This is a genomic window from Cyanobium sp. Candia 9D4 (assembly GCF_024346155.1).
Classification (GTDB): domain Bacteria; phylum Cyanobacteriota; class Cyanobacteriia; order PCC-6307; family Cyanobiaceae; genus Cyanobium; species Cyanobium minutissimum.
Map to the genome: position 1 here is coordinate 272,890 of NZ_JAGQCK010000001.1, position 54,634 is coordinate 327,523.

56 protein-coding genes (2 of these 56 running past the window's edge) are annotated in these 54,634 nt (G+C 71.2%); 30 read left to right on the forward strand and 26 right to left on the reverse strand.

Translation table 11 applies throughout. The features are described from left to right. Window positions 1–105 carry the end of a cob(I)yrinic acid a,c-diamide adenosyltransferase gene (gene cobO / locus KBZ08_RS01385; RefSeq protein WP_254970778.1) on the forward strand. Its footprint begins 600 nt before the window's first position, so 105 of the gene's 705 nt are visible here — the last part of the coding sequence; its start codon lies off the left edge, out of view; it ends in the stop codon at window positions 103–105. Between the two features lie 24 nt (window positions 106–129). Here the strand turns inward: cobO and KBZ08_RS01390 are convergent, their stop codons facing one another. Beyond that, entirely contained in the window at window positions 130–333 is a 204-nt protein-coding gene (locus tag KBZ08_RS01390; protein WP_254970779.1) for a hypothetical protein, read from the reverse strand. Window positions 334–433: 100 nt separating this feature from the next. Between KBZ08_RS01390 and pyrH the strand changes: the two genes are divergently transcribed. Genes pyrH through KBZ08_RS01405 form a run of 3 tightly spaced genes read left to right on the forward strand, consistent with a single transcriptional unit; the run spans window position 434 to window position 2,858 of the window. Beyond that, the gene (gene pyrH / locus KBZ08_RS01395; RefSeq protein ID WP_106221345.1) at window positions 434–1,153 is read left to right on the forward strand and encodes a UMP kinase; all 720 of its coding nucleotides are present in this window, start codon (window positions 434–436) and stop codon (window positions 1,151–1,153) included. Window positions 1,154–1,182: 29 nt separating this feature from the next. Further along, complete coding sequence (frr, locus tag KBZ08_RS01400; RefSeq protein WP_015107735.1) at window positions 1,183–1,722, forward strand: ribosome recycling factor; 540 nt, start codon at window positions 1,183–1,185, stop codon at window positions 1,720–1,722. Continuing rightward, window positions 1,719–2,858: an NAD(P)/FAD-dependent oxidoreductase gene (locus KBZ08_RS01405; protein WP_106221343.1), complete on the forward strand. Its 1,140-nt coding sequence runs from the start codon at window positions 1,719–1,721 to the stop codon at window positions 2,856–2,858. Before frr ends, KBZ08_RS01405 begins: the two co-directional genes overlap by 4 nt. A gap of 42 nt (window positions 2,859–2,900) precedes the next feature. On the opposite strand, the gene KBZ08_RS01410 is transcribed toward KBZ08_RS01405, so the two are convergent. The 5 genes from KBZ08_RS01410 to KBZ08_RS01430 all read right to left on the reverse strand — a co-directional run bounded on the left by KBZ08_RS01410 (window position 2,901) and on the right by KBZ08_RS01430 (window position 8,415). After that, window positions 2,901–3,290 carry a Crp/Fnr family transcriptional regulator gene (locus KBZ08_RS01410; RefSeq protein WP_015107737.1) on the reverse strand — a complete coding sequence of 130 codons (390 nt, stop codon included), beginning with the start codon at window positions 3,288–3,290 and terminating at the stop codon, window positions 2,901–2,903. An 82-nt stretch (window positions 3,291–3,372) separates the two neighbouring features. Next, the gene (locus KBZ08_RS01415; RefSeq protein WP_106221341.1) at window positions 3,373–4,542 is read right to left on the reverse strand and encodes a transaldolase; all 1,170 of its coding nucleotides are present in this window, start codon (window positions 4,540–4,542) and stop codon (window positions 3,373–3,375) included. A 97-nt stretch (window positions 4,543–4,639) separates the two neighbouring features. Further along, complete coding sequence (locus KBZ08_RS01420) at window positions 4,640–6,487, reverse strand: penicillin-binding protein 2 (RefSeq protein ID WP_254970783.1); 1,848 nt, start codon at window positions 6,485–6,487, stop codon at window positions 4,640–4,642. Then, window positions 6,487–6,939, reverse strand: coding sequence for a hypothetical protein (locus KBZ08_RS01425; RefSeq protein WP_106221337.1), 453 nt, complete (start codon window positions 6,937–6,939; stop codon window positions 6,487–6,489). The genes KBZ08_RS01420 and KBZ08_RS01425 overlap by 1 nt, the downstream gene beginning before the upstream one ends. Window positions 6,940–6,996: 57 nt before the next feature. Continuing rightward, window positions 6,997–8,415 carry a CPBP family intramembrane glutamic endopeptidase gene (locus tag KBZ08_RS01430; RefSeq protein ID WP_254970786.1) on the reverse strand — a complete coding sequence of 473 codons (1,419 nt, stop codon included), beginning with the start codon at window positions 8,413–8,415 and terminating at the stop codon, window positions 6,997–6,999. Window positions 8,416–8,487: 72 nt separating this feature from the next. Here KBZ08_RS01430 and KBZ08_RS01435 point away from each other — a divergent pair, with 72 nt between their 5' ends. Next, window positions 8,488–9,813 (forward strand): histidine phosphatase family protein, encoded by a 1,326-nt coding sequence (locus KBZ08_RS01435; RefSeq protein ID WP_254970788.1) that lies wholly within the window; start codon window positions 8,488–8,490, stop codon window positions 9,811–9,813. Between the two features lie 28 nt (window positions 9,814–9,841). After that, window positions 9,842–11,125, forward strand: coding sequence for a dihydroorotase (locus tag KBZ08_RS01440; protein ID WP_254970789.1), 1,284 nt, complete (start codon window positions 9,842–9,844; stop codon window positions 11,123–11,125). Here KBZ08_RS01440 and lepB read toward each other — a convergent pair. Further along, on the reverse strand, window positions 11,079–11,825 hold the full coding sequence (lepB, locus tag KBZ08_RS01445; RefSeq protein WP_106221330.1) for a signal peptidase I: 747 nt from the start codon (window positions 11,823–11,825) through the stop codon (window positions 11,079–11,081). The genes KBZ08_RS01440 and lepB overlap by 47 nt on opposite strands. Before the next feature lie 67 nt (window positions 11,826–11,892). Between lepB and KBZ08_RS01450 the strand changes: the two genes are divergently transcribed. After that, on the forward strand, window positions 11,893–13,410 hold the full coding sequence (locus KBZ08_RS01450; RefSeq protein WP_254970790.1) for a hypothetical protein: 1,518 nt from the start codon (window positions 11,893–11,895) through the stop codon (window positions 13,408–13,410). Here the strand turns inward: KBZ08_RS01450 and KBZ08_RS01455 are convergent. Next, entirely contained in the window at window positions 13,407–13,775 is a 369-nt protein-coding gene (locus tag KBZ08_RS01455) for a Spx/MgsR family RNA polymerase-binding regulatory protein (RefSeq protein ID WP_254970791.1), read from the reverse strand. The two genes, KBZ08_RS01450 and KBZ08_RS01455, sit on opposite strands and share 4 nt — an antisense overlap. 5 nt (window positions 13,776–13,780) lie before the next feature. Beyond that, the gene (locus KBZ08_RS01460; protein WP_015107747.1) at window positions 13,781–14,143 is read right to left on the reverse strand and encodes a 2Fe-2S iron-sulfur cluster-binding protein; all 363 of its coding nucleotides are present in this window, start codon (window positions 14,141–14,143) and stop codon (window positions 13,781–13,783) included. A 132-nt stretch (window positions 14,144–14,275) separates the two neighbouring features. On the opposite strand from KBZ08_RS01460, the gene KBZ08_RS01465 reads away from it, so the two are divergent. Beyond that, window positions 14,276–14,962, forward strand: coding sequence for a class I SAM-dependent methyltransferase (locus KBZ08_RS01465; protein ID WP_106221324.1), 687 nt, complete (start codon window positions 14,276–14,278; stop codon window positions 14,960–14,962). Window positions 14,963–15,512: 550 nt separating this feature from the next. On the opposite strand, the gene KBZ08_RS01470 is transcribed toward KBZ08_RS01465, so the two are convergent. Then, window positions 15,513–15,986, reverse strand: a complete 474-nt coding sequence (locus KBZ08_RS01470) for a resolvase (RefSeq protein ID WP_236550687.1) — start codon at window positions 15,984–15,986, stop codon at window positions 15,513–15,515. A gap of 169 nt (window positions 15,987–16,155) precedes the next feature. Between KBZ08_RS01470 and KBZ08_RS01475 the strand changes: the two genes are divergently transcribed. The 4 genes from KBZ08_RS01475 to KBZ08_RS01490 all read left to right on the forward strand — a co-directional run bounded on the left by KBZ08_RS01475 (window position 16,156) and on the right by KBZ08_RS01490 (window position 20,863). Further along, window positions 16,156–17,961 (forward strand): proline--tRNA ligase, encoded by a 1,806-nt coding sequence (locus KBZ08_RS01475; protein WP_254970794.1) that lies wholly within the window; start codon window positions 16,156–16,158, stop codon window positions 17,959–17,961. 25 nt (window positions 17,962–17,986) lie between these two features. Next, the gene (psb27, locus tag KBZ08_RS01480) at window positions 17,987–18,400 is read left to right on the forward strand and encodes a photosystem II protein Psb27 (protein ID WP_106221317.1); all 414 of its coding nucleotides are present in this window, start codon (window positions 17,987–17,989) and stop codon (window positions 18,398–18,400) included. A 74-nt stretch (window positions 18,401–18,474) separates the two neighbouring features. After that, window positions 18,475–19,788 carry an adenylosuccinate synthase gene (locus KBZ08_RS01485; RefSeq protein ID WP_094587394.1) on the forward strand — a complete coding sequence of 438 codons (1,314 nt, stop codon included), beginning with the start codon at window positions 18,475–18,477 and terminating at the stop codon, window positions 19,786–19,788. A gap of 76 nt (window positions 19,789–19,864) precedes the next feature. After that, the gene (locus KBZ08_RS01490) at window positions 19,865–20,863 is read left to right on the forward strand and encodes an adenosine kinase (RefSeq protein ID WP_254970797.1); all 999 of its coding nucleotides are present in this window, start codon (window positions 19,865–19,867) and stop codon (window positions 20,861–20,863) included. Here KBZ08_RS01490 and cutA read toward each other — a convergent pair. Next, window positions 20,799–21,188, reverse strand: a complete 390-nt coding sequence (cutA, locus tag KBZ08_RS01495; RefSeq protein WP_254970798.1) for a divalent-cation tolerance protein CutA — start codon at window positions 21,186–21,188, stop codon at window positions 20,799–20,801. The two genes, KBZ08_RS01490 and cutA, sit on opposite strands and share 65 nt — an antisense overlap. Before the next feature lie 18 nt (window positions 21,189–21,206). Beyond that, complete coding sequence (locus KBZ08_RS01500) at window positions 21,207–22,100, reverse strand: precorrin-6A/cobalt-precorrin-6A reductase (RefSeq protein ID WP_254970800.1); 894 nt, start codon at window positions 22,098–22,100, stop codon at window positions 21,207–21,209. 32 nt (window positions 22,101–22,132) lie between these two features. Here KBZ08_RS01500 and KBZ08_RS01505 point away from each other — a divergent pair, with 32 nt between their 5' ends. After that, entirely contained in the window at window positions 22,133–22,648 is a 516-nt protein-coding gene (locus KBZ08_RS01505; RefSeq protein ID WP_254970801.1) for a single-stranded DNA-binding protein, read from the forward strand. Between the two features lie 9 nt (window positions 22,649–22,657). On the opposite strand, the gene KBZ08_RS01510 is transcribed toward KBZ08_RS01505, so the two are convergent. Then, a complete protein-coding gene (locus tag KBZ08_RS01510; RefSeq protein ID WP_254970803.1) occupies window positions 22,658–22,921 on the reverse strand; it encodes a hypothetical protein in 264 nt (87 codons plus the stop codon). A 60-nt stretch (window positions 22,922–22,981) separates the two neighbouring features. Between KBZ08_RS01510 and KBZ08_RS01515 the strand changes: the two genes are divergently transcribed. Genes KBZ08_RS01515 through KBZ08_RS01525 form a run of 3 tightly spaced genes read left to right on the forward strand, consistent with a single transcriptional unit; the run spans window position 22,982 to window position 25,579 of the window. Next, complete coding sequence (locus tag KBZ08_RS01515; RefSeq protein ID WP_254970804.1) at window positions 22,982–23,557, forward strand: DUF2854 domain-containing protein; 576 nt, start codon at window positions 22,982–22,984, stop codon at window positions 23,555–23,557. After that, window positions 23,554–24,450 carry an acetylglutamate kinase gene (gene argB, locus KBZ08_RS01520; protein WP_159819465.1) on the forward strand — a complete coding sequence of 299 codons (897 nt, stop codon included), beginning with the start codon at window positions 23,554–23,556 and terminating at the stop codon, window positions 24,448–24,450. Before KBZ08_RS01515 ends, argB begins: the two co-directional genes overlap by 4 nt. Then, window positions 24,443–25,579 (forward strand): DUF3153 domain-containing protein, encoded by a 1,137-nt coding sequence (locus KBZ08_RS01525; protein WP_254970808.1) that lies wholly within the window; start codon window positions 24,443–24,445, stop codon window positions 25,577–25,579. The genes argB and KBZ08_RS01525 overlap by 8 nt, the downstream gene beginning before the upstream one ends. Before the next feature lie 28 nt (window positions 25,580–25,607). Here the strand turns inward: KBZ08_RS01525 and priA are convergent, their stop codons facing one another. Further along, the gene (gene priA / locus KBZ08_RS01530; RefSeq protein ID WP_254970810.1) at window positions 25,608–27,971 is read right to left on the reverse strand and encodes a primosomal protein N'; all 2,364 of its coding nucleotides are present in this window, start codon (window positions 27,969–27,971) and stop codon (window positions 25,608–25,610) included. A gap of 460 nt (window positions 27,972–28,431) precedes the next feature. On the opposite strand from priA, the gene rpoD reads away from it, so the two are divergent. The 7 genes from rpoD (at window position 28,432) to KBZ08_RS01565 (ending at window position 37,003) form a co-directional block, all read left to right on the forward strand. Next, window positions 28,432–29,730: an RNA polymerase sigma factor RpoD gene (gene rpoD, locus KBZ08_RS01535; protein WP_106221300.1), complete on the forward strand. Its 1,299-nt coding sequence runs from the start codon at window positions 28,432–28,434 to the stop codon at window positions 29,728–29,730. Window positions 29,731–29,808: 78 nt separating this feature from the next. Continuing rightward, window positions 29,809–30,918, forward strand: a complete 1,110-nt coding sequence (locus tag KBZ08_RS01540; protein WP_106221298.1) for a glycosyltransferase family 2 protein — start codon at window positions 29,809–29,811, stop codon at window positions 30,916–30,918. A 78-nt stretch (window positions 30,919–30,996) separates the two neighbouring features. Beyond that, window positions 30,997–32,847, forward strand: coding sequence for a glycosyltransferase family 39 protein (locus tag KBZ08_RS01545; protein WP_254970813.1), 1,851 nt, complete (start codon window positions 30,997–30,999; stop codon window positions 32,845–32,847). Then, window positions 32,847–33,509 carry a phosphatase PAP2 family protein gene (locus KBZ08_RS01550; RefSeq protein ID WP_254970815.1) on the forward strand — a complete coding sequence of 221 codons (663 nt, stop codon included), beginning with the start codon at window positions 32,847–32,849 and terminating at the stop codon, window positions 33,507–33,509. Before KBZ08_RS01545 ends, KBZ08_RS01550 begins: the two co-directional genes overlap by 1 nt. Further along, window positions 33,506–33,907: a DUF1824 family protein gene (locus tag KBZ08_RS01555; protein WP_254970817.1), complete on the forward strand. Its 402-nt coding sequence runs from the start codon at window positions 33,506–33,508 to the stop codon at window positions 33,905–33,907. The genes KBZ08_RS01550 and KBZ08_RS01555 overlap by 4 nt, the downstream gene beginning before the upstream one ends. A 107-nt stretch (window positions 33,908–34,014) precedes the next feature. Beyond that, a complete protein-coding gene (gene hemC, locus KBZ08_RS01560) occupies window positions 34,015–34,968 on the forward strand; it encodes a hydroxymethylbilane synthase (RefSeq protein ID WP_106221290.1) in 954 nt (317 codons plus the stop codon). After that, a complete protein-coding gene (locus KBZ08_RS01565; RefSeq protein WP_106221288.1) occupies window positions 34,943–37,003 on the forward strand; it encodes a chloride channel protein in 2,061 nt (686 codons plus the stop codon). Before hemC ends, KBZ08_RS01565 begins: the two co-directional genes overlap by 26 nt. Here the strand turns inward: KBZ08_RS01565 and KBZ08_RS01570 are convergent. From KBZ08_RS01570 to KBZ08_RS01585, 4 genes are all read right to left on the reverse strand, one after another. Then, window positions 36,949–37,119, reverse strand: a complete 171-nt coding sequence (locus KBZ08_RS01570; protein ID WP_015107769.1) for a hypothetical protein — start codon at window positions 37,117–37,119, stop codon at window positions 36,949–36,951. The genes KBZ08_RS01565 and KBZ08_RS01570 overlap by 55 nt on opposite strands. Before the next feature lie 147 nt (window positions 37,120–37,266). After that, complete coding sequence (locus tag KBZ08_RS01575) at window positions 37,267–37,962, reverse strand: L,D-transpeptidase (protein ID WP_254970820.1); 696 nt, start codon at window positions 37,960–37,962, stop codon at window positions 37,267–37,269. Between the two features lie 48 nt (window positions 37,963–38,010). Next, window positions 38,011–38,598: an inorganic diphosphatase gene (locus KBZ08_RS01580; protein WP_159819443.1), complete on the reverse strand. Its 588-nt coding sequence runs from the start codon at window positions 38,596–38,598 to the stop codon at window positions 38,011–38,013. 95 nt (window positions 38,599–38,693) lie between these two features. Beyond that, entirely contained in the window at window positions 38,694–40,220 is a 1,527-nt protein-coding gene (locus KBZ08_RS01585) for a carboxypeptidase M32 (RefSeq protein WP_254970821.1), read from the reverse strand. 47 nt (window positions 40,221–40,267) lie between these two features. Between KBZ08_RS01585 and KBZ08_RS01590 the strand changes: the two genes are divergently transcribed. Next, window positions 40,268–41,023 (forward strand): hypothetical protein, encoded by a 756-nt coding sequence (locus KBZ08_RS01590; RefSeq protein ID WP_106221281.1) that lies wholly within the window; start codon window positions 40,268–40,270, stop codon window positions 41,021–41,023. Here KBZ08_RS01590 and KBZ08_RS01595 read toward each other — a convergent pair. Then, window positions 40,959–41,381: an OsmC family protein gene (locus tag KBZ08_RS01595; RefSeq protein WP_254970824.1), complete on the reverse strand. Its 423-nt coding sequence runs from the start codon at window positions 41,379–41,381 to the stop codon at window positions 40,959–40,961. The two genes, KBZ08_RS01590 and KBZ08_RS01595, sit on opposite strands and share 65 nt — an antisense overlap. A 72-nt stretch (window positions 41,382–41,453) precedes the next feature. Here KBZ08_RS01595 and KBZ08_RS01600 point away from each other — a divergent pair, with 72 nt between their 5' ends. Then, window positions 41,454–41,903 carry a DUF2721 domain-containing protein gene (locus KBZ08_RS01600; RefSeq protein WP_254970826.1) on the forward strand — a complete coding sequence of 150 codons (450 nt, stop codon included), beginning with the start codon at window positions 41,454–41,456 and terminating at the stop codon, window positions 41,901–41,903. On the opposite strand, the gene KBZ08_RS01605 is transcribed toward KBZ08_RS01600, so the two are convergent. Beyond that, window positions 41,900–43,471, reverse strand: coding sequence for an NAD(P)/FAD-dependent oxidoreductase (locus KBZ08_RS01605; RefSeq protein ID WP_254970827.1), 1,572 nt, complete (start codon window positions 43,469–43,471; stop codon window positions 41,900–41,902). The two genes, KBZ08_RS01600 and KBZ08_RS01605, sit on opposite strands and share 4 nt — an antisense overlap. Window positions 43,472–43,706: 235 nt before the next feature. Between KBZ08_RS01605 and KBZ08_RS01610 the strand changes: the two genes are divergently transcribed. From KBZ08_RS01610 to KBZ08_RS01625, 4 genes are all read left to right on the forward strand, one after another. Then, window positions 43,707–44,798: a fatty acid desaturase gene (locus tag KBZ08_RS01610; RefSeq protein WP_254970829.1), complete on the forward strand. Its 1,092-nt coding sequence runs from the start codon at window positions 43,707–43,709 to the stop codon at window positions 44,796–44,798. 58 nt (window positions 44,799–44,856) lie between these two features. After that, a complete protein-coding gene (locus KBZ08_RS01615) occupies window positions 44,857–45,309 on the forward strand; it encodes a secondary thiamine-phosphate synthase enzyme YjbQ (RefSeq protein ID WP_106221272.1) in 453 nt (150 codons plus the stop codon). 19 nt (window positions 45,310–45,328) lie between these two features. Beyond that, window positions 45,329–45,616: a 4a-hydroxytetrahydrobiopterin dehydratase gene (locus tag KBZ08_RS01620; protein WP_254970831.1), complete on the forward strand. Its 288-nt coding sequence runs from the start codon at window positions 45,329–45,331 to the stop codon at window positions 45,614–45,616. Between the two features lie 66 nt (window positions 45,617–45,682). Then, on the forward strand, window positions 45,683–46,456 hold the full coding sequence (locus tag KBZ08_RS01625) for a Coq4 family protein (protein ID WP_254970833.1): 774 nt from the start codon (window positions 45,683–45,685) through the stop codon (window positions 46,454–46,456). Window positions 46,457–46,460: 4 nt separating this feature from the next. On the opposite strand, the gene clpB is transcribed toward KBZ08_RS01625, so the two are convergent. Beyond that, window positions 46,461–49,091: an ATP-dependent chaperone ClpB gene (gene clpB, locus KBZ08_RS01630; RefSeq protein WP_254970835.1), complete on the reverse strand. Its 2,631-nt coding sequence runs from the start codon at window positions 49,089–49,091 to the stop codon at window positions 46,461–46,463. A 163-nt stretch (window positions 49,092–49,254) separates the two neighbouring features. Then, window positions 49,255–49,632: a hypothetical protein gene (locus tag KBZ08_RS01635; RefSeq protein ID WP_254970837.1), complete on the reverse strand. Its 378-nt coding sequence runs from the start codon at window positions 49,630–49,632 to the stop codon at window positions 49,255–49,257. 52 nt (window positions 49,633–49,684) lie between these two features. On the opposite strand from KBZ08_RS01635, the gene KBZ08_RS01640 reads away from it, so the two are divergent. Further along, window positions 49,685–49,891 (forward strand): hypothetical protein, encoded by a 207-nt coding sequence (locus KBZ08_RS01640; RefSeq protein WP_106221263.1) that lies wholly within the window; start codon window positions 49,685–49,687, stop codon window positions 49,889–49,891. Between the two features lie 104 nt (window positions 49,892–49,995). On the opposite strand, the gene KBZ08_RS01645 is transcribed toward KBZ08_RS01640, so the two are convergent. The 4 genes from KBZ08_RS01645 to glgB form a co-directional block, all read right to left on the reverse strand. Beyond that, a complete protein-coding gene (locus KBZ08_RS01645; RefSeq protein WP_106221261.1) occupies window positions 49,996–50,337 on the reverse strand; it encodes a c-type cytochrome in 342 nt (113 codons plus the stop codon). A gap of 134 nt (window positions 50,338–50,471) precedes the next feature. Next, complete coding sequence (locus tag KBZ08_RS01650; protein WP_106221259.1) at window positions 50,472–51,503, reverse strand: NAD(P)-dependent oxidoreductase; 1,032 nt, start codon at window positions 51,501–51,503, stop codon at window positions 50,472–50,474. After that, entirely contained in the window at window positions 51,500–52,558 is a 1,059-nt protein-coding gene (gene hemE / locus KBZ08_RS01655; protein WP_106221257.1) for a uroporphyrinogen decarboxylase, read from the reverse strand. Before hemE ends, KBZ08_RS01650 begins: the two co-directional genes overlap by 4 nt. A gap of 98 nt (window positions 52,559–52,656) precedes the next feature. Next, on the reverse strand, window positions 52,657–54,634 hold the 3' portion of the coding sequence (gene glgB, locus KBZ08_RS01660; RefSeq protein WP_254970843.1) for a 1,4-alpha-glucan branching protein GlgB. The gene runs 317 nt beyond the window's last position; the window shows 1,978 of its 2,295 coding nt (coding positions 318–2,295); its start codon lies beyond the right edge, outside the window; its stop codon occupies window positions 52,657–52,659.

Here is a 54,634-nt window from a genome sequence, read left to right on the forward strand (position 1 = left end):
CCGCCGGCCCTGCTGGAGCGGGCCGATCTGGTCACGGAGATGAAGGTGGTGCGCCACCCCTTCCGGGAGCAGGGGGTGAAGGCCCAGGCGGGCATCGAGTACTGAGGGCGTTCTCCTGGAGAGCCGGGGTCAGTCCAGGTCGGCCCGCAGCCGGGCCAGGCTGCAGACCAGCACCGACAGCCCGCTGACCAGCAGGGCCCGGTGCACCTCCGGCTCGCCCCAGAACCCCGGGCTGCCGCTGGCCCGGTCCAGGGCCGAGATCGTCAGCCGGGCCATGACGTCACTGCCGCGGGGGCTGCGGGGGACGGGACATCCGGGCGGGTCGACGGCCATGGCGGTGCTCCTTTGCGGCAGTGAAGCGGCAGTCGCCGGCGCCGGCAACCTGGTGGCGGCGCGGGAGGGGTTGCTACTGTTCGGCCGATCGCACGAGTCGATGGCCTACAGGCGCGTTCTCCTCAAACTCAGCGGTGAAGCGCTGATGGGTGACCAGGGCTATGGGATCGATCCCGCCATCGTTCAATCGATCGCCAAGGATGTGGTCGAGGTGGTCTCCGGCGGCACCCAGCTGGCGATCGTCGTCGGCGGCGGCAACATCTTCCGGGGCCTGAAGGGCTCGGCGGCGGGCATGGACCGGGCCACCGCCGACTACGTCGGCATGCTCGCCACGGTGATGAATGCCATCACCCTGCAGGACGGGCTGGAGCGGGCCGGGGTGCCCACCCGCGTCCAGAGCGCCATCTCCATGCAGGAGGTGGCCGAGCCCTACATCCGCCGCCGGGCCATCCGGCATCTGGAAAAAGGCAGGGTGGTGATCTTCGGCGCCGGCTGCGGCAACCCCTTCTTCACCACCGACACCACCGCCGCCCTGCGGGCGGCGGAGATCAACGCCGACGTGATCTTCAAGGCCACCAAGGTGGACGGGGTCTATGACAAGGACCCCGCCAAGCACAGCGACGCGGTCCGCTACGAGACCCTCACCTTCCTCGACGTGCTGAGCGGCGAGTTGGAGGTGATGGACAGCACCGCCATCGCCCTGTGCAAGGACAACGCCATCCCGATCGTGGTCTTCGACCTGTTCGGCTCGGGCAATATCGGCCGGGCGGTGGCCGGTGAGCCCATCGGCACCAGCATCGTGCCGGCGCCCCCCCGCTGACGTCCCCTCCCCACCACCCTTCCCCTGCCATGGATCTCGAAGCCAGCATGCGCAAGTCGGTGGAAGCCACCCAGCGCACCTTCAATACCATCCGCACCGGTCGGGCCAACCCCTCCCTGCTCGACAAGCTGACCGTCGAGTACTACGGCTCCGAAACGCCCCTCAAGTCGCTGGCGACGATCTCCACCCCCGACGCCCAGACGATCCAGATCCAGCCCTTCGACAAGGGCTCGATGGCCCTGATCGAGAAGGCCATCGCCATGAGCGACCTGGGCCTCACCCCCAACAACGACGGCCGGGTGATCCGCATCAACATCCCGCCCCTCACCGAGGACCGCCGCAAGGAGCTCTGCAAGCTCGCCGCCAAGTACGCCGAGGAGGGCAAGGTGGGGCTGCGCAACCTGCGGCGGGAGGGAATCGAGCGGATCAAGAAGCAGGAGAAGGACGGCGAGTTCTCCGAGGACCAGAGCCATGACGAGCAGGAGAAGGTCCAGAAGCTGACCGATCGCTACATCGCCGAGCTGGAGAAGCACCTGGCGGAGAAGGAAGCCGACATCCTCAAGGTGTGAGCAGCCCTGCCGATGCCGACGTGATCGTCGTCGGGGCCGGCCCCGCCGGCGGCGCGGCGGCATTCCACCTGGCCAACCGGGGGCGCCGGGTGATCCTGCTGGAGGCCCAGCCCCCGGGACGGTCCAAGCCCTGCGGCGGCGGCATGGCCGCTTCGGTGCAGCGCTGGTTCCCCTTCGATCTGGCCCCCGCCGTCGACCAGGTGATCCGCCGGGTGCGGTTCACCTGGTGCCTGGAGGATCCGGTGACGGCCGAGCTGCCGGGGGAAGCCCCGTTCTGGATCGTGCGCCGCAGCGTCCTCGACGCCTTCCTGGCCGAGCGGGCCGTCGAGGCCGGCGGCGAGCTGCGCCACGGCTGCCGGGCCGAGCGGATCGAGCGCCGTGACGATGGCCTCTGGGAGGTCGCCGGACCGGGGGACCTGCGGCTGCTGGCCCGGGCCGTGGTGATCGCCGACGGCTCCGGCTCCCGCTTCGCGGCGCCCCTGGGCCTGGGGCCCTCCCGGCCCCGCTTCGCCGCCACCGTGTCGGTGGAGGTGGCGGCCGATCCCGATCCCGCCGACATGGCCCGTTTCGAGTTCGGCCTGGTGCACCACGGCTTCTGCTGGGTGTTTCCCCGCCGGGGCGGCTACAGCATCGGGGTGGGCACCTTCGTCGGCCAGCAGGAGGCCGACAGTGGGGCGGTGCTCTCTGCCCTGCTGCCCAGCCTGGGGCTGCCGGAATCGGCGGGGGAGCGCCGCCACGGCCAGCTGCGCCTGTGGAACGGCCACCACCCCCTCCATGGCCCGGGCCTGGTGGCGGTCGGTGATGCCGCTTCGCTCTGCGATCCCTTCCTGGCCGAGGGCCTGCGGCCCTCCCTGCTCAGCGGCTGCGAAGCGGCGGCGGCCCTCGACCGCTGGCTGGATGGCGATGGCGCCGCGCTGGAGCACTACAGCCTGCGGATGCGTGAGGCCTGGGGCGATTCGATGGCCTGGGGCAAACGCATCGCCCAGGTGTTCTACCGGGTGCCGCGAGTGGGCTACCAGCTCGGCATCAAGCGGCCCACCGCGCCCCAGCGCATCGCCCAGATCCTCTCGGGGGAGATGGGCTACGGCGAGATCGCCCAGCGGGTCATCCGCCGGCTGCTGTTCCAGCGGGGCTGAGGGGGCGACACGGGTCGCGGTGCCGGAGGCCCCGCCAGCCCCTCAGGAGCGGCTGGCGCCCTTGAGGTCCCGCAGCCGCTGGTCGATGGAGCCCAGCAGCTCGATGGCGAACATGGGCGCCTCCTGGACGGCGAACAGGAACTTCTCGCGGTTCATCACCAGCAGCCGGCAGGGGGTGAGGGCCGTGGCATGGCCGTAGCGGCGATGGTCCTGGGTGACCAGGGCCCCGGCCCCGAAGACGTCGCCGGCCTGGATGTCCTCGTGGCCGGCATCCGCGTTCCAGCTGAGCCGCACCGTCCCCTCCAGCAGGCCGAACATGCAGTCACCGGGCTCCCCGGCCCGGAAGATGACGGAACCCGCCTCGACGTCCCGCACCTCACCCTTGTCGGCGAGGGCGCGCATGGTGTCGAGGGCGTGGACGGTGTGGGCCATGCGCGAACAGGGGGGGAATCCATCCTTGCCCATCAAGGTGAACAACCGATCAAGGCAGGGGCGGCGGCGGGCGGCCCGGGCTTCAGCGGCTGATCGCCAGCGGCGCTCCCAGGCCGCCGCGCACATCCTCGGGGGCGAGGCGGCCGTCGTTGTCGGTGTCGAGGGCATCGAAGACGGCATCGCTGCCGAGCCATTCCTCCCGGGTGATGCAGCCGTCGCCGTCGAGATCGTTGAGCAGGAAGATCTCGTGCACCGCATGGGTGAAGGCGGCCCCGCCCTCGATCACGGCCAGGCGATGGGCCAGCTGGCCTTCGAGGGTCTCGATCGCCTTGGAGAAGCCCCGGATGCCCTCATCGAGCTTCTCGCTGGCCATGGCATCCGCCGCCATCATCGTGCGGAAGGTGGCCTCGTCGATATGGATCCGCTCTTCGCTGGCGCCCGGATGGGCGGCATCGAGGCGGCGTTCCAGCAGGGCGTCGCTCTGGCGCAGCTGGTCCATCAGGGCCGGGGAGATGGTCAGCAGGTCGCAGCCCGCCAGTTCGACGATCTCGTCGATGTTGCGGAAGCTGGCGCCCATCACCTCGGTGCCGTAGCCGTGGGTCTTGAAGTAGTTGAAGATCCGCGTCACCGAGAGCACACCCGGATCCTCCGCCCCGGGATAGCTGTCGCGACCGGTGGATTTCTTGTACCAGTCGAGGATGCGCCCCACGAACGGCGAGATCAGGGTGATGCCCGCCTCGGCGCAGGCCACGGCCTGGGCGAAGCCGAACAGCAGGGTGAGGTTGCAGTGGATGCCCTCACGCTCGAGCACCTCCGCCGCCTTGATGCCCTCCCAGGTGGAGGCGATCTTGATCAGCACCCGGTCGGTGCCGATGCCCGCCTGGGCGTAGAGGCCGATCAGCTTGCGGGCCTTGGTGATGGTGGCCTCGGTGTCGTAGCTGAGGCGCGCATCCACCTCGGTGGACACCCGCCCCGGGACGATCTTGAGGATCTCCTTGCCGAAGGTGACGCTGATCTCGTCAATGGCCTCGCGCACCACGTCCTCGGCGGGGGCCTCGGCACCGATCACCTGCCGGGATTCGCGCAGGGAGCGGTCGATCAGCTCCTGGTAGGTGGGGATCTGGGCGGCGGCCAGGATCAGGGACGGATTGGTGGTGGCATCCCGCGGCGTGAACTGGCGGATCGCGTCGATGTCGCCGGTGTCGGCCACGACCACGGTCATGGCGGCCAGTTGTTCGAGAAGGTTGGCCATCGTGGAACGGTGTCGGGCGCGTTGTCTGCTGGCCTTGACGCTAGCCATGGCCCCCCACGGCGATGCACGGGGGTTGTGGGAATGAGGACAGGCTGGCTCAGGAGCGGCCGGCCTTGGCGGTGAGGCGGGCGGTGGGCTGGCTGGGGGGCACCTTCTCGATCACCAGCAGGGCCTCGGCGATCTGCCGGGCCACCGGCAGGGCCACGGTGGAGCCGTAGGCATTGCCCCCCTGGGGTTCGTCCACCACCACCAGCACCACGTAGCTGGGATCCTCCGCCGGCAGGATCGCCACGAAGCTGCAGATCCGCGCTCCGGGGATGTACACCCCGTTGCGGGCCTTCTGGGCCGTGCCCGTCTTGCCGGCGATCCGGTAGCCGGGGATCTTCATCCCCTTGCCGTTCTCCACCACCGATTCCATCCACTTGACCACGGTGCGGGTGACGGCCGGATCCAGCAGCTGGACGCCCGTGGGGGCGGTGGCGCTGGCCAGGGCATCGCCGGAACGCAGGCCGCGGGTGATGTGGGGACTCACCAGCCGGCCGCCGTTGGCGAGCATCCCGTGCAGCTGCAGCAGCTTGAGGGGGGTCAGGGAGAAACCCTGGCCGAAGGCGGCGACCGCCGGCTCGATCGGCGCCGAGGTGAACTCGCTGCGGCTCTTGAGCTGGCCGGCCACGGCCCCGGGCAGGTCGGTGTCCGGCATCTCGTCGATGCCGAAGGCCCGCAGCCAGTGCCAGAAGCGATCGCGCTTCACCTGGGCCATGGCCTTCACCATCGCCACGTTGCTGGACACCTGCAGCACCGTGGGGAAGTCGATCACGCCGTTGGCGCGGCGGTCGTGGTTGAAGATCGGCCAGCCACCGATCGTCAGCTGGCCCACGTCGTTCACTTTGTCGCCGGGGCGGATCGCCTTCTCCTGCAGGGCCAGGGCCAGGTTGATGGGCTTGAAGGTGGAGCCGGGTTCGTAGAGATCCTGCACCGACCATTCCCGGAACAGGGCGGGGCTGTAGCTCCAGAACCGGTTGGGGTCGTAGGTGGGGGTGGAGGCCAGGGCCAGGATCTCGCCGTTGCGGGCATTCATCACCAGGGCCGCGCCCTGCTTGGCCCGCCACTGCTTGACCTGCTTGGTCAGGGCCTGCTGGGCCACCTGCTGGAGACGGGCATCGAGGGTGAGCTGCAGCCGCAGGTCGTCGCCGTAGAGCGCCCCGGCCTGGAGGCCGTCGGGCAGGGGGGTGCCGTCGGCGCCACGGCGCATGCTCAGGGTCACCTCCTGGCGGCGCAGGTCCCGGTCCCGGCTCTGCTCCAGGCCCGCCTGGGCCACCCTCTCCAGGTTGAGGAAGCCCACCACGTTGGCGAACAGGGAGCCCTGGGGATAGACGCGCTGGGGATAGGCCTCCAGGTCGAGGCCGCTGATGCCCAGCTCCTTGACCCGGTTCGCCGTTTCCGGATCCAGGCCGGTGGCGAGCTTGACGCCGCTGCGACGGCTGCCGATGGTCTCCAGCAGGTCGGCCGGCGGCTGGGCCAGCACCTTGGAGAGCTCCCTGACCACGTCGGCGGGGGGACGGACCTGCTGGGGCTCGTCGCCGGGAAGGTTGAAGTAACGCGGGTGGGCCCAGAGGGTGAAGCGCTCCTCATCGAGGGCCACCAGCCGGCCCATCCGGTCGACGATGGTGCGCCGCTTGCCGATGGGCGTGACCGCATGGGTCTGGATGGCCCTGGCCCGGGCCTGAAGCTCGGGGGATTTCACCACCTGGAGCCAGGCCAGCCGTCCCGCCAGCCCGACCAGGGCGGCGCACAGCAGCACGTAGACCGTGAGCATGCGGGTGGTGGGGATCGGCTGGATCTCCACCACCCGCCGCGTTGCCGCTCCCCTGGGGCGGCGTCCACCCCCGGCGGCCCCCACCGGGGGGCGGCCCTCGCCGGGCCCGGAACGGGAGGCGGGGGGCATCAGTAGCCGGCCGGGATGGCGCGCAGCTGGAAGCCGGCGAGCAGCGGCAGGGGGGCGCGGGGGCGGCTGCTGCGGGGTTCAGGCAGATGGATGAGCTTGGCGCTGCTGGTGGGCTCCAGCAGGCCGGGACGCCGCACCAGGCTGAGGTGATGCTGCTCGAGCAGGGCGGAGGACTCCTGCATGCGGTGCTCGAGGGTCTTGGAGGCCTCCAGCTTGGCGAAGCTGTGCGCCCACTGGTTCTGCCAGTGCAGGGTGAGGGCGCTCAGGCCGAGCATGGACAAGCCCAGTCCCACCAGGGCGCCGCTGCTGATCCGATGCAGGCCGGCCAGCCAGGGGGCCTGGCGTTCGATCCGGCGCGCCGAGAGGGACCCCTCGATCAGCTGCAGGGGCCGCTGCAGGGACCTCGGATTCGGCAGCGGGGACTGGCTGCGTGGGGCGGGGGAGGCGGCCAAGGGACCTGATAGGCACTGCGCAAGTGAACCACCCATCGGGGACCGCAGCAAGCGCCGTCAGTCGGCGAGAAAGAGGAGATTCATGAAGGTCATCCCGTTCCAGAGGGCGTGCATCAGCACGGCGCTGCCCAGCCGGCCGCTGCGCCAGCGCAGCCAGCCGAGGCCCAGGCCGAGCACGAACAGCGGGGCCAGTTCCGCCAGGCTCAGGTGGGCGATCGCGAACACGGAGGCACTCAGCACCACCGCGCCGGCTCCGCCGAGCCTCTGGCCCGCCACCGGCAGCAGCACGCCCCGGAACAGGACCTCCTCGAACAGGGGCGCCACCACCAGGGCGGTGACGGCGAAACAGGCCAGCGCCAGCGGGTCGGCGCTGGTCAGGACCAGGTCGAGGAGGGGGTTGCTGCCCCCAGGGTCGGCCCAGATCCGGTCGATCGCCCAGCTCGAGGCCGTCACCACCGGCAGCACCATCAGCAGGCTGGCCAGCGCACCACCGAGGGCCGAGCGGGCCGGCCGCCACCGCCACTGCAGCCAGCCCCCCGCCGGAGGGGTCCCCCGGCGCGGCAGCATCAGGGCCAGCAGCAGCAGCGGGGCGGCCATCAAGGCGGCATAGAGCACCAGCACTTCGATGCCTTGACTGAGGGCCCTGGGGGCCGCCAGGCGCTGCAGGGCGATCTGCAGCGGCGGCTGCACCACCATCGGCACGACGACTTCGCCGAGCACCACGAAGCCGCCGGCGATCAGCAGGGTCACATCGACGGGGCTCAGGGGCGGGCCCACCAGCGGCGGCGCGGCGGCCAGCCGGCCGCGCCAGGCCAGCCAGCCCTGACGCAGCAGCAGGGCGGCCCCCACCAGCAGGAACAGGGCCGGCAGGGTGGTCACCGCCAGCAGCATGAGCAGCAGCCGCAGGGACCGCTCCTCCGCCGGACAGGCCCCCGGGTCCCCCGGCAGCTGTTCGCAGACCAGCTGCTGCACCATCAGCGGCGCCGACCAGGGGGCGAGCAGCTGCCGGCGTTGCTCCGCCGTCACCGGCCGTCCGTCGAGCAGTGCCTGGATCAGGGGACGCCGCACGGCGTCCACCTGGGTCGCCAGCTGCCTCAGTTCGGTGTCCTCGTCCAGGGCTGCCGCGCTGCCGGCGTCGCGCTCCAGCAGGGCGCTCTCGAGGCGGCGCAGGGCCAGCGGTGGCTCCTCGGCGGCCTCCATCTGCCGCCGCAGCTCATGGCCCAGCTCCCGCCGCGGATCCTCCCCGGTGAGCAGCGGCCGCAGCTCCGCCGGGACGGCCTCGGCCGCCAGGGCGGTCAGCTCGAGCTGCCGCAGGCTGAGGGAATCGACCACCGACGGGCGCTCGAGGCTGTCGATCAGGCCGCCCACCCAGAGCAGGCCGCACAGCGCCAGGCTGAGCAGGGCCAGCAGACTCTTCCAGCCCGGTGGGGAGGCGGGCGGTCCGGATCGGGAAGGGGTTCCGTTCAACCGGACCACCTCGGCGGCGATGGGTGCTGATTCTCCCCTGCGCCCGTCCCATACGATGGCCTCGCCTGCGCCACAAGCACCTTGCCCCTTCGCATCGTGCTGGTCCGCCATGGGCTGAGCAGCTTCAACCTGGAGCACCGCATCCAGGGCCGTGACGACCTCTCCAACCTCACCGAGGAGGGGCAGCGCCAGGCCCGTCGCACGGGGGAGGCTCTGGCGGAGCTCGGTTTCACCGCCGTCTACAGCTCGCCGCTGCAGCGCGCCAGCGCCACCACGGCCGCCCTGCTGGCCCGCCACGGCTCGCCGCTGGCCCCCGTCTACGACGACGATCTGCTGGAGATCGATCTGGCGCCCTGGAGCGGCCTGCTGCGCAGCGAGCTGCGGGCCGTCGATCCGGAGCAGGAGCGCCGCTGGCGCGAGGCCCCGGAGACCATGGAGCTGCGGCGGCCCGACGGCTCCACCTACCGCCCGGTGCCCGAGCTGCTGGAGCAGGCGGGCCGTTTCGCCCATGGCCTGCTGGCCCGCCACGGTGATGACGACGCCGTGCTGGTGGTGGCCCACAACGCCATCCTGCGCTGCCTGGTGCTGCACCTGCTCGGCCTGCCGGCGAGCGGCTTCCTGCGCCTCAGGCTCGACAACGCCTCCATCTCGGTGCTCAACCTGGTCCGCGGCGAGGGCGGGCGGCCTTCGGTGCAGCTGGAATCCCTCAACGGCACCGCCCACCTGGGCACGGCCCTGCCCCCGGCCGGACCTGGGTGCCGGTTGCTGCTGGTGCGCCATGGCGAGACCGACTGGAACCGGGAGGGCCGTTTCCAGGGCCAGATCGACATTCCCCTCAACGCCCACGGCCTGGCCCAGGCGGAGGCGGCGCGGGCCTTTCTGGCCCCGATCCCGCTGCAGCGCGCCTACAGCAGCGACATGGCCCGCCCCCTGCGCACCGCCGAGGTGATCCTGGGCTCCCATCCCGGCGTGCCGCTCACCACCGCCCGGGGGCTGCGGGAGATCGGCCACGGCCTCTGGGAGGGCCGGCTGGAAAGCGAGATCGCCGCCGGCTGGCCCGACCTGCTCGCCGCCTGGAAGCGCACCCCCGAGACCGTGCAGATGCCGGAAGGGGAGACCATCGGCGGGGTGTGGGACCGGTCGCTGGCGGCCTGGAACCGGATCGTCGCCGGGCTGGATCCCCGGGAGACGGCCCTGGTGGTCGCCCATGATGCGGTCAACAAGACCATCCTCTGCGCCCTGCTCGGCCTCACCCCCGCCGACATCTGGGCCATCAAGCAGGGCAACGGCGGCGTGACCGTGATCGACTATCCCCGGGGGGCGACGGCGCCGCCGGTGGTCAGTGCCCTCAATCTCACCGCCCATCTGGGGGGCGTGATCGATCGCACGGCCGCCGGCGCCCTCTAGCCGGCCCATCCCACCGAGGCCCCCTGCCATGGTCCGTCAGCTGCTGATCCGCGGGGTGACTCTGCTGGAGGCCCCGGGGCGGCCGCCGCGACGGGCCGATGTGCTGCTGGAGGACGGGGTGCTGCGGGCGATCGACCCGGAGCCGGACGTGGTCCTGGGGGCGGCCGGCGTCGCCCCGTTCGACGCCGAGGGCTGCTGGCTGGCACCGGCCCTGGTGGATCCCCACAGCGTGCTGGAGGACCCCCTGCAGGGGCGGGCCGAAACCCTGGCCAGCCTCCGGGAGGCCGCCGCCTCGGGCGGCTACGGCATCGTGGCCCTGCTCCCGTGGGCCTCCAGCTGGCGCGATCGGCCCGAGCGGCTGGCCTGGAGCTGGCCGGACCCGATGCGGCTGCTCACCTGGGGCAGCTTCAGCGTCGACGGCCTCGACCGGGACCTGGCCCCCCACGGCGACCAGCTGGCCGCCGGCGCCTGCGGCCTGGCGGCCGGGGCGGCCCTGCCGCCGCTCGATCTGCTGGAGCGCGGCCTGCGGCTCGGGGAGATGGGGGACCGGCCGGTGCTGCTGCCGCCCCGGGACGGGGCCCTGGCACGGCGCGGCTTCGTGCGGGAGCGGGTGGAGGCCCTGCGGGCGGGCTGGCCCCTCGATCCCCCCGGCAGCGAGACCCTCCCCCTCGAGACCCTGCTCTCCCTGGCCGACGACCTGCCCGCGGCGAACCTGCGGCTGATGAACGTCTCCACCGCCGAAGCGGTGGCACGGCTGCGGCGCCATGGCCAGGCGCCCATGGCCTCGGTGGGCTGGTGGCACCTGGTCGCCGACAGCGGTGGCCTCGATCCCGCCGACGAGGGCTGGCTGGTGGAGCCGTCCCTGGGGGGGCCGGCTGATCGGCGCGCCCTGATCGACGGCCTGGCCGACGGGGTCATCAGCGCCGTCGCGGTGCACCACATCGCCCTGGATGCGGAGGAGGAGCTGCTGCCCCTCGACCAGCGCCGCCCCGGCGTGGCGGGCCACGGTCTGGTGCTGCCGCTGCTGTGGGAGGAACTGGTGGGATGCCGGAGCTGGCGGCCGGAGCAGCTCTGGCAGGCCCTCTGCTGGGGACCGGCCCGCTTCCTGGGCCTGCCGGAGCCGGTCCTGGAGGCCGGCACGGCGCAGTGGCTGCTGTTCGATCCCTGCCGCTCTTGGCGCTGGGAAGAGGCCCCCGATGGCTCCCTGGCGGCCAACCGGCCCTGCCGGGGGCGACCGCTGCAGGGGCGGGTGCTGGCCTGCGGGCTCAGCGATCCGGCGCGTTGGGCTCTGGCAGCGGACCGGCCGAGCTGAACGGGAAGAAGCGCCAGAAGGCCCGGCCGATGAGTTCGCTCTCGGGCAGCAGCGGCCCCCCGGGCCAGAAGCGGGCATCCCAGCTGTTGGCCCGGTTGTCGCCCATCACCACCAGGTGGCCGGGGGGCACCACCACGTCGATGGTGCGGCAGGGTCCGACCCCCTGACGATCGACCGGGCAGTAGTTCCTGACGTAGGGCTCGTCGAGGGGACGGCCGTTGATGCTGACCCGGCCGCGGGGGTCGGCCACCACCCGCTCGCCGGGCAGGCCGATCACCCGCTTGATGTAGGCATCGCAGGCCGGCTGCTGGATCCCCGGCAGGGAGCCGATCAGGGGCAGGTTGACCAACAGGCAGCGCAGCGCCCCCGGCTTGGTCGGGCCGGTGAGGATCGGATCGAAGTGGTACGGGGAGCGGAACACCACCACCTCGCCGCGCCGCGGCGGCCGCTGCCGGAAGGACAGCTTCTCGACAAGCAGCCGGTCCTGGAGCTGCAGGCCCGGCAGCATCGAGCCGGAGGGGATGTAGCGGGCCTCCAGCAGGAACTGGCGGATGCCCAGGGCCACCGCCAGGGTGATCAGCACGCTGCGCCAGAAGGCCCAGGGGCTCTCCTCCCGCTCCTCCTGGTGACGCTGCGGCTCCGGGCTGGGCGTCGGCTCGTCGTGGGCGCCGGGGTCGGCCGGTGGATCCGAGGGGCTCAAGGGGTTCGTGCGGCAGGTTCCATGGTCGGGAGGCAGATTAGGCACACACCCGCCCGCCGCGTCCCCGATGGCACGCCCACGCTGGCACCAGAGCCTGGCCGCGCCCTCGAGCCGGCTGGAGCGGCGCTGGGATCGTTTCGTGGCCCTCTGGGCCGCCCTCAACCTGCTCTGGGTGGCCTTCGACATCAGCTACATCCCCCTGCGCACCTTCTGGCTGCAGCGCAATCTCTACCCGCTGCCGTCGGTGCCCCTGGCGGTGCCGCTCACCTTCATCCCCGACATCACCCCCTGGGTGGATCCGATCAAGGGGATCGAGCCGCACCGCGAGACCCAGGCCTACCTGCGCCAGTTCGACCGGATGGATGCGGCCCTGGGCCAGGGCCCGACGGGTGCCGTCACCCCGATGCAGCGCCAGCTGCTGGCCGAACAGGCGCGGCTCACCGCCGAGATGATCGATTCCAACCCGATGCTGGCCTCGGGCACCTCCGGCACCCTGGAGAAGATCAAGAACCGCCTGCGCCAGCGCGCCGACCGGGACTCGGCCAAGCAGGCGGCGGCGGTCCTGCTGAGCCCGGAATGGATTGACGCCCATCCCTGGCCGCAGGAGCGGCTGTTCTGGCGCCAGCAGGTGCTGCCGCTGGTGGCCACCACCTACTGGCGCTCGATCGATGAGAACGGCCGCCCCACCGACCATTTCTGGCGCTACGACCTGCTCCTGTTCCAGAGCGTCTTCGCCCTCGACATCCTGCTGCGGGCCATCCGGCTGCGCCGCCGCCTGCCGGGCCTCAGCTGGGGCCGGGCCCTGCTGCGGCGCTGGATCGACCTGCCCCTGCTGCTGCCCTTCTGGCGCTGGCTGCGGGTGGTGCCGGTGCTGGAGCGGCTCCATACCAGCGGCCTGATCAGCATCGAACCGCTGCGGGCCGTGATCAGCCGGGCGGTGGTGGCCCTGCTGGCGGTCGAGCTGTTCGAGGTGCTGGCCCTTCAGCTGATCGACGGGCTGCAGCAGCTGATCCGCTCGCGCCGCTGGCCGATGCGGATCCGCGCCCTGCGCAGCCATCAGATGGTGGTCAGCAACGACGAGCGCGAGCTGGTGGAACTGGTGCGGATCTGGGGCCCCCTGCTGCTGGTGCGGGTGGCCCCGCGCCTGGCCCCCGAGCTCCAGGGGGTGCTCGGCCATGCCCTGCAGCAGAGCCTCCAGAACGCGATCGTGCCGCCGGGCCTGCGCCAGCTCCAGCCCCTGCTGCAGGTGGAGAAGGGGCTCAGCCGCCAGCTGGCCGGCGGGATGGTGGACAGCCTGCTCGACCTCACCCGCACCACCGGCGAGCGCCTCAGCCGCCGCGACGACCAGCAGCTGGAGCTGCTGCAGCGGTTCATCGACCGCTTCTGGGAGGAACTGGCCGATGCCTTGGAGAGCGGACCGGCCCTGGAGCGCTCCCAGCAGCTGCTGTGCACCTTCCTCGAGGAGTTCAAGGGCAACTACCTGAGCCAGATCAGCCGTGCCGGTATCGAGGGCCTGATCGAGGAGCTCGACCAGATCATGGTGAAGGGAGCCCAGGGGCCGGAGGGTCGCAACGACGCCCCCTAGCCCAGCAGCTCCTCCCAGTCCTGGGGACGGAACCCGGTGAGGATCCGACCGGAGGCAGTGACCAGGAAGGGACGCTTGATGAGGCGCCCGTCGGCCGCCAGGGCGGCCAAGGCCGTGTCCCGGTCCATCGCCTTGACCGTGGCGGCCCCCAGGGCCCGGTAGCTCTGGCCGCTGGTGTTGAACAACCGCCCGAAGCCCCCGAGCTGGTCGTGGGCGGCGGCCAGCAGCTGCAGGGGCGGCGGGCTGGCGGTGATGTCGATGGCCTCGAAGGGAATCGCCCGTTCCCCCAGCCAGGCCAGCGCCTTGCGACAGGTGCCGCAGCCGGCGTACTGGTAGAGGACGAGTGGGGCGAGGTCGCCGGCCATCGCGCCTACTTGCGGCCCACCAGCGCCTTGAGGGCCCCGACCAGGCTGTTGGAGCCCTTGCCCACACCGGCGTCCGGCCTGGTGCGGATGGTCACATCACCGTTGACGGTGGTGCGGCAGCTGAGGCGGTAGCTCGCAGGCCGATCCGCCAGGTAGACCTCCTCCACATCGCTGCGGGGGGAGAGGTTGCGGGCCCCCTCCACCACCTCCACCACGCAGGTGCCGCACTGGCCGAGGCCACCGCAGTTGTTGAGGTTGTTGAGGCCCGTGTAGGGATTCACGCCGGCGTCGAGGGCCGCCTTGCGGAGATTGGCCCCTTCGATGCAACCAACCTGCTGGCCTTCCTTTTCGAAACGGATGGTGGGCACGGTCGATCGGGGGTGAGGGGCGCCGCCCAACTTAGGTCACACCACGTCCTTTCGATCCCGGTTTCGTTGCCTTGAGAAAGGATCGGGGCGGTCGGGAGGGGCTGCCTACGATGGCCGGGTTGCCCGCAGACCTTGCTCTCCTCCGACCCCTCCCCGGCCCGGCAAGGCACCTACGACCTGGTGGTGCAGCAGCTGATCCCCGGCTACGCCAGCCTCGCCCGTCTCTCGGTGGCGCTGCTCTCCTCCTCCCCCCTGGCCTCGCGCCGGGAGGCCGCCGTGCTGGTGGCGGGATGCGGCACCGGGGCCGAGCTGCTGGAGGCGGACGCCCAGCGGCCGGACTGGCAGCTCACGGCCATTGATCCGTCGGCGGAGATGCTGGCGGTGGCCCGGCAGCGCCTGCAGAACCGCGGCCGGATCGACTGGCATCACGCCACGGTGGAGCAGCTCGGGGCCGAGGCCCGCTTCGATGGCGCTCTGTCGGTGCTGGTGCTGCAGTCCCTGCCCGACGACGGCACCAAGCTGGCCTTCCTCACGGCCCTGGCCCGCAGCCTGCGGCCCCAGGGGCAGCTGGTGCTGGTCGACCTGATGCGTCCGGAGCGCTCCCCCCTGACGGCCCAGGTGACCGAGGCCTGGCGCTGCTTCCAGCGGGCCAGCGGGGTCGAAGGGGGGGCGGTGGATCCCACCGCCCAGATCCAGGGATTCCACCCGATCGGCATCGCCCGTCTCACGGCCCTGGTGGAGGCCGCGGGACTCAGCGATCCGGCGCCGTTCTTCCAGGCCCTGGACTTTCAGGGCTTTCTGCTACAGCGACGGGCCTGAAGCGACGGTCCACCGATTCCTGCTGGCCGGGGAGCAGGGGGCGGTCCATGACCACACCGGCCAGGGGCACCAGCAGGGTGAGCAGACCCAGCAGGACGCCGCCCAGGGTCCCGAAGGGCTGATCGAAGAAGAGGGTTTCCGGATCATCGGGGCCTGCGCCGGGACTTCTGCCGCCGCGGCTGGAGCCTCCGGACGCGGAGGGACGGGAAAGGGGCGTTCGGGGGCCCGGACTGTCCGGGTCTCCGCTGGAGTCAACCTCGCCGACGTCGGGGGTGGGGCAGAGTCCGGCGGAGAAGGGCCCCGGAGCGCCGGAGCCGGAAAGGCTGGCCGGGGAGGCGAGGGATGCTGTTCCCCGATGGGAACCGGAGCGGGACTGGGGACGGACGGTTCGGACGTGATCCATGCGTTCGTGCAGCGGAGAGGCCCGGTGCACTGGACGGAGAACAAAGGTTGTTTGCAACGATTGTGCCACCGATCGGCTCGATCGGCCCCCGGCGACGGCAAAACGACAGGGGAGCCGGACGGCGGTGGTCAGCTCTGCGTCGGCCCGTCAGGCGGCCGGCCGTGACTGGGAGTGCCTGTGGAGGTGCAGATCGGCGGGAGGCACTTCGGCCCCGTCGAGCCGGGCGCGGATGGCCCGGAGCTCCTCCAGGATCGAGGCCAGCAGCTGCTGGGTCGCGGTGGAGGGCGAATTGAGCACCTCGACCGTCACCTCCTTGATGCGCAGCACATCGCGGGCGAAGCGGGCCACCTCGTGGGGGTGGAAGACCAGGGGTTCCTTCTGGTCGCTGCGGTACTCGGGATTGAGCTTGCGGGGATTGAAGGGGGGGTTGAGGTTGCGGGGATCGGTGTTCGTGTAGCGGTACACCGAAGCGCGGGATCGGTTCAGGGAGCGCTGCACCTCATCGATGCCGATCAGGGTTTCGGTGTCGGTGCGGGTTTCAGCCTGCAGGGCCAGCGGCGCGGCCGGCGAAGCGGTGGAACCGCCCGCTGGAGAGCCGACCTGTGCAGGGTGAGCAAGCATGAGACTGGCGTTGGACGCACTGGACTGACGGCTGACCATAGCAGAGTTTTTTCTCGTCAGCCGCCCGCCCACAGGGGGCAGGGTCGTTGCGGCGACTCGCTCCCGGCGACAGGCCCCTGGTCCGACGGGTCGGCGGTGATAGCGTCCAGCGCCGAACCGGACTTTCTCCATGCGCGTCTCCCGCCTGATGCTGGTGACGCTTCGCGACGACCCGGCCGAAGCCGAGATCACCTCCCACAAGCTGCTGCTCCGCGCCGGCTACATGCGCCGTCTGGCGCCCGGGATCTTCGCCTATCTGCCCCTGCTGTGGCGGGTCCTTCAGAAGATCTCCGCCATCGTCCGCGAGGAGATGGCCGCGGTCGACGCCCTCGAAACCCTCCTGCCCCAGCTGCAGCCCGCCGATCTCTGGCGCCGCAGTGGCCGCTGGGACGGGTACACCGCCGGGGAGGGGATCATGTTCCACCTGGTCGATCGCCAGGAACGCCCCCTCGGCCTCGGTCCCACCCACGAGGAGGTGGTCACCGCGCTGGCCGCCGACCTGCTGCGCTCCTACCGCCAGCTGCCGGTCTGCATCTATCAGATCCAGACCAAGTTCCGCGATGAGATCCGGCCCCGGTTCGGCCTGATGCGGGGGCGCGAATTCATCATGAAGGACGCCTACTCCTTCCATGCCGACGAGGCCTGTCTGCGGCGCACCTATGCCGCCATGGACGGGGCCTACCGGCGCATCTTCGAGCGCTGCGGCCTGCGGGCCGTGGCGGTCGAGGCCGACAGCGGCGCCATCGGCGGTTCCGCCAGCCAGGAGTTCATGGTCACCGCCGAGGCCGGTGAGGACCTGATCCTGACCAGTCCCGACGGCCGCTACGCCGCCAACCAGGAGCGGGCCGTCTCCCTGCCGGCGCCCGCCGTTCCCCTGCCGGCCGGCCCCTGCCGGACCCTGGCCACCCCGGAGCAGACGAGCATCGAGGACCTCTGCGAGGCCCACGGCCTCGATCCCACCCAGACGGTGAAGGTGCTGCTGCTGCTGGCCCGCTTCGCCGCGGCCCCCGCCCGCGCGGTGCTGGTCTGCCTGCGGGGCGACCAGCAGCTCAACGACGTCAAGCTCGCCAACGCCGTGACGGCCCGCTGCCCGGACGCCGGCGCCCTGCTGGAGATCGGCCCGCTGCTGGCGGATCACCTTCAGGCCGCCGCCGCCGTTCCCTTCGGCTTCCTGGGCCCCCATCTGGGCGATCCACCGCTGCGGCAGCCCGATCCCCGGGCGGCCGCCGCCCCCCTGCTGCGTCTTGTCGACCCCTCTGCCGCCGAGCTGGAGGCCTTCGTCTGCGGCGCCAACCGCGTCGATGAGCACCTGGTGGGGGCCCGCTGGGGCGAGCTCTGCCCGCTCCCCGACGTGGTGGATCTGCGGGCGGCCCAGCCGGGGGAGCGCTGCGTCCATGACCCCTCCCAGCGGCTCGAGGCGGCCCGGGGCATCGAAGTGGGCCACATCTTCCAGCTGGGGCGGAAGTACTCCGAAGCCCTGGAGGCCCGCTTCACCAATGAGGCCGGCGAGGACGAAGCCCTGTGGATGGGTTGCTACGGCATCGGCGTCTCGCGCCTGGCCCAGGCCGCCGTGGAGCAGAACCACGATGCCGACGGCATCCGCTGGCCCGTGGCGATCGCCCCCTACACGGTGATCATCGTCATCGCCAGCAGCCAGGATCCGGTGCAGGTGGCCCTGGCCGAGGAGCTCTACGGCCGCCTGCTCGCAGCCGGGATCGATGTGCTGCTGGACGATCGGCCCGAGCGGGCCGGGGTGAAGTTCAAGGACGCCGATTTGATCGGCATCCCCTGGCGGCTGGTGGTGGGCCGGGGCGCCGGGGAGCGCACGGTGGAACTGGTGGACCGCAGCGGCGGCACCGGCAAGCGGGACCTGACGGCGGACGCCGCCCTCGAGGAGCTCGTGCAGCTCCTCGGGCTCCAGGGTGCATCCCCGTAGGATTTCGCCAGACGCCGTTCCTCCCTTGGTCGCCTTCCTGCGCCGCAGCCTGCTCCGTCCCCTGCTGGCCATCGGCCTGTGCCTCTGCCTCGGACTGGGCGGCTGCAGCCAGGCCGCGGCCGGCCTCAGCGGCAACTACGTCGACGACACCGTCAGCGTGGCCCAGACCCTGCTGACCACCATCGCCCTGCCCCAGGACGACCCCGCCCGCCAGGAGGCGGAGGTGCAGGCCCGCCAGCTGATCAACGGCTACACCGCCCTTTACCGCCCCCGCCAGGACATCCACGGCCTGGCCTCCTTCACCACCATGCAGACCGCCGTGAACGCGCTGGCGGCCCACTACGCCGGCTACGCCAACCGCCCCCTGCCCGATCCCCTGCGCAGCCGCCTGGAGAAGGAGCTCAAGAAAGCTGAAGCGACAGCGGTGCGCGGCGCCTGATTCTTTGACGGAGGGGGCCTTGATCTGAGAAGCTCTCCCCTTGTGCTTAGAAGCGGCTCCGGGCCGCTGTTTCCTTGGCCAATGTTGTCGTCATCGGTGCGCAATGGGGTGACGAAGGGAAAGGCAAGATCACCGATCTGCTGAGTCGCTCCGCCGATGTCGTGGTCCGCTATCAGGGCGGGGTCAACGCCGGGCACACCATCGTCGTCGAGGACCGGGTCCTCAAGCTGCATCTGATCCCGTCGGGGATCCTCTACCCGGACACCATCTGCCTGATCGGCTCGGGCACGGTGGTGGATCCCAAGGTCATGCTGGGCGAGATCGACACGCTGCTGGAGCTGGAGATCGATGTCTCCGGGCTGAAGCTGGCCTCCACGGCCCACGTGACCATGCCCTACCACCGCCTGCTCGACCTGGCGATGGAGCAGCGCCGCGGCGATCGTCGCATCGGCACCACCGGCCGCGGCATCGGGCCCACCTACGCCGACAAGTCCGAGCGCAACGGCATCCGGGTGATCGACCTGCTCGATGCCGACTGCCTGCGCGACCGCCTGCTGGGGCCCCTGGCCGAGAAGAACGACCTGCTCGAGAAGGTCTACGGGATCCCCGCCCTGGATCCGGAGGCGGTGATCGAGGAGTACGCCGCCTACGGCCGCCGGCTGGCCCCCCACGTGGTGGACTGCACCCGCACCATCCACGAGGCGGCCCGGGCCCGCAAGAACATCCTGTTCGAGGGGGCCCAGGGCACCCTGCTCGACCTGGACCACGGCACCTACCCCTACGTCACCTCCTCCAATCCGGTGTCGGGTGGCGCCTGCATCGGCGCCGGCGTCGGCCCCACCCTGATCGACCGCGTCATCGGCGTCGCCAAGGCCTACACCACCCGGGTGGGGGAGGGCCCCTTCCCCACCGAGCTGGAGGGCAGCCTCAACGACCACCTCTGCGACCGGGGCGGCGAGTTCGGCACCACCACCGGCCGGCGGCGCCGCTGCGGCTGGTTCGACGGGGTGATCGGCCGCTATGCGGTGCAGGTGAACGGCCTCGACTGCCTGGCGATCACCAAGCTCGATGTCCTTGATGAACTGGATGAGATCCAGGTCTGCGTGGCTTACGAGCTCGACGGCCGTCGCATCGACTACTTCCCCAGCAGCTCCGATGAGTTCGCCCGCTGCCGGCCCGTGTTCCGCAGCCTGCCCGGCTGGCAGTGCTCCACCGCCGACTGCCGCAGCCTGGAGGATCTGCCCCCCACCGCCATGGCCTACCTGCGCTTCCTGGCCGAGCTGATGGAGGTGCCGATCGCCATCGTCTCCCTCGGCGCCCAGCGCGACCAGACGATCGTCGTCGAGGATCCGATCCACGGCCCCAAGCGCGCCCTGCTCAGCGTCTGATCCGGCGACCCCCTGTCCCTCGCCTCAGTCCCTCGCCTCGCCTCCCCGGCTCTCCTCACCCCCCTCCCGGATCCCCTTGACCAGCACCGCCAAGCGCTTCGACGTGGTCGGCATCGGCAATGCCATCGTCGATGTGCTCGTCCAGGCCGACGACGCCTTCCTCGAGGCCCACGGCCTCACCAAGGGCACCATGGCCCTGGTGGATGAGGCGCAGGCCGAACGGCTCTACGCCAGCGTCGGCGCCGGCCTGGAGACCTCCGGCGGCTCGGCGGCCAACACCCTGGCGGGCATCGCCCAGCTGGGCGGCCGGGCGGGCTTCATCGGCCGGGTCCGGGACGACCAGCTCGGAGCGATCTTCGCCCACGACATCCGGGCCGTGGGGGCCAGCTTCGAGACCCCCCCGGCCGCCAGCGGCCCCTCCACCGCCCGTTGCCTGATCCTGGTCACCCCCGATGCCCAGCGCACCATGTGCACCTACCTGGGGGCGTCGGTGGGCCTCGATCCCGCCGACCTCGACCTGGAGATGGTGCGCCAGGCGAAGGTGCTGTATCTGGAGGGCTACCTCTGGGACAGCGAGGAGGCCAAGCGCGCCTTCATCGCCGCCGCCGAGGTGATGCGTGCCAGCGGCGGCGAGGTGGCCCTCTCCCTCTCCGATGCCTTCTGCGTCGAGCGCCACCGGGAGAGCTTCCTGGAGCTGGTCGACGGCCATGTCGATGTGCTGTTCGCCAACGAGATGGAGATCACCGCCCTCTACGGCACCGACAGCTTCGAGGCGGCCGCCGACCGGGTCCGCGGGCGCTGCAGGGTGGCGGCCCTCACCCGCAGCGAGCGGGGCTCGCTGCTCCTCAGCGGCGAAACGACCCTGGTGATCGAGCCCTTCCGTCTCGGCCCCCTGGTGGACACCACCGGCGCCGGCGACCTTTACGCCGCCGGCTTCCTCTACGGCCACACCCGGGGCGAGAGCCTGGAGCGCTGCGGACGGCTCGGTTCGCTCTGCGCCGGCCAGGTGGTCACCCAGCTGGGTCCCCGTCCCCAGGCGTCCCTGCCGGAGCTGGTGGCCCGCCACCTGGGCTGAGCGCCAGCTGCTCCAGCAGCCAGCGGCCGTAGGAGCCGTCGCTGGCGGCCGTCCAGTGGATCCATTCCGGGGTGTCGTAGCTGTGCAGCTCCCCCAGGGCGCGGCGCAGCGCCTCCAGCTGAGCGGGGGTCGTCTTGAGCAGCAGCTGCACCTCCTCGCTCCGCTCCAGCCGGCCCTGCCAGCGGTAGAGCGACACCGCCGGGTGCAGGCTGGCGCAGGCCACCAGGCCCCGCTCCAGCAGCTCCCGGGCCAGGGCCTCGGCCCGCTCCCGGTCGGCTTCGGTGGTGAGCACCAGGCTCAGGGGGGTGGGTGCAGGTTCTGGCATGGGGGGCAGGGTCCGGCTTCAGCCGTCCTGACCACTGTCGCCCAGCCGTGCCAGCAGCGCCTCCAGCGGCAGGGCCTCCACCCGGGCGGGCTCCCCGGGCCGCTCCAGGAGCAGCAGGCGCAGACCCAGGTCGGCGCAGATCCGGTGCCAGCGGGCTTCGTTGGCGCCCCCGGAGCGGCGGCAGAGCACGGTGTCGATCTGCCAGTGGCGGCAGAGGGCGCGCTCGATGCGGCCGTCGCCGCCGGGGCGCAGGGGGGCCAGCCGCTGCGGCGGCAGTCCGGCGGCCAGGGCCGTCGCCAGGGCCTCGCCCTGGGGCAGCAGGCGGGCGTGGTGCAGCACCCCCGGCGAGACCGAAACGGCCTCGGCCAGGCGGCGGGCGCCGATGGCCAGCAGCAGCCGCTCCCCCGGCCGGCAGAGGCGCCCCAGGCCGGCCAGATCCTCCAGGGGCTGGGCGCCACCGGCACCCAGATCGGGCCGCAGCAGCCGCAGCAGGGGCTGGGTGCGGGCGCTGCAGCCGCGGGCGAGGGCAGCGCTGATGCGGGTGGCGAAGGGGTGGGTCGCATCGATCACCCAGGTGTAGGGGGCCTCCCGACGGCCGGCATCGGCCAGCTCGGCGGCGACCCCGGCCTCCGGCCCGTCGTCCCCCCCGATCGCCCCCACGGCCAGCTCCTGGCGGGGATGGGCCCCGTAGGCCAAGGCGGCGGACCGGCTCACCAGGGAGACCTTCAGGCGCCAGCCCCGGGCCAGGAGCCGCCGCGCCAGGGCCGGCCCCTCCCCCGTGCCGGCCACCAGCCAGATCCTGCCGCCACCGCCGGCGCTCCCGCCGCTGACGTCCCAGCCGCCGTCCCAGCCGCCGTCCCGGCCGCCGGCACGACCGGGCGGATCGGCCTGGATCCCGTCGGGCGGATGCATCAGGATGGGTCCTTCCATCCGTTGGTCAGGGCGTGAATCACTGCTTGCTGGAGGTGGAGGTCCTGGAGGCGCCCCAGGTGCGTTACACCCAGGACAACCAGACGCCGGTGGCCGAAATGGCCGTCCAGATCGAGGGGCTGCGGCCCGATGATCCCCCGGGTCAGCTGAAGGTGGTGGGCTGGGGCAACCTGGCCCAGGACCTCCAGAACCGGGTGCAGGTGGGTCAGCGCTTCGTGCTCGAAGGTCGGCTGCGCATGAACACCGTCACCCGCCAGGACGGGGTCAAGGAGAAGCGGGCCGAATTCACCCTGGCACGTCTCCATCCCCTCGGCCCCGGCACCGGCATCGCCCCGGCTGCGGCGCCGGCGCCGACCCGCAGCCCGGCCCCCCTGCCGACCCCCCGCCCCGCCGCTGCCGCCGGCGGCCCCGCCCCACGGCGGGCACCGGCGCCGGCTCCTTCCCGCCCGCCCGCTGCCGAACCCGCCGCCCCCGTCTGGGACACCTCCCCGCTGGTCCCCCTGGGGGACGATGACGACATTCCCTTCTGACCCTTCTGGTCAGAGTCGTTCGCCGGCCTGGTCGATCAGCTGGCCCAGTTCCCGCTCCAGGGCCGCCAGATCCAGCCGCCATTCGCTCCAGCGGCCGCTGTCCAGCTGGCGCAGCAGCCAGAGGCGGTCCTCCCCCAGCTGGGTGAGCAGCTCGGCGGTGGTGGGGGCCTCTGGCCCGCTCCAGGGCGTGTCCGTGCCGGTGTCGGCCCCCACGGGGCTGGCGGTGACGCCGTCTGCGGCGCTGGCTTGGGGGCTGGCTTCTGAGCTGGCCATGGGGCGGCGGGGCGGAGCCTTGAACCGCCATCCTGGCCCCCGCTGACGGAGAATGGGGCGATGCAAGCGTTTCTCTCCCCCGGCAGCCTGGTGACCGTCGCCGGTGCCGTTCTCACCGTGATCGGATCGATCGCCTACGCCACCGACAGCCCCAACATCAGCCTGGCCGGGGTCTTCTACGGCGTGCCGATCCTGCTGGGGGGCCTGGCGCTCAAGTCCTCCGAGCTGCCCCCCGCCGAGCGGCTCACCCCCGCCGCCCGCCTGCGCGACCTGCGCCAGCAGCCCGGCAACGAACCGCTGCGCAAGCTGCTGGCCGACGTCACCCGCTGGCGCTACGGCCAGAAGGCCCACCTGGAGAGTTCCCTGGAGGCCCTCAGGCTCTGGGACGAGGACGCCCCGCCCCAGCTGGTGGCCGTCGAGGAGCTGGAGGCCGGCGGCGGCTACGGGCTGCGGCTGACGATCGAATGCCATGGGGTGGCCTTCGAGCGCTGGCAGGATCGGCGGGAGCGCCTCGGCCGTTTCTTCGGTCCCGGCCTCACGGCCGACCTCCAGCAGGCCGGCCCCGGGCGCCTGCAGCTCAGCCTGCTGCCGGCTGCCGCCCCCTCCGATCCGTCCCTCGCCGCCCCCGTCCCTTGAGTCCCGATCGGTACATCAGCACGGAGGACACCCTGCGGGTGTCCGTGCTCAGTGAAGCCCTGCCCTACATCCAGCGTTTTGCCGGCCGCCGCATCGTGATCAAGTACGGCGGGGCGGCCATGGTCCGGGAGGACCTGCGGGAGGCGGTCTTCCGCGATCTGGCTCTTCTGGCCTGCGTCGGTGTCCAGCCCGTGGTGGTGCACGGCGGTGGCCCGGAGATCAACCAGTGGCTGGGGAAGCTGGCGATCGAGCCCCGCTTCCAGGACGGCCTGCGCGTCACCAGCCCCGACACCATGGACGTGGTGGAAATGGTGCTGGTGGGGCGGGTCAACAAGCAGATCGTCAACGGCCTCAACCGGGTGGGCGGCCGGGCCGTGGGCCTCTCCGGCAGCGATGGCGGCCTGGTGCTGGCCCGCACCATGGGTGACGGCACCCTCGGCATGGTGGGGGACGTGGCCCGGGTCGACCCCTCGGTGCTCGCTCCCCTGCTCGCGGCCGGCTACATCCCGGTGATCTCCAGCGTCGCCCCCAACGCCGATGGTCTGGCCCACAACATCAATGCCGACACCGTGGCCGGCGAGCTGGCGGCGGCCCTGCAGGCGGAGAAGCTGATCCTGCTGACCGACACGCCCGGAATCCTGCGCGATCGCCATGACCCCGCCAGCCTGATCCGCCAGCTCACCCTCTCCGAGGGCCGCCGGCTGATCGCCGACGGGGTGGTGGAGGGGGGGATGACCCCCAAGACCGAGTGCTGCATCCGGGCCCTGGCCCAGGGGGTGAAGGCGGCCCACATCGTCGATGGCCGGGTGGCCCATTCCCTGCTGCTGGAGGTGTTCACCAACGCCGGCATCGGCACCATGGTGGTGGGCAGCCCCGGCCTGGTGCATGGTTGAGGAGGACCCCCTCGCCGAGGCCCGCCGGGCGCTGGATCGTGGTGAGTACGGCCAGGTGCTGCGGTTGCTGGAGCCCCTCCAGGAGGAGCGCTCCCCCCTGACGGCCGCCGGCGCCGAGCTGCGTCTGCTGATGGCCACCGCCCTGATGGGCCAGGGGCGCACCGACCAGGCGGCGGCCTGCTGCCGCAGCCTCGTCCGCTGCCGCGATGCGACCCTGCGGGCCCAGGCCAAGGCCCTGCTGCTGGTGCTGGAGGCCCCGGAGCTGCGCCGTCCCAGCAACTGGTCGCTGACCCTGCCGGACCTCGCCGGCACCACCCCCCTCGAAGGGGTCGGGGGCGGCGTCAGCCGCCGCTCCCGCCGCCGCCCCGAGCCGCCGCCGCCGCCGCCGGTGGGGCCCACCCGGGCGCCGGTCGGGTTCGCGCTCGTCGTGGCGGTGGTGCTGCTGCTGCTGGCCGCGCTGCTGGGGGGCTGCATGCAGGTGCGCACCGAACTGGGCTTCGAGGGCCCCGGCCGGCTCCAGGTCAGCCACCAGCTGCGCAGCGACACCGGCACCGACAGCCCCTGGCAGCGGCGGTTCGTCGCGGCGCTGGCGGGCCAGGCCGAGGGGATCGCCGCCCCCGGTCCCTTCCGCCCCTCCGGCGGCAGCGGCGACCGGCTGGTCTCCACCCCCGTGCTGCCCGCCCGCGAGGCCCTCGCTGCCCTGGTGGGCAGCCTGGAACTGGCGGGCCGGCTCAGCGGCGTCCCCCTGGCGGCACCGGTGGTGGTCTGGGAGGAACGCAACTGGCTGCTGGGCGTCCGCCAGCACCTGCAGCTGGAGCTCGATCTCCAGGCCCTCGACACGATTCCGGGCCTGGATCTGGCCGTCGTGCTCGCCCCGGTGCGGCCGGCGGCGGTGCGGCGGGCGAGCCCCGCCGCCATCGCGCCGGCCCCATCGGCCGACGGTGGCGGCCGCCGGCGTCTGCTCTGGCCCCTCACCCCCGGCCAGGTCAACGTCCTGGAACTGCGCTGCTGGCGCTGGAGCGGCCTGGGGCTGGGGGCGGCGGCGGTGGGCCTGGCCCTGCCGCTGGTGCTCGGCCTGCAGGCGATGCGGCGGCGGCTGGGTTTCGGCCTGCCGGAGCTGCCGGCCTGACCCCCCGGCCCTGGGGCCGGCTCCGATCTCAGAGTTCCAGGGGGTCGGGATCGATCGTCAGGCTCACCCCCGGGGGCAGGGCCCGGCGCAGGTCGGCTTCGGGGGGAAGGGGCAGCGCCGCATCACCTTCCGGCGCCCCATCGGCGGCGGCGTCCGCCCCGGGGCCGCTGCCGTGCAGCAGCAGCTGCCAGCGGCTGCGGCCTGCCACCCTGGCCACGGGGGCGGGGGCCGGGCCGATCACCACCCAGCCGGCCGCCTCCACGGCGGGACGGATCCGCTCGGCCAGGGCGGCGGCGGCCGTGGCCGTGCCGCTGGCGGATGGACCGGCCAGCCGCAGCAGGCAGGCCCGGCCGAAGGGCACCATGCCCCCCTGGCGGCGCAGCTCCAGTTCCTCGGCCAGGAAGGCCGCGTAGCGGCCGTCCACCAGGTGGCGGATCACCGGATGCTCGGGGCTGTAGGTCTGCACCAGCACCTCCCCGGGGCGTTCCCCCCGGCCGGCCCGGCCGGCGAGCTGCAGCAGCAGCTGCAGGCACTGCTCGGTGGCGCGCAGATCGGGCCGGTGCAGCAGGCCGTCGGCCGCCAGCACCGCCGCCAGGGTCACCCGGGGCAGGTCCATGCCCTTGGCCAGCATCTGGGTCCCCACCAGCACGTCCGCCTCGCCGGCCGCGAAGCGCTCCAGCAGGCGGCGGTGACCATCCCGGCCCCGGGTGGTGTCCCGGTCGAAGCGGATCAGCCGCAGGCCCTCCAGTTCCGCCGCCAGTTGCTCCATCACCCGCTGGGTGCCGGCGCCGAAGGGCTTGAAGGCGGTGGACCCGCAGTGGCCGCAGCGATCGCCCATCTCCTGGCGGTGGTCGCACCAGTGGCAGCGGAGCCACTCCCGACCCTCGCGGCCGCCGGCCCGGGGGCCGCGGTGGACGGTGAGGGGCACGTCGCAGTGGGGACACTGCACCACCTCGCCGCAGCTGCGGCAGCTCAGGAAGGAGCGGTAACCGCGCCGGGGCACCAGCACGACGGCCTGCTCGCCCCGCTCCTGCAGGGTCTCGAGCCGGGCCATCAGGGGGCGGCTGATCAGGCGGCGGTGCCCCTCCTCCAGCTCCAGGCGCATGTCCACCAGCCGCACCGGCGGCAGGGGGCGTTGGCCGATCCGCTCCGGCAGGGGCAGCAGGCGGGTGTCGGCGGGCTGACCCCCGGGGCGCGGCTGGCAGCGCCACCAGGTCTCGAGGGAGGGGGTGGCACTGCCGAGCACCAGACGGGCCCCCGTCTGGCGGGCCCGCAGCCGGGCCACCTCGCGGGCGTGATAGCAGGGCATGGGACTCTCCTGCTTGTAGGAGGCATCGTGTTCCTCGTCGAGCACGATCAGGCCCAGCTGGCCCAGGGGCAGAAAGACGGCGGAGCGGGTGCCCACCGCCAGGCAGGGCTCGCGCCGCCGAGCGGCCTCGAGGCAGCGCCGCCAGGTGAGGACCCGTTCCCCATCCCCCATGCCGCTGTGATACTCGATCACCGCCGGACCGAAGCGGCGCCGGCAGCGGTCCAGCAGCTGGGGGACCAGACCGATCTCCGGCGCCAGGATCAGCACGCTGCGCCCCGCCGCCAGCTCCTGGGCCGCGGCCTGCAGGTAGACCTCGGTCTTGCCGGAGCCGGTCACGCCCCAGAGCAGCAGGTTCTGGCCCGGCGGCGCCCCGGCGATGGCGGCCATGGCCGCGGCCTGGGCCGGACTGGGTGGCCGGGCGCTCTCCAGGGGGGCCGATCCAGCGCCCGCCCCGCCGCCGGGGAGGCCCGGGGCGCCGCCGACCCTCGACGGGACGCGGCCCGCCTCCCTCAGGAGCAGACCCCGTCGCTCCATCGTGGTGATCAGGGTGCGGCCGAAACCGGCCTCCTGCACCAGATCGCGCAGCAACCGCGCCCCCCCGTGGCTGGCCAGGTGGTCCAGCAGTTCCTGCTGGCGGGGGGTGATGGACGCCATGACCGCGGCCGGGTTGGGCCGCACGGTCCAGAGGGTCCGTCCCTGGCCGGGGGGACGGCGGGCCTGTCCCAGCCAGCCCGGCGGCAGCGCGCTCTTGAGGGTGCGGAACAGGCCGCTGTGGCACTGCCGGGCCACGCCCTCCAGCAGGGCCTGCCAGAGCGGATCGATCGCGGCACTCTCCAGCACCGCGTCCACCGGCAGGATCGGCCGACCCTCCATGGCGGCGGGACAGGCCGCCGCCGTCGCCACCACCAGGCCCGTGTGGGGCCGGCCCTGCAGGCGGACCCGCACCAGATCTCCCGCCCCGATGGCCAGGCCCGAGGGGTTGGCGTAGGTGAAGGCCCGCCCCTCCCGGCCGGCCTCCAGCCACACCTCCAGCCAGCCCGGGGGGGCGGGTTCGGGTGGCGATGGTGAGGAGCTGGCTGGCAATCTTGCAAAGATCTCATGCCATTCCTAGGATGACGTCGTTGGGCCGCTCGAAAGGCTGCCGTCGGAACCGCGCAGAGTTCCGTCCACAGGGAAGACCCGCTGAGGATCCAGGGATTCACTCCCTCTTCATTCCTCCGGTCTGAGACCACCCGTGACAGCCCTGCACCGGCTCTGGCCGACTTCCACCATCCCAATCACGCTCCTGGAGCGATCCATCCACCATCCATCGGCATCGGCTCCGTGAGCGGAGTCCTTCCATCCCGCCACGTCCTGTTGCTCTCCTGGCCCTCCCGCCCGGCTCCGTACCGGCAGCATGGAGGATGGGAACCGGAGTCACGGACCCGGAGGGCAGGAACCGGCTGATGGAATCACGCCCCTGACCATCCCCGGGCCCCTCGCCCCGCCCGCCTTTCCCTCGCCCGCTTCATTCCCCCGCACCCTTCCCTTTCGCGTCGTTTCCATGAGCCCAGTCGCCGCCAAGGCCAAAGCCGCCGTTCCCGAGATCCTGGCCACCGTCACCGCCAACGGCGACGTGCTGCCCATCGAACCGACGGCGGCGGCGGCCAGGAAGACCGCGGCCCGGGTCCGAACGGCCGCTCCCAAGGCTGGGACCGCCAAGCCTGCGGCCAAGGCCGGCTCCCGGACGACCGCCAAGCCAGCGGCCGCCAAGCCCGCCGCTGAGAAGCCCGCGGCGGTCGTCCTCGACGATGGCCTCGACGGCGATGACGATCTTCCGGAGACCGGCGGCGACCTCCGCAAGGATGCCAAGGGTGCCAAGGCTCTGGCCAGCATCAAGGTGGGCCCGAAGGGCGTCTACACCGAGGATTCGATCCGCGTCTACCTCCAGGAGATCGGCCGCATCCGTCTGCTGCGGCCCGATGAGGAGATCGAGCTGGCCCGCAAGATCGCCGATCTGCTCGAGCTGGAGGAGAAGGCCGCTGAGTTTGAGGCCGACAAGGGCCATTTCCCTGATACCAAGGAGTGGGCGGCGATCTTCGACATGCCGCTGATCAAGTTCCGCCGTCGGCTGATGCTGGGGCGTCGGGCCAAGGAGAAGATGGTCCAGTCGAACCTGCGGCTGGTCGTCTCGATCGCCAAGAAGTACATGAACCGGGGTCTGTCGTTCCAGGATCTGATCCAGGAAGGCAGCCTCGGCCTGATCCGCGCCGCCGAAAAGTTCGACCACGAGAAGGGATACAAGTTCTCCACCTACGCCACCTGGTGGATCCGCCAGGCGATCACCCGTGCGATCGCCGATCAGAGCCGCACCATCCGCCTTCCTGTTCACCTCTACGAGACGATCTCCCGGATCAAGAAGACCACCAAGACCCTCTCCCAGGAGTTCGGCCGCAAGCCCACCGAGGAGGAGATCGCTGAAAGCATGGAGATGACGATCGAGAAGCTCCGCTTCATCGCCAAATCCGCCCAGCTGCCCATCTCCCTCGAAACTCCCATCGGTAAGGAGGAGGATTCCAGGCTCGGCGATTTCATTGAAGCCGATATCGAGAATCCTGAGCAGGATGTCGCCAAGAACCTGCTGCGTGAGGACCTGGAGGGCGTGCTCGCCACCCTCAGCCCCCGTGAGCGGGATGTGCTCCGCCTGCGCTATGGCCTGGATGACGGCCGCATGAAGACTCTGGAAGAAATCGGCCAGATCTTCGATGTCACCCGTGAGCGCATCCGGCAGATCGAAGCCAAGGCGCTGCGCAAGCTGCGCCACCCCAACCGCAATGGCGTTCTGAAGGAGTACATCAAGTAGCCTGCCTCCCCTGCAGGAGAATCAAAAACAGCTTGGCGAGTGCATGGTCATTCTCTTCAGCAGCTCGCCGGGATTCCGATGACGGAACGCGAGCCGATGCTCCGCCTGACGGTCGTGCTGCCCACCTTCAACGAGTGCTCCAATGTGGAGCCCATCGTCGAGGAGTTGCTGCCCCTGAGAGACAGCTTCGACCTTGAACTGCTGTTCGTTGATGATGATTCCAGTGATGGCACAGCCGAAAAGGTGCGGATGCTGGCCCACCGCCATGGTTGCGTCCGGCTGATCCGCCGTGTCGGGCGCTTCGGCCTCTCCAGCGCCATCAAGGAGGGGATCCTGGACGCCACCGGCGATGTGGTGGTGGTCATGGACAGCGACGGCCAGCATGAACCCGCCTCGGTGGCCCATGCCGTCTCCGCCCTGATCGAGAGCGGCGGCGATCTCATGGTCGGCAGCCGCTTCCATCCCGCGGCCACGATCATGGGTCTGAGCGAGCGGCGCGAGCGGAACTCCACCTGGGCGAATGCGGTGGCCCGCTTCAGCCTGCCCCGCTACCGCCATCTGACCGACTACATGAGCGGTTTCTTCGCCCTGCGCCCCGAGCGCTGCCTTCCTTATGTGCGGCAGGTGGATGTCAACGGCTTCAAGTTTCTCTATGAACTGCTGGCCCTCAGCCACGGCCATCTGGCGGTGGCCGAGGTGCCCCTGAGTTTCCAGCCCCGCAGCGCCGGGGAATCGAAGCTCAACCTGGCCGTGATCTGGGATCTGGGGGTCTCGATCCTGCACACCCTGCTGCTGCGCATGGTGCCGCGACGGGCCGTCAGCTTTGCCCTGGTGGGCGGCACCGGCATCGGCATCCACCTTCTGGTGTTCGCCCTCAGCCAGGACCTTCTGGGTCTCAGCTTTGAGCAGGCCCAGGTGGTGGCGGTGGTCAGCGCCGGCTGCTCCAACTACCTGATCAACAATGTACTGACCTTCCGCTCCCAGCAGCTGAGCGGCATCGCCCTGGTGTTCGGCCTGATCCGCTTCCTGCTGGTCACCTCCCTGGGCATGGCGGCCAACGTGGGGGTGTCCTCGGCGTTCTACCGCCAGGTCACCCCCCAGCCGCTGCTGGCCTTGCTGGCCGGCATCGCCGTCGACTTCGTCTGGAAGTACGCGGCGTCCTCCCGCTTCGTCTGGAACACGCCTTAGGGCTGCCCAGCCCGGGGCCGCCGGTCAGGTCGGCGGGCCCTGGCCTTAACTTCCCCTTGATCTCGTCGTCGACCCAGCATGGTGTCTGCTGCCCGGGGGGCCCAGCCGGAGGGAGTCCGCGCCCGTAGCCACAGGCAACTGGTCTGGGTGCTGAGCGGCCTCTGGCTGCTGCTGATCTGCTGGCTGGCCTTCTTCCAGGGCCTCGGCAGCCTCGGCCTGATGGACAAGACCGAGGCCCTGTTCGTGGAGGTGGGCCACCAGATGCTGGAGCGGGGTGACTGGGTCACCCCCTGGTGGAACGGCGAACGCTTCTTCGATTACCCCGTCTGGGGCTACTGGATGGTGGGGCTGAGCTTCCGGCTGTTCGGGGTCAGCGAATGGGCCGCGCGGCTGCCGGTGGCTCTCGCCGCCAGTGCCGTGGTGGTGGCGGCCTTCGGCCTGATGCTGGCCTGGTCCCCGGCGGGTGAGGCGGGCCGGCCCAGGCTGCTCAGGGGTGTGGTGGCGGCCGGGGTGATCGCCACGACCCCGGGCTGGATCGGCTGGGGACGCACCTCCACCACCGACATGTTCCTCTCCAGCGCCATCAGCCTGGCGCTGTTCGGCTTCCTGCTGGCCCACCGCCACCGGGCCGACCCCTGGCGGGCGCCCCTCGGCCGGGTGGCGATGGCGCTGTTCGCGGGCATCGCCGTGCTGGCCAAGGGCCCGGTGGGTCTGCTGCTGCCGGGTCTGGTGGTGGTGGTCTTCCTGCTGTTCACCGGCCACTGGCGAGCCTGGCTGCGCTGGCGTCCCCTGCTGGCCATGGTGGCCCTGTTCCTCGGCGTGAGCGCCCCCTGGTACGCGGCGGCGGCCGCCGTCAACGGCGGCGACTTCCTCGGCGGCTTCCTGGGCTTCAGCAACCTGCAGCGCTTCACGACGGTGCTCTACGACCACCCCGGCCCCCCCTGGTTCTACCTGCCCTGGCTGGTGCTGCTGGTGCTGCCCTGGTCGCTGTTCCTGCCCCTGGCGATCGCCGCCCAGGGCTTCTGGCACCCCTCCCGCTGGCGAACGGCGGCGGCCGGCCCCTCCGGAGAAGGCACCGCCCCGGCGGAACTGGGGCTGTTCCTGCTGCTCTGGCTGGTGCTGGTGGTGGCCTTCTTCTCCGCCGCCGCCACCAAGCTGCCTGGCTACATCCTGCCGGCCCTGCCGGCGGCGAGCCTGCTGGTGGCGCTGCACTGGCGCCCCCTGCCGGAGGCGATCGTCCCGGCCCCAGCCGCCCCGGCCTCGGCCACCCCGGCCCTGGCCCCGGCCAACCCGGGCCGGACCGGGGTGCGGATCGCCGCGGGCTTCGAGGTGCTGCTGCTGGCCGCCATGGCCGTGGCGGCCGCCCTGGCCCCGGCCTGGGTGGCGGGGGATCCCGCCTATCCGGAGTTCGGCGCGGCCCTGTCGCGCTCGGGCCTGCCCCTGGTGCTCGCGGTGTGTCTGGGGCTGACGGCCCTGGCCCTGCTGGTGCTGCTGCTGCGGCCCAAGGCCACCGACTGGCTGTGGCTGCCCAGCCTGGCTGGCTTCCTGGCGGTGCTCGGCCTGGTGATCGCCCCCCTCGCCCCCCTGCTGGACCGCGAGCGTCAGGTGCCCCTGCGCCAGATGGCCCGCACCGCCCAGGCCGCCGCCCGGCCCGAGGAGCCGTTGCTGATCGTCGGAACCCTGCGCTACAGCCTGCTGTTCTACGGCGAGCCGGAGGCCGTCTTCGTCTCCGACCGCCACCACATCAACCAGCTGGCCGTGCAGGGCCCCGCCGCCCTTGCTCTGTCGCCAGGGAGTCGTTCGGTGCGCCTGGTGGGCGACCGCCGCGATCTGGAGGCCCTGGCCATGCCCCCGCAGGGGATCGAGCGGCTGGCCCGCACCGGCGAGCTGGCCCTCTGGCGGGTGCCCCGCCACCACCTGGTGCCGTGATGGGGTTCCACCTGCTGCCACGGGAGAGGATCCTGCTGCCCGGCTGCCTGATCGTGCTGGTGGGGCTGTTCGTGGCGGTGGCCCCGGGCCGGCCCCTGGCCCTGCTGGACGCGGCCGTCCTGGACTGGCTGGGCAACCACTTCCACGGCCTGGTGGGCGGGGTCCTGACCCAGGTGTACCGGGCGACCGGTGTCGGCTTCACCGCCGTCCTGGTGGCGATGGCCCTGGTCCACCTGCTGCGGCGGCGCTGGTGGAAGGACCTGCGCCTGCTGGTGATGGCCACCGGGGGCATCCTGATCCTGGTGGATCTGGTGTTCAAGCCCCTGTTCAGCCGCCAGCGCCCGCCGGGCAGCCTGCTGCCGCTGGATGGCCATAGCTTCCCCAGCGGCCATGCCGCCGGGGCCGTGGCTTTCTACTTCGCCATGGTGGTGATCCTGGGATCTCACCATCCCCGGCTGCGGCGCACCCTGGCGGTGGTGGCCTGCGCCCTGGTGGGTCTGGTCTGGCTGAGCACCCTCTACGTGCGGGCCCACTGGCCCACGGATCTGCTGGCGGGTGCCGCCGTCGGGCTGGCCTGGCTGACGGTGTGCCTGGCCTGCTGGCGCGATCCGCCCACCGCCGACCCCCAGAGTGGAACGGCCCGACCGCTGCGATCCCCTTGACCACCGACCTCCCCAGCTCCGGCCTGGCCGCTCTGCGGGGCCTCCGCACCGCCCCGGCCCTCGACGGCGAGGGAAGCCTCCTGCTGCGCCAGGAGCTCACCCCCCGCCTGCAGGCCTGTGAGTGGTTCACGATCGGGATCATGGCGCCCTCGGCGGCGGCGGCCCTGACGGCCCTGCGGCAGCTGGAGGAGGCCCAGGGCTGGACGGCCCTGCAGCCGGGGGAACCCGGCGCAGCGGAGACCGGCCCGGTGTTCCTCAAGGGCAACCAGCGCACGGGTCTGTTGCATCTGCGCCTTGAGGAGGGACTCGGCGAGGGGATCCTGATCACCGGCCATGGCGCCGCCGATCCGGAGCCCGAGGACACCTGGGGGCCCCTGCCCCTCGATCTGTTCGCTTGATCCCATCAGCTGATCACGTTCCGTCCGCGGGCTGGGGACCGGGACGGGCCGATGCCTAGGCTGGGCGGCTGTTGCCTGGCAGCGGTCGCTGCCGCCCGAAGCCGCCGATGACCAGCTCCACCCTGCGCATCGCTTCCCGCCGCAGCCAGCTGGCCATGGTCCAGACCCACTGGGTGCGGGATGAGCTCTCCCGCGCCCATCCCGGGCTGGCGATCACGATCGAGGCGATGGCCACCCAGGGGGACAAGATTCTCGATGTGGCCCTGGCCAAGATCGGCGACAAGGGCCTGTTCACCAAGGAACTGGAGGCCCAGATGCTGGTCGACCGGGCCGACATCGCCGTCCACAGCCTCAAGGACCTGCCCACCAACCTCCCCGAGGGCCTGATCCTGGGCTGCATCACCGAGCGGGAGGACCCGGCCGATGCCCTGGTGGTGCATGAACGGCACCGGGACCGCACCCTGGCCACCCTGCCCGAGGGCAGCGTGGTGGGCACCAGCTCCCTGCGCCGCCTGGCCCAGCTGCGTCACCACTACCCCCACCTGGTGTTCAAGGATGTGCGGGGCAACGTGATCACCCGGCTGGAGAAGCTCGACGCCGGCGTCTACGACTGCCTGATCCTGGCGGCGGCCGGCCTCACCCGCCTCGGCCTGGGCGATCGCATCCACGAGCTGATCGACCCCGCCATCTCGCTCCATGCCGTGGGCCAGGGGGCGCTGGGCATCGAATGCCGTGACGGCGACACGGCCGTGCTCGAGACGATCGCCGTGCTGGAGCACCAGCCCACCGCCCGCCGCTGCCTGGCGGAGCGGGCCTTCCTGCGCAGCCTGGAGGGCGGCTGCCAGGTGCCCATCGGCGTCAACACCCACTTCGAGGCCGACGAGCTCGTGCTCACCGGCATGGTGGCCAGCATCGACGGCCAGCGCCTGCTGCGCGAGAGCTGCCGTGGCCCCGCCAGCGATCCCGAGGCGATCGGGGTGGCGCTGGCGGGCACGTTGCGGTCCCAGGGGGCCGGGGAGATCCTGGAGGAGATCTTTGCCAGCGTCCGCCCCGAAAGCTGAGGCCTCCGGTCCCCGGGCCTCCGGTCCCCGGACCTCCGGGGCCGAAGCCGACCTGCGGGGTCTGCCCTTCCAGTGGAACCTGCTGGCCTGGGCGGCCCTGGTCGGCACCCTGACGGGCCTGGCGGTGGTGGCGTTCCACGAGCTGCTGGGCTTCATCAACAACTTCCTGTTCGGCCCGTTCGTGGAGGGGCTGCTGGTGATCGGGCGCTCCTCGCCCGCCACCCCCGCCGACCTGCCGCCGATCGACCTGCCGCCGCTGGCCCCCGACAGCGGCACCCCCCTGCGGGCCCTGCTCCAGCTCGGGCTCGACGGCATCGGCCTGCTGGCGGCGGCACCGCCGCCGCCCCCGCTCCCCGAACCCCCGCCCATCAGCCTGCCCACCCCGCCGGACTGGCTGGCCCTCTGGCCCGTGGTGGTGGTGCCGACCCTCGGCGGCCTGGCGGTGGGTCTGCTGCGCCATGTGGCCGGGAGCATCGGTCCGGGTCTGTCGAGCCTGATGGCCATCGCCGACGGCCGCCAGGGGGGCGAGCCGCGCCTGCCCTGGCTGCGGCTGGTGGCGGCCTCCCTGAGCCTGGGCAGCGGCGCCTCCCTCGGCCCCGAAGGCCCCAGCGTCGAAGGCGGCGGCAACATCGGCCTCTGGGTGGCCCTGCGGGGCCGCCTCTCCCCCCAGGCCCAGAAGGCCCTGGTGGGGGCCGGGGTGGCGGCGGGCCTGGCCGCCGGATTCAAGGCCCCCATCGCCGGGGTGTTCTTCGCCTTCGAGGGCAGCTACAGCGCCATTCCGGGCCGCCCCAGCCTGCGGGCGGTCCTGGTGGCGGCGGTGGCCTCGGCCCTGGTCACCCAGCTGTGCCTCGGCGACACGCCGATCCTGCGCCTGCCCGCCTATGAGGTGCGCTCCCCGCTGGAGCTACCCCTCTACCTGGGGCTGGGGCTGCTGGCCAGTCTGATGTCGTGGCTGCTGATCCGCCTGCTGGCCGCCGGCCGCGACGAGCGGGTCCAGGCCGTGGTGCGGCGGTTGCCGCCGGGGCTGCCCACGGCCCTCGGCGGGGCGGCCCTCGGCGGGATGGCCCTGGTGTTCCCCCAGGTGCTCGGGGTCGGCTACGACACGATCGAAGCCCTGCTGGGCCGGGACGGCGGTATCCCCCTGCTCACGCTGGTGGCCCTGATCGGCGTCAAGCTGGTGGCCACCACCGTCAGCAACGCCACGGGCTTCGTGGGGGGCGGCTTCGCCCCCTCCCTGTTCCTGGGTGCGGTACTGGGCAGCTGTTACGGCCAGGCGCTGGGCAGCGGCGGCCTGAACCTGCCGGTGGCCGAACCCCCCGCCTACGCCATGGTCGGCATGGCGGCGGTGCTGGCCGGCAGCGCCCGGGCGCCGCTCACCGCCCTGCTGCTGCTGTTCGAGCTCACCCGGGACATCCGCATCGTGCTGCCGCTGATGGCGGCGGCCGGCCTCAGCGCCGCCCTGGTGGAGCGCTGGCAGGGCATTCAGGATCCGGGCCTGATGGGACCGGATCCCCAGGAGGAGCGTCGCCGCGGCGAGCTGGCGGCCATTCCGGTGGAGGAGGCCTTCGACCCGGAGGCGCCGCTGGTGCTGCCGGCAGCGATGGCGGCCTCAGCGGCCCTGGCCCGGCTGATCGACAGCCATGGCCATTGCCTGCTGGTGGAGCGGGCCGGTCTGGCCCTGGGGCTGGTGACGATCGGGGACCTGCAGCGTGGCCTCGCCTCCGACCTCAGCCGTTCGCAGGCGCCTTGCCTCGAGGATTGTCTGCGAACCGACCTGGTCTGGCTGCCGGCCGGGGTGCATCTGGACCGGCTTGAAGACCAGCTCAGGCCCAATGGCCTGCGGCAGCTGCCGGTCTTCGCGGTGCCGGAGGGAGCGGGGGGCCATCTGCCCCATGGTCTGCCCCCCGGGGGGCTCGCCGTTGAGCTGCTGCGGGGGGTGGCCAGCCGCGACGGCATGGCCCGGGCCCTGGCCCGGCGCCTTCAGGCCGCTTCGGAGCGGCCCTCCATCAACGCCTCGGCGACGGGATCAACCTGAGAGAGGAGACCCAGAATCCGCTGCAGGTCCAGTTCGGAGAGCTCACCGTCATGGCCCCACTTCAGCGACGTGCTGTTGAGCTGGTCGGTGGTGGGTTCGTGAGTGGAATCGAACATGGGAGGGAATTCGGCGGTTCTGGAGCGCGCCGCTGTTGATCGAGTTTCAAGACATTAGGTGTTTGCACCGAGACATCAAACCCTTCCTGAACAATCTCCAGAATCTCTTCGGTCGCTCCCAGTGTTGCCGCAATCGCCCTTCGGCGCTCAGGGTTTGACCACAACCGGTGTGCCCACCTCCACCTGGTCAAACAGGGCGCGGACATGGGGCGTGAGCATCCGGACACAGCCGTTGGTGACGGCGGAGCGGGAGGTGACGGTCCAGGCCCAGGCGCTCGGGGTGCCGTGGATGCCGTACTGGTTGGGACCGCTGCGCTTGAAGCCGATCCAGCGGTCGCCGAGGGGGCCATTGGGGCCCTTGGTGGGGCTGATCTTGCCGCTCACCGTGCTCTGGTACTGGGGGTTGACCACCTTGGTCTCCACCAGGAAGCGCCCCTTGGGGGTGGGGGTGCGGGCGTCGCCGATGGCCACGGGCCAGCTGCCCAGCACCTTGCCGTTGTCCCGCAGGCTGATCGTGCGCTTGCCCAGCTCCAGCACGATCTCACGGGTGCTGGTGACGGTGGCCTTGGCCGGAGCCGGGGCAGGGGCCGGACCCGGGGCGGCGGTGGCGGGGGCCGCCACGGCGGGAGCTGTCGCAGCGGGGGCCGCCACGGCGGGGGCGACCGCAGCAGGGGTCGCCGGGACCGTCACGCTGGCGGGCCCGGTCGGCGCCGTGCCGCTGGGAACGCCCGTGGTCACAGGCGCCGGCGCTGGCACCGGTACTTCGGCGGCTCCTGTGGCCGTCACCGTGGCGGCCCCCCAGCCGGCCATCAGGAGCAGGGACAGGACCAGGGAGCGCGACATGGGTGGAACGGGATCGGAGGGACCGCGGCGGGGCGGTGCCGGTGGAGGTCAGTCGACCAGGCGAGGATCGACGACGGAAAGATAGCGATCTTCGCATTCCTTGATGATGCGAACCGCCTCGCCGCTGTCACGGAATCCGTTCACCTTGCAGGTGCCGGGCTTTTTCAGATCCTTGTAGTGCTCCCAGTAGTACTGGGTTTCCTTGAGCCAGTGCTCTCCGAGCTGGGTATAGCTGGTGATGTGGTCCATGCGCTTGTCGTCGGCCAGGACGGCGATCACCTTGTCGTCCACCTCGCCGCCATCGTCGAAGCACATGATGCCGATGATGCGCGCCTCCACCAGGCTGCCGGGCACCAGGGGCTCGGTGACGCCGACGATCTCGATGTCGAGGGGATCGCCGTCCTCGTCCCAGGTGCGGGGAATGCAGCCGTAGGCGAACGGGTAGGCGAGGGAGGAATAGCCCACCCGATCCAGCTTCAGGTGGCCGGTTTCGGTGATCAGCTCGTACTTGTTGATCGTGTTCGAGTTGAGCTCCACGATGGCGTTGAGCCGCAGCTCGGCCTCATCGGCGAAGGCCGGCAGCACATGCAGCAGGTTCAGCATGGTGCGGCTGGGGGCGTGGTCGATGTTCGCCATGGTGGGTGCTTTTCTGCGGCGGCATCTTAGGCATCGGGCCCCGGAAGGCCTGTCCTGACCGCCCCGGTCACCTTGCCCCACTCAACCCGCCCTGCTCAGCCCGCCCCGGTCAGCTGGCCGACCTTGGCGCGCAGGTAGGAGAGGAAGGGCCGGGCGCCCAGGGGCCGGCCCGTGACCCGCTCGACCAGTTCCTCGGCGTTCAGCGAGCGACCATGGGGCCAGATGTGGCTGGCGAGCCAGCCCTGCAGGGCGGCCGTCTCCCCCGCACCGATCAGCGTCTCGATGGAGCCGATCTCCCTTTCCAGGGCCTCCGAGATCTGGGCGCTGATCAGGTGGCCGAGGGCGTAGGAGGGGAAGTAGCCGAACAGCCCCTCCGCCCAGTGGATGTCCTGGAGGCAGCCCTCGGCGTCCGTGGCCGGCTGCAGCCCCAGCAGCTCCTTGATGCGCCGGTTCCAGGCGTCGGGAAGCTCCTCCACCGGCATCGCCTGCTCCAGCAGGGCCAGCTCCAGCTCAAAGCGCATGACGATGTGGAGGCTGTAACTCAACTCATCGGCCTCCACCCGGATCAGGCCCGGTCGCAGGGGATTGAGGGCCCGCCAGAAACCGAAGGCGCCGCCCCACGGGTCGGACCCCAGGCCCCGCTGGAAGCGGGGATGCCAGCGCTCGGCGAAGGCCCGGCTGCGGGCCACCCGGCATTCCCAGAACAGGGACTGGGATTCGTGCACCCCCATCGAGGTGGCCTCCCCCAGGGGCCAGGGGAAGTAGTGGTCGTCGCCGCGGGGCAGGCCCTGCTCGTAGAGAGAGTGGCCCCATTCATGGGCGGTGGCCAGGAAGGCCGAGAAGGGTTGGCCCTCCACCACCCGGGTCGTGATGCGGAAGTCCTGGGGCCCCACCGTGCAGGAGAAGGGGTGGGCGGATCGGGACCGCTGACAGCGGGCCGCGTCGTAGCCCCAGCTGTCCAGCAGTTCACTGCACAGCTGCTCCTGCAGGGGCTCCGGCACCGCATGGGGCTCCGTCTGGGCCGTGGCGGGCGCGGCCGCCACCGACTCCAGCAGCCCGGGCAGTTCCGCCGCCAGGGGGGCGAACAGCTCCGTCAGCCTGGCCTTGCTGATGTCGGGTTCGAACGGCTGGGCCAGGATCTCCCAGGGGCTGCGGGCCACGGGTTCGGCGCCCGCCAGCTGGCCGGCCTGCTCGCGGCGCAGCCGGATCAGCTCCCGCAGCGCCGGGGCGAAGGTGTTGAAGGCGTTGGCCGCCCTCGCCTCCTGCCAGACGGCGTTGCCGTGGGACTGGGCCCGGGCCAGGGCGGTGACCAGGGCTGGATCGAGGCAGCGCTGCCGGTTCAGCTCCAGCCGCAGCAGCTGCAGGTTGCGGCGCCGCTGGGGCGGGGCGGTGCCATCGAGCTCGGCTTCGGCGGCGGCCACCAGATCGGCGTAGGCGTCACTGCTCTGGCGCTCGTGCAGCTGGGCGGCCAGCAGGGCCAGCTGCTCGCCGCGCCACGGGGCCCCGGCGGCGGGCATCACCGTGTTCTGGTCGTAGTAAAGGGTGCTGCTGATCGAGCCCAGCAGGCGGGTCGTGTGCAGGTGCCGCTGGAGCTGGTCGAGGGCCGGAGCCGCTGCAGACATGGGATCGGTGGAGCCGGTGCCGCCATGCTGCCCCCACCGCGGCCCCGATGCGGATCGCACCACGGCTGTCCCGGCCGGCCGCCGGCGGCGCCATGGTGGAGGTCGACCCTTCCGGCGCCGGATCGATGCATCCCCCCTCCCCGGAGCAGGCCCTGGTGCTCGCGGCCATCGAACGGTTCATGGCTGACCCCGACCTGGCCCTGGAGGGGCAGCCCGCCGGCACCGGATCCGGCGATGTGCTCAGTGCGATCCTGCACGCCCTGGCCAGGGTGCTGCCGCTGGAGGAGATCGAACTGGCGGTGACGGGCCTGCTGACGGTCCACTGCGACCAGCTCGATGACGACACCCAGCTGGTGCTGGAGGCCCTGCTCACCGCCATCGAGCGCGACGACGACGAAATGGCCCTCGACAGTCTGCTGGCCAGTGAGGCCAGCCTGTTGGAGGCCAATGCCCTCGACGGCAATGACCTGCTGGTGTGGGATCCGACCGAAACCCCGCCCCTGCAGGAGATGGAGATCCTCGACGTGCTCGAGCGCTACCCCTGCCGCGGCGAGGGGGCCCGCTGGAGCTGCGACGACTTCGTGGCCCTGCTGGAGGGCAAGATCCTTCAGTGGCGCAAGACCATGGTGGCCCTGGACATCCTCCAGGAGCAGCCCGGCACCCGGCCCTCCGCCAGCACCATGGTGCTCCTGGTCCCGGAGGATCCCGCCGCCCCCATCGAGCAGCTGGAGGTCGGCGTCACCCTGCGTCCGCCGCCACCGGAGTCCAGTGGAGACGCATCGGCACACAGCCTTCCAGACTGACCTTCACGGGGCAGCGCTCGCCGGCGCTGATCAGCAGGTCGCGCTGGTCGGCCCCAAGGCCGTCGGGCAGATCGATCCAGGCCTCCAGCAGGGCGATGCGGCGCTCGCCGCTGCTGCTCATGCCCTTCTCCACGCGCACGCGGGCGCCCTCAAGGGGAATCCCATGGCGTTCGGCCACGATGCCCATCACCGTGAGCAGGCAGGTGGCCAGGGCCGTCGCCACCAGATCGGTGGGGGAGAACGCCTCCCCCTTGCCCTGGTTGTCCACGGGGGCATTGGTGATCAGCCGCGACCCCGACGGGATATGTTCCGCCGCGCAGCGCAGGGCTCCCTCGTAGCGGCAGGTGATCGTGGTCATGGCGGGCGGTGAACGTCCCACCAGGCTGGCAGGGGCCGTCGCCCTAGATTCGACCGTGTGATGCCCGGATCCTTGGCCCTCATCCTGCTGGTGGCGTCCCATCCGGCCGGGCCGTTGCCGGAGACCATCCGCCTGGCGGTCACGCCGGTGTTCCTCCTGGCCGGCATCAGCGGTCTGCTCGGGGTGATCACCACCCGGCTGGCCCGCATCGTCGATCGGGCCCGGCTGCTCAAGGAGCGGACCGGAGCCGCCACGGTGGCCCAGGAGCGGGAGCTTCAGGAGGAGCTGATGCTCCACCGCCGGCGGATGTTCATGGCCTCCAGGGCCTTCGCCTGCGCCACCACCAGCTTCCTGCTGGTGGCCACCGTGGTGGTGGTGCTGTTCGTCAGCACCCTGGCCACCATGGACGTGACGCCCCTGGTCGCCGTGCTGTTCGTGCTGGCGATGGGTTCGCTGATGACGGCGGTGGTGCTGCTGCTGCGCGAGGTGCAGCTGGGCAGCCTGGCCCTGCGGCGCTTCTAGGCGGGGGTGAGGCCGATCTCCTCCAGCAGTTGGCGCTGCTGGCGCGCCCCGACGAAGCGGTGGGCCGCCATGGCCCCGCTCACCGCCACCGGCGGCACGCCGATGCCAGGGAACACGCCCGCCCCGCAGACCACCAGCCCTTCGAACGGGGTGGACCCGCCGGGGAAGGGTCCGGCGTTGGCGGGCCAGGCCGGGCCGTAGCTGCCCTGGTGGATGCGCAGGTAGTGGCGGTGGGTGAGGGGGGTGCCCTGCAGTTCCAGCACCGCCCGCTCCCGCCAGTCGGGCAGCACCCGCTCGAGCGCCTCGCCGAAGACGGCGCAGCGTTCCCGCTTGAGGGCCTCGTAGGCGGCGCTGCCCCGCTCCAGCCCCTGCCACAGCTCCCAGGGTTCGTTGGCCGGGGTGTAGCCGTGCAGCACCTGGTGGCCCGGCGGCGCGCAGGACGGGTCGAGAAGGGAAGGCATCGAGAGCACCACCATGTTGCGTTCGGCGCCGATGCCCCGTTGCCAGTCGCCCACCCAGACGTGGTGGATGGGCAGGTGGTCGAGGTCGTCCCCCCGCAGGGCCAGGTGCCAGTGCAGGAAGCCGGCGCAGGCCGGCGTGGCCGCCTGGCGATGCCGCCAGCGGGACGGCACCGCTGCCTCGGGCAGCAGGGCGAGCAGGTCCCAGGGGCTGGTGTTGGCGATCACCCCCAGGCCCGCCTCCAGGCACTCCCCGTTGGCGAGGCGGACGCCCACCGCCCGGCCCTGCTCCACCAGGATCTCCTCCACCGCCGCGCCCGTGCGCAGCCGGCCGCCATGGCGCTCCATTCCGCGCACCAGGGCCGCGGCCACGGCCGCGCTGCCGCCGATGGGGCAGTCGAGGCAGGCCTCCGGCTCGAACCACTCCCCGAACAGGGTCGCCATGGCGGCGGCGCTGGTCTGGTCCATGGGCAACCCGGAGATCAGGAAGCAGAGCAGGTCGACCCAGTGCAGCAGGAACGGATCGCTGAGGTGGCGACGGGCGATCGGCCCGAAGGCGCCGCCCAGGGCCGCCAGCCGGCCGGCCTGGCCCAGCAGGCGCAGGGCGTTGCCGCCGCCGAGGGTGGTGGCCACACCCGCCCCGGGCCGCAGGGCCAGCAGCGGCAGGGAGCGGGCCGCCTCGCAGCTGGGCCGCAGGGCTGTTAGGAAGCGGTCCCACTCGGCCGCCACCGCCGGGCCGCGGAGATCCCGCAGCAGGGCCAGAAAGGGGGCCTGGCCCACCCCCACCCGCAGGGACCCCTCGGGCAGCAGCAGCCCCCAGTCGCGGTAGGTGGCCACGGGCAGGGATTCCCCCACTGCCCGCAGCACCTGGGCCAGGGGATTGGTGCTGGGCCACTGGCCCAGGCCGCTCCAGAGCGATGGGCCGGATTCGAAGTGAAAGGGACCGCGCCGGAACCCGTGGGCCGCGCCACCGGGGGTGGTGTGGGCTTCGAGCACCAGCACCTCCAGCCCGTGACGGGCGGCGATGGCCCCGGCGCAGAGGCCGCCCAGACCGCTGCCCACAACGATCAGATCCACCTTGGAAGGCCCCCGGGGCCGCGCCGCAACCATGCTGTGGATGTGATTCTATTCAGATTCCCTTCGGATTGAAGCCAATCGGTGCTGCCGATCTCTGACTAGGATTTTTCGACAGATCCAAGGTTTTGCATTGTCGCAGGGTTTTTCCACCTCCACCCTGCCCGAGAGCTTTCCGGCGGTCCCGAACGCCATCCCGCCGGCGACGGACGCCGGGATGGAGGAGAACGCAGCCCCGAGCGCACCTGAGGGGCCACCGGTTCGTCAGCCCATGCGGGGTGATTTCGAACTGAAGCCGTTCATGGACAGTTCGGATCTTCGGGCTTCCTGGCAGATCGCCAACACCGTCCTCCCCTATGCCGCCCTCTGGTGGGTCGCCGACTGGAGCCGTCAGCACGCGCCCCTGCTGCTGATTCCCACCCTGGGGCTGATGGTGCTGCTGCTGGCCCGCTGCTTCTCCCTGATGCATGACTGCGGCCACGACTCCCTGTTCCGCCACCGGCGGGCCAACCAGGTGTTCGGCTTCCTGCTCGGTGTGCTGAGCGCCATTCCCCAGTACCCCTGGTCGCGGGGCCATGCCTACCACCACCGCCACAACGGTGACTGGGAGAAGTATCAGGGCCCCTCGGCCCTGGTCACCACCGGTGCCTTCGCGGCCCTTCCGCCTGGTCAGAAGCGGGTCTACCGCTGGCTGCGCCACCCGCTGATGCTGTTCCCCGGCGGTTTCTTCTATCTCGTGATCAAGCCCCGCCTGGCTCTGCTGCTGGGGCTGGGGGGATTCTTCCCCCATCTGGCGGCCTGCCTGCGCGCTCCGCAGCGGATGGGCCTGGGCCAGATTTTCACCAGCTACCGCTCCCGGCACTGGTACACCCAGGGGGAATTCCGCCACCTGCTGGCGAACAACATCGCCGTGATCGGCTCCTGGTGGCTCATGGCCCAATGGCTCGGCGCCGGCGTCTTCTGGTCGCTCTATGCCCCGGTCATGGCCTGTGCGGCGGCGATCTTCATCTGCATTTTCTTCGTGCAGCACAACTTCCCCGGCTCCTATGCCCATGCCACTGCCGGCTGGAGCGAGATGACGGGGGTGCTGGAGGGCACCAGCGACCTGGAGCTGCCGCCCCTCCTCAACTGGTTCTCCGCCGACATCGGCTGCCACGCCATCCACCACCTCTCCTCGAAGATCCCCAACTACCGGCTGCGGGCCTGCCAGGCGCGCAACGCCCACCTGCTGCAGGGCGTGCGGCGCCTGTCCCTGGCCGACATCCCCGGCTGTTTCAGCTACATCCTCTGGGACCCCCAGGCCTGCCGTCTGACCACCATTGAGGCGCTGGCCACTGCGCCGGGGGCTCCTGCTGCGGCCTGACCGCCCGTTCCCTGGCTAGGGAGGGGGGCCAACGAACCGGATCGGGGTGGAGAGAGGCATGCTGCGCCAGAGCCTGAGCCGTCTTCAGGTCGCCACCCGGGGGGAGGGCTTCGAGGACATCACCGGGGCGGTCAACGGCCTGATCGCCGCCAGCGGCCTGGTGCTCGGTACCGCCACCCTCGCCAGCCTGCACACGTCCTGCTCGCTGACGGTGAATGAGAACGCGGACCCCAGGGTGCTGGTGGATCTGGCCGCCTTTCTGCGGGCCCTGGTGCCCCCTGAGGGGGTGCGGCCCCTGAGCGGCCAGGGGGAGCGGCGCCCCTGGGTGCACGATGACGAAGGTCCCGATGACATGCCCGCCCACATCCGCACCGCCCTGACCTGCACCAGCCTGGTGCTGCCCTTTGAGTCCGGCCGGTTGCTGCTCGGCACCTGGCAGGCGGTGTATCTGTGGGAGCACCGCGCCCGACCCCACCACCGCAGCCTCAGCCTGCATCTGGTGGGCGAATGATCCTCTGCTCTCCACCTCCATGGCCGCCCAGCCCCTGACCCCCGCCCAGATCGCCGCCCTGCCCGGTGATCTGCCGCAATGGACGCTGCGGGAAGGCAAGTTGCACCGAGAGCTGCGCTTCGCCGATTTTTCCGCCGCCTTCGGCTTCATGACCCGGGTGGCCCTGGCGGCCGAATGCCTGGGTCACCACCCGGAGTGGTGCAACGTCTGGAACCGGGTGACGATCAACCTCACCACCCACGACACCGGCGGGCTGTCGGATCTGGATGTGGCCCTGGCCCAGCGGATCGATGCGTTGGTGGGCTGACCCGGGCCGGGTGGGCCGGCCCTGGCGGCGTGTCTAGCGTCCCTGGGTGCAGCCTCCGCCGCCTCCATGGGATTTCGCTACCTCGATCGGATCGCCAGCGAAGAGAACATCCACGCGTTTCTTGAACTCGCCGATCTGGCCGCCGGTGCGGGTGCATCGGCCCACAACGTCTTCGTGCTCTCCCATCGGCTGCGCCAGTCCCGTCCGATGCAGGTGTGCCGGGCGTTGCTGCAGCGGGACCCGGGCTCCAGGGCCCTGATCGAGCAGCGGCGGCTCAGCGGCCCCTACGACCCGGTCGCCCTGCGCGCGCTGCCGAAAGGAACCCTGGGCCACACCTACGTCACGGTGCTGGAGACGATGGGGTACGACATCAATTTCTTCCCCGCCCCTGAGTTCTACGCCAATCTCGAAACCGACGCCGATTACATCAACTACCGGGTCTACGCCACCCACGACATCCATCACATCGTCAGCGGCTTCAGTCTCGATACCTTCGGGGAACTCGGCGTCATCAGCATGAGCGTGGCCCAGTTCTCCCATCCCGGGCTGGCCTTCACCGATCTGATGGCCCTGCTGCTCAACTGGTTCCGCAACGACACCCCGATCGATGAACTGGCGACGCCGGCGGAGCAGGCCCGCACCGCCAGCTACGCCTTCGGCATGATCAGCAAGGGTCTGCACATCGGCGTCGAGGCCCAGCCGCTCTTCCCGGTAATCTGGGAGGAGCGGATGGGCCAGGACCTGGAGGAACTGCGGGCGGAACTGGGCATCGCGGCAGTGAAGGAGGGGACTTTCAGCTGGTACGCCAACCCCTCCCTCATGGCAGCCCTGGCGGCCTGAGCCCTCAGACCATCGCCGGCGCGGCTGGCTGGATCTCGGCCGGCTCGGCCTGGCGGAAGCGCAGCCGCTCCAGTTCCACATCCACCGCGATGGTGCTGCCGGCGGGGAAGGTGCCCGCCAGGATCGCCTTGGCGATCGGCGTCTCCAGTTCCCGCTGGATCGCCCGCTTCAGGGGCCGGGCGCCATACACCGGGTCGTAGCCGACGGCGGCCAGCCAGTCGAGGGCCTCGCCATCGACACGCAGGGCCAGCTTGCGCTCCTCGAGGCGTCGGGCCAGGCGCTGCACCTGCAGCGCCACGATCTGGCGAAGCTCCTCTTCCCGCAGGCTGCGGAAGATGATCGATTCGTCGAGGCGGTTGAGGAACTCCGGCCGGAAGTGGCCCCGCAGGGCCTCGTTGACCCGCTTCTCCATCTCGCCGTAGCGGGACGGATCGCCGGCCAGATCGAGGATCGAGGCGCTGCCGATGTTGCTGGTGAGGATCAGCACCGTGTTGGTGAAATCCACCGTGCGGCCCTGGCCATCGGTGACGCGGCCGTCATCGAGGATCTGCAGCATCACGTTGAACACATCGGGGTGGGCCTTCTCCACCTCGTCGAACAGGATCACGGCGTAGGGCCGCCGCCGCACCGCTTCGGTGAGCTGGCCGCCTTCCTCGTATCCCACATAGCCGGGAGGGGCTCCGATCAGGCGGGACACGGCGTGCTTCTCCATGTATTCGCTCATGTCGATGCGCACCAGCGCCTCCTCGCTGTCGAACAGCTGGGACGCCAGGGCCTTGGAGAGTTCGGTCTTGCCCACACCGGTGGGGCCGAGGAACAGGAAGCTGGCGATCGGGCGGTTGGGGTCGGAGAGCCCGGCCCGGGAGCGCTGGATGGCGTCGGCCACCGCCGTCACGGCCCGCTCCTGGCCGATCACGCGGGTGTGCAGCTCGTCCTCGAGATGCAGCAGCTTCTCCATCTCCGACTGCACCAGCTTGCTGACCGGAATCCCGGTCCACTTGGCGATCACCTCGGCGATGTCGTCCTCGGTGACCTCCTCGCGCAGCAGGTTCTTCTGGCCGGCATGGGCGCTCAGCTCGGCCTCCTTGGCGGCCAGCTTCTTGTTGAGTTCCGCCAGGGTGCCGTACTCCAGTTCGGCGGCCTTGTTGAGGTCGTAGTTGCGCTTGGCCTGCTCCACCTGCAGCTGCACCTGCTCGATCTCCTCCTTGATGGCGGAGAGTTCGTCGATCGAGCCCTTCTCCTTCTGCCACTGGGCGTTGAGGCTGCTCTGCTGCTCCGCCAGGTCGGCCAGTTCCTTCTCCAGCCGCTCCAGGCGATCCTTGCTGGCGGGATCCGATTCCCTCCCCAGGGAGAGCTTCTCCATTTCCAGCTGCAGGATGCGGCGGTCGAGCTCGTCGATCTCCTCCGGTTTGGAGGTGATCTCCATCTTCAGGCGCGCCGCCGATTCATCCATCAGGTCGATGGCCTTGTCGGGCAGGAAGCGATCGGCGATGTAGCGGCTGCTGAGCACGGCCGCTGCCACCAGGGCGTTGTCGGCGATGCGCACGCCGTGGTGCACCTCATAGCGCTCCTTGAGCCCCCGCAGGATCGAGATCGTGTCCTCCACGGTGGGCTGGTCGACGAACACCTGCTGGAAACGGCGCTCCAGGGCGGGATCCTTCTCGATGTGCTGGCGGTGCTCATCGAGGGTGGTGGCGCCGATGCAGCGCAGCTCACCGCGGGCCAGCATCGGTTTGAGCAGGTTGCTGGCGTCCATGGCCCCGCCGCTGGCGCCGGCCCCCACCACGGTGTGGATCTCGTCGATGAACAGGACGATCTGGCCTTCGCTTGAGGTGACCTCCTTGAGCACGGCCTTGAGGCGCTCCTCGAACTCGCCCCGGTACTTGGCGCCGGCGATCAGGGCGCCCATGTCGAGGGCGATCAGCTGGCGGTTCTGCAGGGCGGTGGGGACGTCGCCGTTGACGATTCTCTGGGCCAGCCCCTCGACGATGGCGGTCTTGCCGACGCCGGGTTCACCGATCAGCACCGGGTTGTTCTTGGTGCGGCGCGAGAGGATCTGTACGGTGCGGCGGATCTCCTCGTCGCGGCCGATCACCGGATCGAGCTTGCCCTCCCGGGCGGCGGCGGTGAGATCACGGCCGTACTTCTCAAGGGATTCATAGGTGCCCTCCGGGTTCTGGTCGGTCACGCGTTGGCTGCCCCGCACGGCCATGACAGCCTCGCGCAGCCGGCGCTCATCGGTGCCGGCCTGGGAGAGCAGCTGGCGGCCGCAGCGGTCATCGCCGGCCAGGGCCAGCACCAGGTGCTCGACGGCGATGTAGCTGTCCTGGAACTCCTTCCTGAGGGCGTCGGCGCGGTCGAGGACGGCGTTCAGCCCCTTGCCCAGGTAGACATTCTCAGGGGCGGCGGCCAGGCTGGGCTGGGCGGTGATGAAGGCCTCCAGCTTCTGGCTCAGCACCCCCAGGTCCACGCCGGCCTTCTCCAGGATCCGGCTGGCCAGGTCCTGCTGGGCCAGCAGGGCGGCGAAGAGGTGTTCGCTGTCCATCTGCTGCTGGCGCTTCTGCTGGGCCAGCTGCTGGGAGGCCACGACGGCGCCCCAGGCCTTCTCGGTGAACAGGTCGGCGGTGGGATGCATGGATGACGTTCTCCCTGCGGGCGGTGACTGAAGCCAACGTATGAATCCCGTCGGGATCGGCCGAGTGGGAGGACCGAACCGCGGCGTTCGGCCCTCCTCCCCGGTGGTGGGCGGGCCGTACCGCCGGGTGGGGCGAACCGTCCCGCGGGGGGGGCTCAGGCGCTCAGGGCCCCCCCAGATCGGGCATGGGCACCTGGAAGCCGCGCTGCTGGCCACACAGCTGGGCAGGGCAGCCGTCCGGTCCGTAGAGCGCGTCGGCCGCCGAGAGACAGCCCATGCCGTTCTTCTGGGCCACCTGGGACGGATGGATCCGCAACGGCTGCAGCACGGCCTCGCTTCTGGGCACCACCAGCCGGCAGGGGGGAGGCGACAGACCGGGCCTGGCCTCGATGGCGAGGGGCTGGTTGGGGGTCTGCCCCTGGGACAGGGCCGGCGTGGCGAAGGGCACCACGATGGCGGTCATCAGGGCCAGGGGCACCCCTGCCGAAGACAGGCCCCCCAGCAGGCCCGGCCGCAGCCCGGCAGAGGTGGGGATCGCCATGATGGGAGCTCGGCTGCGTCCCATTCTCGCCTCTGCAGCCCTTCCGTCTCCGATGTCCTCTCCCGCCGACGACCAGGCCCTGGTGGCCGACCTGGCAAGGGCCTCCCTCACCCTGGGCGGGGCCGGGGAGCCGGAACGGGACTGCTGGCGGGTGGTGCATCGCCACGTCCACGGGATGCTGCCGAGCGAGTACGACATCCGGGATGTTCCCGAGGAGCTCTACCTGGCGGTGCTGGCCGCCCGCCGCGCGCTGGACTGAGCCATGAAAAAAGCCCCGGGATCGCCGGGGCTTCGCTGGATGACGGAAGGGGCCTGGGCCGGTTGGCTGGACCCGGTTGACCGGTTGGGTCGACCTGGACTGGATCAGGCCCAGCCCTTGGCGGCCATGTCCTCGACGTAGGCGGCCACGTCGGCGATGTCGCCGTCGCTGAGCTTGCCGCCGAAGGCGGGCATGGCGTTCTTGCCGTTGGTCACCTGGTAGGCGATGGCGGCCTCGTGGCCGGCGTCGTAGTTGGCCAGGTAGGAGGCCAGGGCATCGGCCTTGAGGGTGCGCTCGGCGTTCACCACGTTGCCGCCGCCCATGTGGCAGGCGGCGCAGTTGGCGGAGAAGATCTGGCCACCGTGGGCCACATCGGCGGCGAAGCTCGGGGTGGCACCCAGCACCAGCGCCAGGCAGAGAGCGAAGAGGGAAAGGAGACGACGCATGGGAGGGCGCGAAGGGGGGTGCCGAAAAGCACTGGCAACCGGCACAAATTAGGCAATGGCCGTGTCCCGGTGGGGCGTCCCGACAGATTCGCAACAATTCATGGCGGCCTGCCGGCGGGCGGCTGAGGGCCGGCTCAGGGGCGGCGGCCTGCCCCGATTCGGCCCCGGTGGGGCACCCCCGCTGTCTCCAGCACCGCGTCGAGGCTGGGGGCGAAGCTCACCAGGCCGAAGCGTTCGGGCGGACTGACGGGCTGGTGCACGAAGTGGCGCTGGCGGATCGAGAAACGGTCCCAGGCGTTCACTTCGATGCGCAGCAGCTTGATCAGCCCCTCGATCAGCCAGCCGCGCAGGTCGATCCCCACCGGCGGCACCCACACCCGCCGCCAGCGGCACAGGGCGGCCACGGCACCGTTGATCGTGATCGGCGCCTGGCCCAGCACCAGCCGCCGCACCGGGCCCTGGTCCGGCTCGGGATTGGGGCCGTGGGGGGTGGTGGCCAGGTGGGCGCAGACGGTGGCGATGTCGGCGGCGTGGATGAAGTGGAAGCTGGCGTCGGTGCGCAGCCAGCGGGCCAGCCACAGCCAGCCCAGGGCCTCCTTCAGCCCGGCGGTGAGGTAGCTGGTGGGGTGATGGTCGGCGCCGCCCACCGCGCCACCGAACACCAGGGTGGGGAACACGGCCACGATGCGTTCGGCCAGGGGATGGCGCTCCAGGTCCTGCAGGCAGGTGGCCTTGGTCTGGATGTACTCGGTGCCGTAGGCCATCGCTTCCGGGAGCAGCTGCAGCCGGCGGTCGAGGATGCTCGCGGTGGAGAAGTAGATCACCTGCTGCAGGCGATCCGGGTCGGTGAGCCGCAGCAGCTCCTTCACGGCCACCACGTTCACCGCCTGGGCCCGCTCGGGATCCCCCCAGGCGGTGGCGGTGTGGATGATCCGGTCGGCGCTGGCGATGGCGGCGGCATGGGGGCCCAGCTCGCGCAGATCGCCCACCAGCAGGGTGATGCGCGGGTGGTCGGCGGGGACGGCGCTCAGCTTGGAGGGATCCCGCAGCAGCAGCAGCAGGTGGGCGTCGCTGTTGGCCAGCAGGTTTTCAGCGATGTACTGGCCGACGCAGCCGCTGGCGCCGGTGATCAGGATCCGCTGGGGCCCGGAGGTGGGGGCGCTCAAACAGCGGCCCCCAGCAGCTCGTTGACGGCCTTGCCGGTCTCGAAGAAGACGCGGGCGTTGTCCTCCGGGGTGCCGGGCAGGATGCCGTGGCCCAGGTTGAGGATGTGGCGGCGGCCGCGGGCCTTGCGCACCGTGTCGAGGATCCGCTCACGGATCGCCTCGGGGGTGCCGAACAGCAGGCCGGGATCCACGTTGCCCTGCACGCCCAGGTGCTGGGGCAGGCGGGCGCAGCCATCGGCCATGTCCACGGTCCAGTCGAGGGAGATGAAGTCCACCCCGGTGGCGGCCATGCGCTCCAGCACGCCGGCGCTGCCGGAGATGTAGAGGATCAGGGGGGTGTCGGGGTGGGTGGCCTTCACCTGGTCGATGACCCGCTTCTGGTAGGGGGCCGCAAACACGTCGTAGTCGATCGGGCTCAGCTGGCCCGCCCAGGAGTCGAACAGCTGCACCACCTGGGCACCGCTGTCGATCTGGTAGCGCACATAGGTGGCGATCGAATCGGCCAGGTGCCCCAGCAGCCGGTGCAGCAGGGCGGGCTCCTGGAAGGCCATCGCCTTGATCACCGAATAGGTCTTGGAGCTCTTGCCCTCCACCGCATAGGCGGCGAGGGTCCAGGGGGCGCCGACGAAGCCGAGCACCGCCGCCGCGTTGCCCACGTCGGCCCGCAGCCGCCCCAGCACCTCGCCCACGAAGGGCAGGGCTTCGGCCGGATCCAGGGGCCGCAGGGCATCCACCTGGGCCTGGCTGCGGATGGCGGGCTCGATAATCGGCCCCCGGCTCTCGATGATGTCGAAGTCGATCCCCATGCCCGGCAGGGGCGTGAGGATGTCGGAGAAGAGGATCACGCCGTCGGGACGGAAGGCGTGGAAGGGCTGCATCGAGATCTCGTAGGAGAGATCGGGGTTCTCGGAGCGCTCGCGGAAACCGGGATGGCGGTCACGCAGGTCGCGGTACACCTTCATGTAGCGGCCCGCCTGGCGCATCATCCAGACCGGAGGCCGCTCCACCTGCTCACCTCGGGCGGCGCGCAGCAGCAGGGGGGCGGATTCGCTCATGGGGCCTGTCGGAAGGTCAACGGCGAAACCTAACCGAGCACCCCCGGCATCCGGCCGCTCCTGTCACCAGTCGTGGCATGGGCGGCCCCGAGGGGCGGTCAGCCCTCGCCGATGGCCGGCCGCTGCAGGCTGCGGGACTCGTCCAGCCGGAACACCACCACGCTCAGGGGCGGCAGGCAGAGCTCCAGGGAGTTCTCGTAGTCGTGGATGGCCCAGGCATCGGTGAAGCGGCCGCCCAGGTTGCCGAGGTTGCTGCCGCCGTAGCGGCTGCTGTCGGTGTTGAAGACCTCGGCGTAGAAGCCTTCCAGGGGGACGCCCACCCGGTAGTGGGAGTGGCTCTGGGGGGTGAAGTTGGCCACCACCACCACCCAGCGGCCGCTGCCGCTGTCGCGGCGCATGAAGCTGATCACCGAATGGCGGTTGTCGTTGCAGTCGATCCACTGGAAGCCGTACTGATCGAAGTCGTCGCCCCAGAGGGCCGGCTCCGACCTGTAGAAGACGTTGAGGTCGTCCACCAGGTTGAGCAGGCCCTTGTGGGCCTCGTACTGGAGCAGCTCCCACTGCAGATCGCCCCAGACGTTCCATTCGGCCCGCTGGCCGAACTCCATCCCCATGAAGATCGTCTTCTTGCCCGGGTGGGTCCACATGTAGGCCAGCAGGGCGCGCACATTGGCGAACTTCTGCCAGTCGTCGCCCGGCATCTTGTGGAGCAGGTTGCTCTTGCCGTGCACCACCTCATCGTGGCTGAGGGCCAGCATGAAGTTCTCGGTGAAGGCGTACCAGATCGAGAAGGTGACATGGTTCTGGTGGAACTGGCGGAACCAGGGATCCAGCTCGAAGTAATCGAGCATGTCGTGCATCCAGCCCATGTTCCACTTCAGGTTGAACCCCAGGCCGCCCATGTCGGTGGGCTGGGTCACCATCGGCCAGGTGGTGGATTCCTCGGCGATCGAGAGGGCGCCGGGGAAGTGCTGGAACAGCACGTGGTTGGCCTGCTGCAGGAAGCGCACCGCCTCCAGGTTCTCCCGCCCGCCGTGCTCGTTGGGCAGCCATTCCCCATCCGGACGCAGGTAGTCGCGGTAGAGCATCGAGGCGACGGCATCGACGCGGATACCGTCGATGTGGAACTCCTCGAACCAGTAGATGAGGTTGGCGACGAGGAAGTTGCGCACCTCGTTGCGGCTGTAGTTGAAGATCAGCGTGCCCCACTCCTTGTGCTCACCGATGCGGGGATCGGCGTGCTCGTAGAGGTGGGCGCCATCGAAGAAGGCCAGGCCGTGGCCGTCCTTGGGGAAGTGGCCGGGCACCCAGTCGAGGATCACGCCGATGCCTGCGGCGTGGCAGCGGTCGACGAAGGCCCGGAACTCGTCCGGGCTGCCGAAGCGGCTGGTGGGGGCGTACCAGCCCGTGACCTGGTACCCCCAGGATCCGTCGAAGGGATGCTCGGAGACCGGCATCAGCTCGATGTGGGTGAAGCCGCGGGCCTTGACGTAGGGAATGACCTTGTCGGCCAGTTCCGGGTAGGTCATCAGCCGGGCGCCGGGCTTCAGATCGGCGGCGGGCACCGGGGGGCGGGGGCGGCCGTCGGCTTCGATGTAGGGCTGGTCGGCGGCGGCATGCATCCAGCTGCCCAGGTGCATCTCGTACACCGCGATCGGCTGGGGCAGGGGATCGCGGCCGTCGCGCTCCTCGATCCAGGCGCTGTCGTTCCACGGGTAGCGACCCAGTTCGGCCACCACCGAACCGGTGTTGGGCCGGATCTCGTGGCGGAAGCCGTAGGGGTCGGCCTTCTGATAGCAGTGGCCGTTCTGGGCCCGCACTTCGTACTTGTAGATCTGGCCGGCGCCCAGGCCGGGGATGAACAGTTCCCAGATCCCCCCGAGACGCTGCTGCATGGGGTGATGGCGGCCGTCCCAGCCGTTGAAATCACCCAGCAGGGCGACGCTGCGGGCATTGGGGGCCCACAGGCAGAACTGCACCCCGGCGACGCCGTCGCGCTCGATGACGTGGGCGCCCATGCGCCGCCAGATGTGGTGGTGATTCCCTTCGGCGAACAGGTGGCGGTCCAGTTCCCCC

What these genes read in the sequence shown, in the direction of transcription:
- KBZ08_RS01625 (WP_254970833.1), top strand. Translation starts at nt 45,683, where the DNA reads ATGGGATTTCGCTACCTCGATCGGATCGCCAGCGAAGAGAACATCCAC.
- KBZ08_RS01575 (WP_254970820.1), bottom strand. Translation starts at nt 37,962, where the DNA reads ATGTCGCGCTCCCTGGTCCTGTCCCTGCTCCTGATGGCCGGCTGGGGG.
- KBZ08_RS01580 (WP_159819443.1), bottom strand. Translation starts at nt 38,598, where the DNA reads ATGGCGAACATCGACCACGCCCCCAGCCGCACCATGCTGAACCTGCTG.
- KBZ08_RS01410 (WP_015107737.1), bottom strand. Translation starts at nt 3,290, where the DNA reads ATGGCCCACACCGTCCACGCCCTCGACACCATGCGCGCCCTCGCCGAC.
- rpoD (WP_106221300.1), top strand. Translation starts at nt 28,432, where the DNA reads ATGAGCCCAGTCGCCGCCAAGGCCAAAGCCGCCGTTCCCGAGATCCTG.
- KBZ08_RS01390 (WP_254970779.1), bottom strand. Translation starts at nt 333, where the DNA reads ATGGCCGTCGACCCGCCCGGATGTCCCGTCCCCCGCAGCCCCCGCGGC.
- KBZ08_RS01610 (WP_254970829.1), top strand. Translation starts at nt 43,707, where the DNA reads ATGCGGGGTGATTTCGAACTGAAGCCGTTCATGGACAGTTCGGATCTT.
- KBZ08_RS01570 (WP_015107769.1), bottom strand. Translation starts at nt 37,119, where the DNA reads ATGTTCGATTCCACTCACGAACCCACCACCGACCAGCTCAACAGCACG.
- KBZ08_RS01470 (WP_236550687.1), bottom strand. Translation starts at nt 15,986, where the DNA reads ATGCTTGCTCACCCTGCACAGGTCGGCTCTCCAGCGGGCGGTTCCACC.
- clpB (WP_254970835.1), bottom strand. Translation starts at nt 49,091, where the DNA reads ATGCATCCCACCGCCGACCTGTTCACCGAGAAGGCCTGGGGCGCCGTC.
- KBZ08_RS01475 (WP_254970794.1), top strand. Translation starts at nt 16,156, where the DNA reads ATGCGCGTCTCCCGCCTGATGCTGGTGACGCTTCGCGACGACCCGGCC.
- frr (WP_015107735.1), top strand. Translation starts at nt 1,183, where the DNA reads ATGGATCTCGAAGCCAGCATGCGCAAGTCGGTGGAAGCCACCCAGCGC.
- KBZ08_RS01440 (WP_254970789.1), top strand. Translation starts at nt 9,842, where the DNA reads ATGGTCCGTCAGCTGCTGATCCGCGGGGTGACTCTGCTGGAGGCCCCG.
- KBZ08_RS01595 (WP_254970824.1), bottom strand. Translation starts at nt 41,381, where the DNA reads ATGACCACGATCACCTGCCGCTACGAGGGAGCCCTGCGCTGCGCGGCG.
- KBZ08_RS01605 (WP_254970827.1), bottom strand. Translation starts at nt 43,471, where the DNA reads ATGGTTGCGGCGCGGCCCCGGGGGCCTTCCAAGGTGGATCTGATCGTT.
- KBZ08_RS01525 (WP_254970808.1), top strand. Translation starts at nt 24,443, where the DNA reads ATGGTTGAGGAGGACCCCCTCGCCGAGGCCCGCCGGGCGCTGGATCGT.
- KBZ08_RS01635 (WP_254970837.1), bottom strand. Translation starts at nt 49,632, where the DNA reads ATGGCGATCCCCACCTCTGCCGGGCTGCGGCCGGGCCTGCTGGGGGGC.
- KBZ08_RS01500 (WP_254970800.1), bottom strand. Translation starts at nt 22,100, where the DNA reads ATGCATCCGCCCGACGGGATCCAGGCCGATCCGCCCGGTCGTGCCGGC.
- KBZ08_RS01510 (WP_254970803.1), bottom strand. Translation starts at nt 22,921, where the DNA reads ATGGCCAGCTCAGAAGCCAGCCCCCAAGCCAGCGCCGCAGACGGCGTC.
- KBZ08_RS01515 (WP_254970804.1), top strand. Translation starts at nt 22,982, where the DNA reads ATGCAAGCGTTTCTCTCCCCCGGCAGCCTGGTGACCGTCGCCGGTGCC.
- KBZ08_RS01640 (WP_106221263.1), top strand. Translation starts at nt 49,685, where the DNA reads ATGTCCTCTCCCGCCGACGACCAGGCCCTGGTGGCCGACCTGGCAAGG.
- KBZ08_RS01550 (WP_254970815.1), top strand. Translation starts at nt 32,847, where the DNA reads ATGGGGTTCCACCTGCTGCCACGGGAGAGGATCCTGCTGCCCGGCTGC.
- KBZ08_RS01455 (WP_254970791.1), bottom strand. Translation starts at nt 13,775, where the DNA reads ATGGCCGGCGACCTCGCCCCACTCGTCCTCTACCAGTACGCCGGCTGC.
- KBZ08_RS01450 (WP_254970790.1), top strand. Translation starts at nt 11,893, where the DNA reads ATGGCACGCCCACGCTGGCACCAGAGCCTGGCCGCGCCCTCGAGCCGG.
- KBZ08_RS01585 (WP_254970821.1), bottom strand. Translation starts at nt 40,220, where the DNA reads ATGTCTGCAGCGGCTCCGGCCCTCGACCAGCTCCAGCGGCACCTGCAC.
- KBZ08_RS01615 (WP_106221272.1), top strand. Translation starts at nt 44,857, where the DNA reads ATGCTGCGCCAGAGCCTGAGCCGTCTTCAGGTCGCCACCCGGGGGGAG.
- pyrH (WP_106221345.1), top strand. Translation starts at nt 434, where the DNA reads ATGGCCTACAGGCGCGTTCTCCTCAAACTCAGCGGTGAAGCGCTGATG.
- KBZ08_RS01545 (WP_254970813.1), top strand. Translation starts at nt 30,997, where the DNA reads ATGGTGTCTGCTGCCCGGGGGGCCCAGCCGGAGGGAGTCCGCGCCCGT.
- KBZ08_RS01420 (WP_254970783.1), bottom strand. Translation starts at nt 6,487, where the DNA reads ATGCCCCCCGCCTCCCGTTCCGGGCCCGGCGAGGGCCGCCCCCCGGTG.
- KBZ08_RS01415 (WP_106221341.1), bottom strand. Translation starts at nt 4,542, where the DNA reads ATGGCCAACCTTCTCGAACAACTGGCCGCCATGACCGTGGTCGTGGCC.
- hemC (WP_106221290.1), top strand. Translation starts at nt 34,015, where the DNA reads ATGACCAGCTCCACCCTGCGCATCGCTTCCCGCCGCAGCCAGCTGGCC.
- KBZ08_RS01540 (WP_106221298.1), top strand. Translation starts at nt 29,809, where the DNA reads ATGACGGAACGCGAGCCGATGCTCCGCCTGACGGTCGTGCTGCCCACC.
- KBZ08_RS01620 (WP_254970831.1), top strand. Translation starts at nt 45,329, where the DNA reads ATGGCCGCCCAGCCCCTGACCCCCGCCCAGATCGCCGCCCTGCCCGGT.
- hemE (WP_106221257.1), bottom strand. Translation starts at nt 52,558, where the DNA reads ATGAGCGAATCCGCCCCCCTGCTGCTGCGCGCCGCCCGAGGTGAGCAG.
- KBZ08_RS01645 (WP_106221261.1), bottom strand. Translation starts at nt 50,337, where the DNA reads ATGCGTCGTCTCCTTTCCCTCTTCGCTCTCTGCCTGGCGCTGGTGCTG.
- cutA (WP_254970798.1), bottom strand. Translation starts at nt 21,188, where the DNA reads ATGCCAGAACCTGCACCCACCCCCCTGAGCCTGGTGCTCACCACCGAA.
- KBZ08_RS01590 (WP_106221281.1), top strand. Translation starts at nt 40,268, where the DNA reads ATGCGGATCGCACCACGGCTGTCCCGGCCGGCCGCCGGCGGCGCCATG.